Source organism: Chitinophaga sp. G7 BAM 1005 (genome assembly GCF_057126945.1).
Window position 1 is genome coordinate 3574824 of the sequence record NZ_CP181478.1, and the last position, 57671, is coordinate 3632494.

Here is a 57671-nt window from a genome sequence, read left to right on the forward strand (position 1 = left end):
CTTTGGCGTGGATATGCTGGCCCGTAAGGTAGCCATGAGCCAGCCTGTGCTTTATAAGAAACTGAAGGCCGTCACCAATATGTCGGTGAACGACTTTGTAAAATCGCTGCGACTGAAAAAAGCCGCGTCCCTTATACGTACCCGTGAGCATACCATTTACCAGGTGGCGTATATGGTGGGGTACAACGACCGGAAATATTTCAGCCGGGAGTTCAAGAAACAGTTTGGTAAAACACCTTCCGAGTTTGCAGAAACCCCTGATTTGTGAAAATTCACCCCATTTACTCGGAAAAATCACCCCACCTGACAGGCTGGGATCATTAGATTTGTTGTAAATCCACTGTTATGAAAATCAGCATGCTGCTTATCCTGGGCTTCCTGTGCATTATGTCCCATGCATGGGGCCAAACGGCATACACCACTATTATGGACCGTATCCGGGCGGAACTGCTCTCACAGTCCGGTAGTACCACCACGCTGGACAACAACGTAACCAGCACGTTGGGCACATTGCAAAGCAATGGCTCCTGGCCGGATGTAAACTATGCCTACAGCGCCACCACTTATACGGCGGATGTACACATCAACCGGGTAAAAACGTTCGCGCTGGCCTATACGAAATCAGCCAGTTCATATTACCACAGTACAACCCTTTTTACCGCTATTGTGAACAGCCTTACTTACTGGAACACCTCCGATCCGCAAAGCTGGAACTGGTACCATAACCATATCTCCAATCCGCAGCGCATCGGTGAAATCCTGATCCTTCTGGACACGGCGCAGCAAAGCCTGGGCAGTCTCCGCGATGCACTGCTCACGCAAATGAGCCGCGGCAACCCTTCCGGTCAAACAGGCGCCAACAAACTGGATGAGGCTACGCACTTTATGTACCGGTCCTGCCTCACCGCCAACGACTCCCTGATGCAATACAGCGTGGACCAGGCATTTTATCCCCTCGTACTCACCGCCAACGAGGGTATCCAGCATGATCTGTCTTATCACCAGCATGGGCCACAGTTGTATTTCTTTGGCTATGGTTCCGTGTTCGTGAGCGGCGAAACCAATGTAGCCTATTATCTCCGTGGCACGCCCTATGCCCTGTCGGGGTCCCGGTTAACTGTTTTCAGCGACTTTGTACGGAACGGTTTCCTCAAAGCCATGCGGACCCGCTATATCGATTATGGCACAAATGGCCGCAGCATCAGCCGGGAAAATCAATTAGCCGTTGGCGTTACCAACCACCTGGAAAAGCTCAAAGTGCTGGACACCGCGCATGTTACTGAATACAACGAAAACATAGCAAGACTGAACGGTAGCCAGTCGCCGGGATACCTCCTGCCCTCCCTGCATACCCACTTCTGGCGCTCCGATTATACCGTACATCACCGCACCGGCTACCTCTTTGGGGTGCATATGACTTCTACCCGCACGGCCAAACAGGAAAACGGTAACGGGGAGAACCTCAAGGGATATTACCTCTCGGACGGTTCCACGCATATCGCCGCCAGCGGCAATGAGTATTATAACATTCCTGCCGTGTGGGACTGGAGCAGGATCCCCGGCACTACAGTACCTTACATTACTACTATTCCGCTGCGTACCGCCTGGGGCGTAAACTTTGGCACTACCGCTTTTGCCGGTGGCGTGTCGGATTCCCTGTACGGCGTTTCCGCATTGCAATTTTCTGATTACAATACGCAGGCCCGGAAAGCCTGGTTCTTTTTTGATAATGAAGTAGTTTGTTTGGGCGCCGGCATCAGCTCCACCGCCACGCAGCCTGTTAATACCACTGTGAACCAATGCCTGCTGAACGGCGCCGTATCTGCCAATGTAAGCGGCACGGTGAGCACCATTGCCAATGGCACTTACAGCTACAACAACACGCTGAAATGGATCACGCATAATGGTATCAGCTATTACTTTCCGGCCGGAGGCCAGGTGCAGCTGAGCATGCAATCGCAGTCCGGTACCTGGAGAAGTATTAACAACGGCGGCAGTACCACCGTACAAAACATGAATGTGTTCCAGCTGTGGTTCAACCACGGCACTGCGCCCACCAATGGCACGTATGCATATTATGTATTGCCAGGGCAAAATATGAGCACCTATGATACCACGGCAGTACGCATTGAGCAGAATAATGCGAACATGCAGGTAGTATATCACCGTGGATTAAATATCTGGCAGATGGTCTTCTACCAGGCGGGCGCCTTTCATAAAGATTCGCTGACCGTAACCGTCGACCGGCTATGTACGCTGATGCTACGCAACGCAGGTACTTCCGATGTAACGGTATCCGTTGCGGATCCGGCGCAATCTTCCTCACCTGTTAACATTCAGCTGAACCTGCCGGGCATTCCGCAAACACGGCAACTGATTGCTACCCTGCCTTCCGGTCCTTATGCAGGCTCCACTGCCACGTATCATGTAAACAGCCAAACGCCTGTTTATACCGCCTCTGTTATTACCGCTGTAGCGGATGCGTATGTAAGAGGGGGTTCTACTTACGGCGGGGTAAATTATGGCACGGAGTCGCTTGTGCTGAAGCAGGATGCAACGGTGAGCTATACACGGGAAATATTTCTGCGGTTCAATGTGGGCGCACTACCCGCAGGTACCAGCCAGGTAAAGCTGCGGATGTACGTGAACTATGCAAACACCAGCATCGCCACCGTACCCTGGATTGCGCACTATGTGAGCAACGACAGCTGGACCGAAACCGGCATCACCTATAACAACATGCCGGCCGCCACCAGCGCGGTGGATACGATCACGGGCCGTACCGCAGGCAATTATGCCGAATGGGATGTAACGGATATCGCACTCGCGCAGCAGTCTGCCGATGGCATGCTTACTTTAAAGCTCGTATCCGGACTGGCAGGCGCTACTACCGACGCCATCTTTACCTCCCGCGAGAACAGCGACAGCACCCGGCGGCCGGTACTCGTTTGCAGCACGGGAAGCATGCTCCGTAAGATGCTGCCCGCAATGGAGGAGAAAACAGATGGTGTCAGCATCTATCCCAACCCGGCAGGCGCATTCATTTATGTAAACACAACAGAACGTTGGCTGAGAGCAGAATTACGTGACACCGCCGGTAAAGTGGTGAAAATGGAAAAACTGGATGGGCGCCAGCAGTTTGATTTCCCCATGAGTGATGTGCAGCCGGGAATGTATTTACTGGTATTAAAAGGAGCAGGCAAACAGTTGGTAAAAAAGATTGTGAAGATGTGAGCCGGACTTTTATTTTACAACTGCGCAATTGCACTTTGTATGTCCTGGCGCAGTTCATCATACGTTTTTGCGGTGTTTACTTTATCCAGGAACTGTTGTACAATGCCACCGGTTCTGGTATCGCCGTGTTGTTCCACAAAGGAAAGATATTCGGCCCTGTTCTCCGGGATCAGTGAACGAAGGTTTTGGTTGTTTTCAAAGGAAGGCGTATTGTCTTGCCCAAACAGGTAATCCTCACAATAGCGGTTATACAGATCCCTGGCCGCTTCCAAAAACTTGCTATCGGGATAAGTTTCCACGAACTTTTCCCAGTTGAGCGCCCGCTTTCCTATGAGGCTGAATGGGATTACCAATCCCGCATCAGCGCTATATAGTACCGTATCTTCATCTGCCCGCAATTGCAGGTATGCGCTGTAATCGGCGGGCAGGGAAGCTTTGAACAAATTTGTATAGAATGTGGGAACGGTACGAAGATCCGTATACCCCTCGCCTATTTCCCAGGGTTCAATACCCGCGGTAGCCAGTAAATTAATGCGTTGTTGTACGTGCGCGGGCGGTACAATGGCGCCCTTTGTTTCAGAATAGTAGCTTACATACTCATTCAGCCATGCCTGTTCATTGGTAGTAATTGCTATCAGGGCGGTGTCCATATAAAGCGCCAGGGAATCATGAAGCAGGGCGGCCGTTTGGGCCTTTATGCCCGGCAATTGTTTTTTGATGGCTTGCTTCCTGCTGATGATAGCGGAAATATATGTTTCTGTAGATATAGATAAGGTGGGTGTATCAACCTGCCTGGGCGCCGGCGCCGTGGTATCAGTACTAACCGCGCTATCAACGGGCTGTTTGCTTTGGGATTTTTCACCATCGCCGTTACAGGCGGACAGCATTATCAGGTGCGTACAAAAAACAGGCATCCAGATGCAGCCATTCCTAAACTTGTGCTTCATAGTGTAGTCGGAAATTAATTACGAAGATGCAAGATAATTATTGCTGTTCCATCAACAAATTTTAATTGCATTTATAGTGTAATCTCAATTTTAAAAATATCCTATCTTCAAATTGCAAATGCAGGCTTATCATACACCTGAATAAAAACGGCGCTATGAACAAAATTGAAATTGCACGGGTAAAAGAATAATTGAGGAAGCCTATCTTATCGCAAAAAATCGTTTTGACAAAAAGCAATCTGCCAGGAAGGCTGGTTAAGCAGGTTGCGGGAAATTACATTTAATGACTGGTTTTTGTTATCTTCATATTACCAGGAAAAAGTAACCTCATGATCACACATGCTGAAGACCCTCACAGCGGAAAACGCCAGCCTGCTACTGCAGGTCATGTAACGCCGGCGGCCATACATGTTGCGGACAATGGCTCCCAGGCGGTACAATTACGCCCCTATCAGCAACTGGCAAACAACAACGACAAAATAACGCAGCAGAAAGCCCTTCAAGTACTGGCAGACCATCGCCCGCGGCCTATGCAGCTGAAAGCCGGCAGCCAGCACTTCCCGGTACAGAGAAAAGAAAACAAAACCGGTATGCCGGACCATCTTAAAAACGGTATAGAAAATATATCCGGTCACAGTATGGATGATGTACGCGTGCATTACAACTCCGCTGAACCCGCACAACTGCAGGCCCTCGCCTATGCAAAGGGAACAGACATCCATCTCGGCCCCGGCCAGGAAAAACACCTGGCACATGAAGCATGGCATGTAGTGCAGCAAAAACAGGGACGGGTACAGGCCACCACACAACTAAAACAGGGCATCCCTGTTAACGACGACAAAGGACTTGAACTGGAGGCCGATGTAATGGGCCAGAAAGCACTGCAACTATACAGCACTGCCCGTGCGTTACCGCTGACTGTCGCCACCCAGCTGAAACAAGAGGTGGTACAGCGTATCAGCATCGATGCCTCCAAGCTGAATGTAGTGGGTGAAGAACACAGAGAGTCACAGAAACGGCGGCAAACAGAAGTCGCCTACAGCAATCACCTGTTTGGCCAGAACGGCCTGTACTGGCAGGAGGCGGCGTTCAAACCCATTGAAGACCATCAAACACGCGGCGATGAAGCCGGCCTGCGATTAAAATTCTTCTATCATCTTTTTGCAGGTGGCATGGTGAAGGTAATACAAACCACCACCAACGGAGATACGCCTTTCCTCATGGCAGTACGCGGCATCTGGAAAACACTGAATACCGTAAAAAGCCTGTACGAAGAGGAAGTGGAAACGCTGAGCGAAGACGAAGGACTCGCTCTGCATCAAATGATGACCAACCAGGTATGGACCGGCTTCCAGGCTAAAATGGACGGACTGATCACTCCCCAAAATGCCGACAGCCTGCAATACCGGAAAGAGTTGGTGACGGATATGATTAACTTGAAAAAGTATTGGGAAAGCAAGCCGGATATTTATGAACCCAGCAGACAAATCGTGACGAACGACCGCAATGATCACATGCATAACAGTGCTACCACAGCCGCCTTCCAGGGACGTAAAGGTATCTGGAAAGTTGGAGAAAACCACGTTATCGGTATCGCACAAATGTTCCCTGCCGGCAGGCGATATAACCTGGTACACCGGGCAGATTTCAATAACGATCTCCATGCATATATCCAAAGTACCACAAATGTATCTAAGGAGAAAAAATGACCTGTATATTTATGGAAAGACAATGGACCGAAAGAGGCGAAGGTAAATTCGTGTTGTTAATTAATGGCGAAGAAACTGGAACCTATCAAAGAGGAGCCTTCTGCTTACCCGGCCCTGGTCCATTGGGAGCCCGGTCAGAAAGATACTGTTCCCCGGTAAATGCATCCGTGGCAGTTGTTAATAAATTGCAAGGATGTCTATTTCTTTTTTATTGAACAGGAAACGATCTCCCTTCCAGGCGACTTTGCAGAAAAATAGAAGTTCTAAACTATTAACCATATGAAAAACACTAAACGAAAGTTGTCTTCCGAACAATCCCGGGAACTACTCAGCGTATTGAAAACCCGCTTTGAAAAAAACAAGAACCGTCACAAAGGGCTCGACTGGGCTAAGATACAGGCAAAGCTGGAAGCGAATCCGGGAAAACTATGGTCGCTCGATGAAATGGAATTAACCGGTGGTGAACCAGATGTAGTAGGTTATGATAAAAGTAAGGACGAATACATTTTCTATGATTGTTCAGCAGAAAGTCCTAAAGGCCGCAGAAGTATCTGTTACGACCATGAAGCCCTGGAGTCGAGGAAAGAACACAAACCGGAGAACAGCGCCGTTGAAATGGCTGCAGATATCGGTATTGAGCTTTTAACGGAAGCACAATACCGCGACTTGCAGCAACTTGGCAACTTCGATACAAAAACATCCAGCTGGATAGTAACGCCTCCGGCAATAAGGAAACTTGGTGGCGCGCTCTTCTGTGATCGTCGTTATGATCATATTTTCGTGTATCATAATGGCGCAGAATCTTACTATGGCGCCAGGGGATTTCGTGGATCATTAAGGGTGTAGACCTTCATCGGGCTAATACCCGGATCCTCTTCCATACACTCATTCACGAGGTTTTACAATACTGAGCCACATTATACCAGGTTTCACCATTGACTACATTTGTAAATCCATTCTTTTCAAGGATGGATTTCGCCTGCCCGCTTCGGCCACCACTCTGACAAAACACAATGATACTTTTTTTGTTTTTGAATTTTGAAAGTTGTGTAGCTACCTGATCCAGGGGGATATTTACCGACCCCTTTACATGGTTCCCTGAAAACTCTGCGGGAGTACGTACGTCTACTAAAAACGCACCTTCTTTAATAAGACCTTCCAGGTCCACTTTCGGCGAACCGCCGAACAATTGCTTAAATATATTCATAACACTTTTTTACTTATTCCGGATCGCCCTGTTCAGCTTTTTATAACCGGGCAGATACCATCATTTATGATTGCTTTTCTGTAGCTGATGCGCTCAGGTTTCCTTTAGTTTGTTTAACAGGAACTGAGCAACTCCTTGAAAAAATACACATTCTGTTAAATAACCCCAGGCCGGTATAGATCAATCCGGCAATACCACTCCCAAGATCCCTTCTGTATATGGCTTCAACTGTAATTCCAATTCCAATAGTTACCCAAAGTACGCGTGGAAAGCTCCAGTTATAACGTATTATATCTTTTAATTTTTTCATTTTTTTTCTTTTGATCAGCAATTATTAATCTTTAACGCCAAACGCTTTTAAGATCATTTCCAATGGACAGAATTTGGTGAACGAAGATTGCAGCAGGTTTGCTCCTACAAATACGCCCAGCCATAACCAGTTGATATTTACAGTATAAGCCAGGGTTATACTGGTTAAAACAAGTGTGCCGGCAACAGCACGTACAATTCTCTCTTTCATATTTTTAGTTCTTATTTGCTTTATACTAAAGACCTCCTTGTTTAATATCTTTTTTACGCATCATCTTGAAGTACAACAACGGCACTACAATCAATGTCAGGAATGTGGAGGTAATAGTGCCACCCATTAATGAAATAGCCAATCCCTGAAAAATAGGGTCAAACAGGATAATCACGGCGCCCAATGCCACGGCTCCTGCTGTTAATAAAATAGGAGTTGTACGTACCGCCCCCGCTTCAATGATAGCCTGTTTCAGCGGAACTCCTGCTTTTAGCCGAATATTAATAAAGTCTATCAATAGTATAGAGTTTCGAACCATAACCCCTGCGAGCGCAATAAAACCGATCATGGAAGTAGCTGTGAAATAGGCGTGAAACAGCCAATGGCCTACTACAATGCCAATCAATGATAACGGGATGGCAGCAAGCATTACCAGCGGCACAGTAAAGTTCTGAAACCAACCGACAATTAAAATGTAGATCATAATGATTACCACTGCGAAAGCGATACCCAGATCTCTGAAAACTTCGAAAGTAATCTGCCATTCCCCATCCCATTTCAGGCTATAATTATCTTCGAGTTCGGGCTGATGGGTATACTCTTCTTTCAATGAATATCCCTTGGGTACCTGCACCTTCTTTAAATTATCTGAAACATCCGAAATAGCATAAGAGGGACTTTCCAGTTTGCCAGCCATATCCGCTAACACATATACCACTTCTTTCTGGTTCTTACGGTAAATGCTCTTGGGTTTAACCTGTTTTGTTACGGTTACCAGATCCCTTATGGGAATCGCATTACCCTGTATACTTATAATTTTCAAGTTAAGCAGATCATCTATATTGGTTTTATCAGCATCGCTTAACTGCAGCTTTATAGCAACCTGATTGTAAGCCGCCGGCTGGGAGATATTCCCTGCAGACATACCTGATAAACCAGCATTAACGGTGGCAGCTATTTGTGCTGTAGCAATACCATAACGCATCGCCTTTTCCTTGTTAACTTCAATTTGATATTCCGGTTGATCGTCTTCGGCCATCCAATCCACATCCACCACATCTGTTGTTTTGTTTAAAAGGGCCTCCACCTGTTTAGCAATCTTTATCTGTTCGTTATAATTGGGGCCATAGATCTCTGCCACCAGTGTTGATAGTACGGGTGGGCCAGGTGGTACTTCCACAATTTTCACATTCGCGTTGTATTTTTTAGCAATGCGCTGTATGGGGCCGCGCATTTCCTTAGCAATACTATGGCTTTGTATGTTCCTGTCTTTCTTATCAACCAGGTTCACCTGTATATCCGCAACATTATCACCTCTTCTCAGGTCATAGTGACGTACCAGGCCATTAAAGCTGATGGGCGCAGAAGTTCCTATATAAGACTGGTAGTTTTTAACCAGGGTTTGTTCTGAAATATAGGCGCCAATATCTTTTGCTACCGCCTGCGTTTTTTCCAGGGTAGTGCCTTCGGGCATATCTATTACTACCTGGAATTCGTTCTTATTATCAAAGGGAAGCATTTTGACTGCAACCGCTTTCGTATAAAACATAAACAGTGATGCAATCAGGATCACAGCAGTACTCAAAATAAACGTCCAGCGCTTCCAGCGTGTTTCCAGTAACGGTTGGATGAATGAGCGATATATTTTGTAAATACGTGTCTCCGCAAGAGGTTGATGCGCTGCTGTTTCATCTGAAGCGCCGTGCTTTTCTTTTTCCCGGAGGAATATATAGCCCAGGTATGGGGTGAGCGTTAGTGCAACTATTAATGATAATAACATCGCAATAGACGCTCCTATAGGCATCGGGCTCATATATGGTCCCATCATGCCGGATACAAAGGCCATTGGCAAAACCGCAGCAATTACTGTAAATGTAGCCAGTATAGTGGGATTACCTACTTCATTAATAGCATATATAGCCGCCTTTAAAGGCGGTAATTTTTTCATTTTAAAGTGACGGTGCATATTCTCCGCTATGATGATGGAGTCATCAACCACAATACCTGTTATAAATACCAGCGCAAACAGGGTAATGCGGTTAAGCGTATAATGCATAAAGTAGTAAGAAAAGAGCGTTAAGGCAAAGGTAACCGGCACTGATAGAAATACCACCAGGCCTCCCCGCCATCCCATAGCGAGCATTACAAATACTGTAACAACCACAATAGCAATAAACAAGTGGAACAACAATTCAGATACTTTATCGGATGCTGTTTCTCCATAGTTCCTGGTAACCGTTAAATGTACATCATCCGGTAATAATCCTGCCTTCAGGTGTTCTGTTTTGCTGATGATCTTTTCAGACAGTTTCATGGCATCAGCGCCCTTCTTTTTAGCAACAGATAAGGTTATTGCAGGATAGTTGGATTTAAATGTATGCGCGTTTGCGGCATCAGCTTTTCCATATCCAAACAATACATATTGGGTAGGCGTTTCAGCGCCTTCTTCTACTTTTGCTATTTGTTTAAGATAAACAGGTTGTTGCTGGTTAACGCCGACCACCAGATTGGCCACATCATCAGCGGTAGTTAAAAAGTTGCCTGTTTCCACGGAAAAAGCAGTGTCCCTCTGCAACAATTCCCCGCTTTGGAGCTGCATATTACTGCCCTGAATCTGTTTGCTGACAGATAAGAAATCAACATGATTTTCTGCCATTTTATTTTTATCCAGCTGCACTTTTACTTCGCGGTTGCGCCCGCCCAGGATATTGACATCTGAAACATCCTCTGTTTTCTTTATTTCATTGGCCAGTTCCTGCCCTATCAGCTTCAGCTGATAGTCGTCGTATTTTTCGCTCCAGATGGTTAACCCTAATACCGGAACATCGTCAATGGCCCGGGTTTTGATCAATGGAAGAGTAACGCCCTGCGGCATTTTATCCATGTTCTTCATCAGTTCACTATACAATTTTACCAGTGAACGCTCCACATCTTCACCTACATAGAACTGAACGATCACCATTACCTGTCCCTGCATGGAAGTTGAATAAACGTATTCCACTCCTTTAATATTGGAGATCATTTTCTCCAATGGAGCTGCCACTTTGGTTTCCACATCTTTTGGGGATGCGCCGGGGTAACCAATAAAAATATCGGCCATCGGTACCTGTATCTGGGGTTCCTCCTCACGTGGAATTAGAAAAGTACTATACCCACCGACCAATAAAAAGGCGATCATCAACAAAATCGTTAGTTTCGATTGTATGAATGCCTTTGCTATATTTCCTGATAATCCGTTTTTCATTATAATATAATGATTTGTTATTAATGATAGCGAGGCCGTTATGGGCTATTGCTCTTTTATTTTCACTGCAGCACCATTAAATAGCCGGCCATCGGCACTTGCAATAAATTGCTCGTGTGCGCCCAGCCCGCTTAATACTTCAACCTGGTTTCCCACAGTTTTACCCAGCCTTACCCAGCGCAACTGCGCGGTATTATTGTTGCCTATAGTATATAAACCTGCCAGCTGGTCTTTATATTCGATACAGGATAGCGGCACCATTACCTGGTCATTGCCCGCGGAATCCCGGGGCGCTTCTTTTACCGGGATAAAAATATCAGCATACATGCCGGCAAACAGACCTTGTTTCTCATTGTCCGGTATATGCACTTTGATAAGGTACTGGCCGCCTGTAAACCGGGAGGATTGATTGATCTGGGTGACAGTTCCTTTAATTACTTTATTGACGGCGTTGATAGTTACGGTCACTTCAGCTCCCTGGCTTACCTGGCTGATTGAATTTTCAGGGACTGCGGCACTTATCTGATAACTGCCACTTTGCTCAATAGTTAGTATCGGCATGCCGGGACTAGCCATGCTACCCGCGTCCATTAATTTTTGTGTGATGGTTCCGGCAAAAGGGGCGGTTAAATTAGTATAGCTCAGCGTCGCGTTTATTTCATTGCGCATTTGTTTAGCAGCATCCAGTCTTGATTTGGCAGAGCTATATTGCAGCGTAACGTTATCCAGTTCTTTTGCTGATGCACTTTGCTGCTTATACAGATTGCTAAACCGCTCATAATCTCTTTGCGCGCTTTTATATCCGGCCTCTGCTTCGGTGATCATCGCGTCGGTCTGTGCTCTTTTTGCGAGGATATCATCATTGCTTATCGTTGCCAGCAGTTGTCCTTTGTTGACGTGATCTCCCACGTTTACATTCAGCCTGGTGATGTATCCCATTATCCTGGTGCTGATGTTGGCGGTTTGGCCGGCTTCGATCTGGCCGCTCACATTCAATCCTTGCTGCGCGTCGGCAGAGGGTTGAATGACCGTTACCAGGATTGCAGTATCGGCGCTGGTTTGAGTTTCCTTTTTCCCATTCGGAGAACAGGCACTGATCACCAATAAACTAACTCCCGTAAGTAGTTGTAATGTCCTGGTCAGGTTTATAGCTAATCTCATATTGATTGTTTATTTATTAGTAGTTGAGGTTAGGAATTGTATATAGGCCCTGGTTATATTTGAAGTAAACCGGGCTTTCGCAAGCGAAAATTTAAGCTGCGAAAGCTGTGTTGCTGCGGTCAGTACATCTGTGGTGTTTACCAGGCCCTGGTCATAGCGGTTTTGTAAAATGCGCGACGCTTCTGATGCCTGTTCAATGGCTTGTTCTCCATGTACAATTTCAAACCGCGCATCCGAAAGGTCCCTGTAAGCTTTATTCAGAGCTGACTGACTTTGATCCTTTTGTTGCGCCAGCTGGGTAGCCAGCTTGTCCCGCTCTGATTTCTGCACGGCGATACCATTCTTTGTTCTATTTCCGCTAAAAATGGTCCATGATAACTGAACCCCGAAGAAGTAAGAATTTGCGCCAAAACCAGTTAAACGGCTGTCGTTATATTGATAATTACCAAATGCATTAAGCCTGGGCAGATAACTCATCTGGCTTGATTTGATCATCAGGTCGGATGCTTCTATTGCTTTTTGCATGACCATGAAATCAGAGCGGTTTGAAAATACTTCCCGAATGGTATCTGTGGCAGATGGCGCTGCCGGGAGTTCACCCTGAGGCTTGTATATGGTTCCTGCAGGCTGCCCCATCAAAAGACCAAGATAATCGGAGGCGTTCTCTATGCCGCTTTGTGCCTGGGCCTGGCCGCTTTCAACAGATGTAACATGCACTTGTGCATTCAGCAGATCTGACTTCTGAATTAATCCTTGTTTGAAATGGTTATCTGTAAAGGTGTAAACCGATTTTGCAGTTTGTAACGCTTCCTCTAAAACTTTTAACGCGTCGTATGCCAGTTGTAACTGCAGATAGGCCCTCTGCACCTCAAACGTCAGATATTCTTTGGTGCGCTGTGTCTTGTATTGATAAACTTCTATTTGTTTCTGGGCCCCTTTACGTTGATAAAGCATATCTATATTGAGCAATGGCTGCTGCACTTCCAATTTGGTCATATAATTGGAGGTTCCGCTCGGATTATTTAGAAGGGCAGGATTGAAATCATTTTGCGTAATCGTTCTCTGTTCCAGTTTAAAGCCAAATGAATTCAGCGGATCATTTGTGTGAATACCCGTATAGGAAAGGTTTACCTGGGGCAGGAAAATGGCCGCCGTCTTTCTAAAATTGGCAGCTGCTATATTTTCATCGATACTGGCAAGATGAATATCTTTATTATTACTTAAAGCTCCCGCAATGGCCTCGTTGAGGCTAATATCCTTAGTGTTCTCCTGCGCTGCAACGCTACCCGCAAATGCTAAAAAAAGAATGAATATAGTAGCGAACCAGGCAGCAATGTATTTTGTTCGACTCATTAACTTTTTATTTTAAACAAAATTAGCGATGGCCAAAATGGCAGACGGTGACATTAGTTACATTTAAAGATGATTTAGAATATATAGTCAAAATCACCTTCCTGCGAATGTACTTTCAGGCTTAAATAACTGTATGATCACCTATAATTTCACTCAATGCCAATCCCCATTGAGGTATTTTTCCACCGAGGGTGTAGTACATTTGCTTGAAACCCATTTTTAGTGCATAAGGCGTAATACCCATTTCCAGGTGGCTTTCTTTTCCGCCCCACCACTCGTTGGTACGCATATAAAACCCTTTAATGCCTCCCATGTCGCCCATACATAGCAACTCAAACTTCATAGGCTGTATGTCTCCCTTAATAGAGCCTAATTCTTTCGCTAATGTGTTAGCCAATACCTCGGCTTCCATGTGGCCTAATGAACCAATTTTAGGAACGGTGACAGATGCAGCGTCACCAACCGCAAAAATATTCTGGTAATCAGGATTACGCATATACAGATCAGTTATTACAAATCCTTGGTCATCTGTAAAGGGCAATTCCTTTAAAAACGAATGCGCCTGCCAATCTGGAAAAAGAATGGATATTTCGGCTTCCTGGGAAGTACCGTCATTAAATTCGATCCCCCCTTCGTAAATTTTTTTAATTCCATTTGTATTCGCCTGGTAATTATATCCCATTCGGGTCATCATAGGCAATAGCTGATTCAAAATGGTTTCTCCGGCATCTTCAGCAATTACTTTTGCAGGCGTAGATAAATAAATATCAGCGGAACTACCTTTTTGTTTTTTCTCCATCCAATGTGCCAATGAAAACGCCAATTCAACCGGCGGGCCTTCACAAGCGGTCAGGGCAATAGGCAAATTTTCAGGCAGCTTATCGCTCTTCCCCTGGTGGAAAACATCCGAGGTAATGGCAATGGGCCCTCCTTTGTATTCATTGTGCAGGTAATTCCTTAACCGGTTACCCAGGAATGTGTCCGTAACGCTATGGCCGTATTCACTAAAGCCATCAATAGTATCATAGGCCAAACGGTTTCCCAACGCGATAACCAGGTAATCATACTTAATTTTTCTTACGGGATGACCCGGCCTTTCATTAGGTTGATAAACAACCGTGTTGGTATCCGCGTCGATGGTCGTAATTTCCGCCTGGATAAATTCGCTCCCATCATGTTCCAGGTACGACATAAATTTATATTGCAGGTCAATTGCCGGGTTGATATTTGCCAGCACCTGTAGCGGAATATTGGGGACAAAAGTGAGCAATGATTTGCGATCGATGATGGTAATATGAGCTTTGTCTTTTACCAAAGCATGAATATACCTGGCCGTTGTAAGGCCGGCGAAGTTACAGCCGAGGATAACTATATGAGGTTTGGACATAAAATCGGGTATTAAGTAATGTATGTTCTATTTTTCCTTTTTTAAAGCTACCCAGATCTTAGAGGAAGAATGATGATCTTCAGCAGCCCATCGAATGATTAAAATCACTTTGGACATCTAATAGTTCCATTTCAGGCGTAAAAATGCCCGATGGCTAACAGCCTCAAATCCTTGTCCTTGTTCAGCGTAAAAGGACTGCCATACCAAATTTACATCGAGATTTGTGGCGATATTGTATTGAAAGGAAGGGTAAAAAATAACCAGATTTGTTCCAGGCGAGTATAAACCACTAATATTTATAGATAATAAAGGAGTGATTTCTTTGACGTTCGTAACAATTATATTCCATTTGGTGGGCATTAGGGTTACCGGCGAAACTTCCAGGTTCAAATTGTTCCAGTTACCGACAGGTGTATTTAACCCGTGATTGTAGAACAACAATCCCAGGCTCAGATACCAACCCTTTTTGAACATATAATCCCCTTCAAGAGCAAGGTTCAGGTGATCTGATGAATCTCTTCCTGCAAAAAAATATTGGACTTCTCCTTTAAAACCGGCATCTTTGATACTGCCGGCCCAACCGCCGCCCACAGTTGGCCGGTCGTGATACCAGCCGGTAATAAACTGCATGTCATAGCTCCATTTATTAAGAGCATATTTTAACGCCGCGGCACTTCCATTTCTTTCACCTGAGTGGGTACAGGCAAATTCTATATTAAAGGAATTCGGAAATAGATACCTGATCTTTCCGGCGTCAACACCTGAGCGTTCTTCATAATCAAAATCGAGAAAGCTATAAGAGTTAAAAATATCATTCGGATTCCAGGTTGTGTTTACTCCCCAATTTATACGTTGTCTGCCAATGCGAACGTTCAACTTATCATTCCCATAATCAAAATACAATCTTTCTACGTTGGTAAGCAGAACAATTGATTTGCTTTCTATCCATATCTTTTGCATATCTATTGCTTCATTTTCGTTTCTCAAAAGAGAAGTGAAGCCGGGGGTAAGTTTTACTTCCTCCCCCCAAAATAAACGGTTACGAAATTCGGCGGTGCCCGTAATTTTATCTGATGCCTTCCACTTTATGTTAACGCGGTTATGGATGAGGTTACCGGCAATCAGATTGCCAAAGTCTTTATCAAAATTGAGGGTTTGCAGATCCTTAAGATATCCATTAACCGTTAATGTATGAGACACGGCTGTACTATCCTGTGCATTTGCAATAAGCACAGACAAAAATGCGAAACATAATGACACCAGCTTTCTCATTTTTACACATCAGCCTTTTCGTGTTTAGTGGAGACAAGGGCAGTATCACTTACTATTCTGCCATCAACCAATGTTATAACTCTCCTTGCCCGTTCGATCACTCTTTGATCGTGTGTGGAAAAAAGGAAGGTAATAAGCTCTTCCTTGTTAAGTTTTGCCATAATATCTAATAAATTGGAGGCTGATCTTGAATCGAGGTTGGCTGTTGGCTCATCCGCTAATACAAACTTTGGTTTGCTTGCCAAAGCCCTTGCTACTGCTACACGCTGCTGTTGCCCCCCTGAAAGTTGCGCCGGCCGGACATCCGTTTTATCATCCATCTCTATCTGCCTGAACAATTGCTTCACCCGTGCATCTCTTATGCTTTTCTTTACACCCTGTAACAGCATAATAAATTCTACATTTTCCTTTGCTGTCAGAACAGGGATCAGGTTGAATGACTGAAATACAAATCCGATGTTCCTGAGCCGGAACTCGATCAATTCATTGGCCGATAACTTTGTGATGTCAAAATCATTAATAAATACATTGCCGTTATCAGGTCTATCCAGCCCGCCAATTAAATTCAACAGGGTGGTTTTTCCTGATCCGGATGGCCCTACCAGGGCGGTGAACTCACCTCTTTCTATATGCAAATGCACATTGTTTACTGCATACACGGGAATAGTTTCTTTATTATATACCTTACTTACATCATGGGCATCGATAACTGTATTCATAATCATTCATTTTAAAGCATAATTTCTGTTTCTAATTTATCCCCTTTAAAGCATCTACTGGTTGCAGACGCAATGCTTTGACGGCAGGAAACAAACATGAAATCAATGCGGTTCCGATTACTATCAGCAATACCCCACTTAACTTATCCGCGGGAAACTCTGGATAAACTATCGTCCCTAAACCAAAGCTGCTCATCATTTCACGTCCCATCCCCGACAGATCAAGTCCGTGTTTATTAAAATATGCGGTTGCTACCCAACCGATAAAAATCCCTACGGGTGTTCCACCCAGGGTTAAAAAAATGGTTTCCAGGAAAATCAATAAGAATATCTTCACGCGGTTCATTCCCAAAGCCACCATCATGCCTATTTCACGTGTACGCTCCAGTATGGCCATCAGCATAGTATTTACAATACCAAACGCCAAAGCAAACATGATAATGAACATAATGATATAGGAATATTGGTCAACTGTTTTTACCAACAGATCCGTTTCCGGTGAAATTTCCCACCATGATTCAATTTGGTAAGCAGGGAATTTTTGTTGGAATTTCAGCTGTATTTTCTTTACATCTGCATCATTTTTCAATAAAATCACGATCTCATGAAATGATTTTTGAATGCCAATCAAAGCATTCAACTCATCGATGTTTACGTATACAATTTTCTCATCGAGGGGCGCATTGTCACTTTGGTAAATAGCAGCTACACGGAATGCATTTGATACCATATTGCCTGACGTATCCGTAAAAGTTAGTACCAATTTTGATTGTGGTTTCAGCTTCATCTTTTTAGCCAGTTTTCGGCCAACCATTATTTCATTTTTCTTTGCCGGATCAAATAGCCTCCCATTGATGATTTTTTTTTGCAATTGCGACAACTGATACTCCAGCCCCGGAGTAACACCATTTATTTGCACTCCGGCACTGCCGGTTGGTGTTGCCAGCATCCCCGTAGTAATACTTCTGGATGCGGCAAGTTTGACCTCAGGATTCTTTCTGACGACCTCTAATGCTTCGACGCCGTTTACCAATATAAACCGGGGATCATATTCCTTTTTAAAATTAATGTTGTGCATTTGTAAATGACCTACCTCCGAATCGATCACATTACGGATCCGGCTTTTCATCATGCCTTTATATAACGCCAGTACAGAAATACCAGCAAACATTCCGATAGATATTGATAAAATGATAATGATACTCCGCATTTTATTGCGCCAGATATTCCGCCATGCCATTATGAAAATCATATCAAATATATTATCGCTTCATAGCTGTTACAGGATCCAATCTGATTACTATATACATTGGGTACAGCGATAGCAGCAAGCCAATGATCAGTACCGTTACACCCTGGTAAATAAATATGGATGCCTCCATAGAAGTCGGAAATACAGCCTCAAAACCAAATTTTTCGTAGGCTTTGGCTGTCTCACCGCCAATTCTTATCGGATACCGGTTCAAATAGTATACAAGTGGGATACTGGCAATAATACCCAGCAGGCAACCCGCGAGTACTGTAAACACGGACTCATAAAGTAATAAGATAATGAGTTTGCTTTTTCTCATACCTATTGAAACCAGCATTCCCATTTCAAATTTCCGTTCTACCATCATCATCAGCAAGGCCCCAAAGATGCCAAAACAGATAAGCAGGTATAAAATACCCTGCACATATTTCATATTACTGGAATCGGTTTGAATATGCTGTTTTACCTCAGGCATCATTTCCTCCCACGTCATCACTTCGTAGGCGGCGCCCAACTTTGCCCCTAGTAGCGAACAAGTGGTTGCCAAATCCTTTGTATTTCCTAATGAAAGAACGTAGGAAGTTATTCTGCGATCAGCGCTATAAAAATCCTGTGCCACCGCCAAAGGCATGAATAATGATCTGTCATTCAAATCCGGAGATCCAAATTTTACAATCCCTTTAACTGGATATTTTCCGGCTGCAGTGGCGCCATGATAACCCTGTCCAATTAATACAACTGTGTCATTGATTTTTAACTTTAACCTTTCAGCAAGCCCCTGCGACAACAGCACGGCATAGTCTGTATTTTTCAGATAGCTACCCTGAATGATTTTTTTCTCCAGCGACGTGATTTTATTTTCCTTTTCAGGATCAATGCCTGCAACAAGGCTCCCCCTGGTAATATCAGCTGAAGATACCAGGGCAAAGGACTCGAGTCTTGAAGTAACAGCGGTCACATTCTTCGCGCCCAGGATCTGCTGTTCTGTCTTTAAGGATAATTCAAAACTATTATCCAGGATCTGCTCATCCCAAAACCCTTTTTTATGTACCTGTGCATAGCCTGTATAAAAACTAACCACGTTTTTTACCAGATTATTGAAAATCCCGTCCTTCAGGCTGCTGGCTATAACAGATAAAATAACAGCAAAGAAGATTGCCGCCATCGTAATAATGGTCCGGCTGCGATTGCGCCATATATTCTTCCATGCCATTTTTATCAACCACATGTTAGTTCAGAATTTTCATTTTTTCGACGGAGAAAAATCCGTCATCAATTGGTTTGTTATAGAGAATATTCTTATAAACCATTTCGGTTCTCTGTCCTTTTTTATCAGCCGGGATCATTTCAAAACGGGTAGGAATGATGCGGTCATGCATCAATCTTATATCGTAGCTATTCATCGTATTAATAAGTTGGCCGTTTTCGTCATAGAAACCGCTATATAATTCGAGGAAGTCCCTCTTATCGATGCCCACTATCACTTTACTCCACACAACCGCTGCGGTAGTTTTTGGTATCATGAGGATGATATAACAGCTTCTGTTTTGGATAACGGTGTCACCAATGATGGTATGGTCATAGTCTTCTACTATGGAAGATTCCCTGACCAGGTCGTCATTTGTAAAATCAGTTCCCATCCAGCTTTGGCTCATCATGGATGGGGGGAGTTTGATATTGCGTTCGAGTATTGGCATCCAGTTCCATACCTCTTTTTTCCTTTTAAGAAATACAATACCTTTGTCTTTAGCAGGTGATAAAATCAGGATCATTGCAAGGTTATTCCCCTTCATCCACGTTTTGCATTGCATTTCCCGTGTCCATGTGGGCCGGATGATTTTAATGATCATTTCTGCCTGCATGGTACTTCCGCGCATCTTTTCATCAGCCTTCTTTACAATTTCCCTGGCATTTTGCGAGAAAGAGCTTAAAAAAAACAATGTAAAAAAAATGGTGGTCACTAATTTCATGGCTATCAATTACTTTTCAATTTAAAATTACGTGAATCAAAGATCGCTGATGCTGATGTGCATCACGACAGGTAATGACGTACGTCAGTTATTGCCCCTGTGGTGAAAATTATACATATTAAAAATTTGTCTACCTCTTTTGGTTTAGATAATTGGATGCAGGATGGACTGAATTAATATGAGTTAAATCAGTACAAGCGCTGATGAAGATCATTTTTATACAACCATATTAATTGGAACTTATGCACAAAAAATGAATATGAGCCTTACACATTTACATTTACTGGTCACACATTTGCCAATATTTGGGTCTATCATTGGCATGTTAATACTCCTATATGGCATGTATACAAACAGCTATCATACCAGGATGGCTGCATACGCTTTATTATTGGCAGCAGCAGTGGGAGGCATCATAGCTTTTTCAACTGGTGAGGCCGCTGAAGAAACAGTTGAGAATATCCAGGGGATTACGAAAAGCACGATAGAAGAGCATGAGGAATTTGCCCAAATTACCCTGATAGCTGTTATAACATTGGGACTGTTCTCTATTGCCGGAGGGTACCTAAGCTGGAAAAAGTCGAAGTTTACTAAAGCAATCTCAGTTATCGTCCTGATTATATCGCTCATCTGCTTCGGTATGGCTTCATGGACAGGATACCTGGGCGGCCAGATCCGGCATACGGAAGTAGGTAATACAGCAATACATGTTCAGAAAACGAATACTTAGAGGGAAGGCACCTTGCTTTTGGCTAATGCTTCCTACTGCAAAGTGCATTCGGGACTTGCGCCCTTGAGGGTTACCACATACCTGGTGCATAAAATAGCCTTCAAATCCTGCGACTTGAAGGCTTCTTTATTCTTCGTCCTTATGATACAAAAACCGGAACCTTTTTGTAGAATAAAATATTAAGCTGCGAGGACTTGATTCCAATAAATCCAGGTTTCACTTTTCAATATATGCGGCCTATATGCTCTCTGCTGGTCCACTAACATTCCGTTTATCAGAATAGTTCTATGTTTTCCGAATGATGCTAAAACGATAATACGAAACTTATTAATTAGAATTAGGTGAGCCGCTCTTTCTTGTACCTCCTTTATTACCAGGCATGTTTTTATTCATGTTATTTGTTCTCACTTTTTCTATCTGTTTATTCGTCATCATGACCCTTTTGTTAAACTTGTTCTGATTCAGGTAACGGTTGCCATTCATGTCCATACATTCACCGTCACGCAATTGGTACCTTTGTTGACTTTGCAACTGGTAAGAACCATCAGGATTTACTACAACTCCATTGTTCAGTTTTAATTGTGTTTTTAACTCTGTTTGAATTCCCTGCTTAACGAGGTAACAGCTACCATCCCGCAGCGTCAGGTGATCTTCCTGATGAATACGGTCTTGTTTACGGGTTTGATCTTGCGCTACAACTACTGTGCTACTCACTATAAACAGCGTGACCAATACAAAAAACATCTGTTTCATGATCTAAATTATTTTGTTTTAAAAAAAATGAAATATCACAAGCAAATTAGCAATCAGAAATACGAAATCAAGCAACCATAATCATATGGGATTATGATTCTAAACATCTTTAATTGTGATGGCAGTCATTGAACTTTCTGTAGCAGATCGATATCTTGCCATAGAATGTAGTGAATTATGAATTTCAATTATAAAATTGTTATTATGAAAAACTGCTTAGTTTTGATATTGATGTTGGCAAGTACAATTCAGGTAGACGCTCAGGAAGAAAACTCGAAAAATATAACAGGCCGAAATAAAAATTATAGTCAGTTATATTGTGGTCTTGAAACAAGTACTACTTCCTCTATAAATACAGATACAAAAGACAGTAATAGCGTTGGGGTATATCTCTCACCCTATATTGACTATTATCACAAAAGCGGCTTGGGGATAAAGCTAAAAACTTACGCACTTATAGGAGGCAGCGACCCAGGATTCTATTTAACATCTATATCTCCATATTTCGCAATGTATAGCGGTAAGGTACTTCCTTATATCTCCTATTCGCGATATATACAGCATGATAATCCTGCGGTTCCTTATTCACCCATACAAAATGAATTATATGCTCACCTTCGAATCAAAACAAAATACATTGAACCCAGAGCTGGCCTTGATATAGGATTCGGAAACGACGATCAAAACAATAACGAATCAGTTTACGATGTTAATGCTTTTGCGGGCATAGCATATGCTTTTATAAAGGAAAATATCGGCGTCAACAAAAACAATGCCTTTGCCATGAGGCCCAGTCTGCAATTAAATGCAGGCACTGACCGATATTATAAATTTTTGCGTACCAGTGGCTATATTTCACAAAATACGAAAGCAAGCCGTATCGGTTATGGCAGAGGTAGGGGAAATAATAACCAGGGCGGTGGTTCAACAACTGCTACTAACACTTACACCATCAGCGAGGAAAACAATTTTACCATTAGTAATTTGGAAGCTAATCTACATGTGATGTACTTCCTTGGTCAGTTTTCAATTGAGCCGTCGGGCAGTTTATATTTTCCTTTAAGGGGAGAGGATAGAACACTATACGGGTACTGGCAAATTAATTTGAATTACTGGATTAAGTGAGTATTTTCATGGAGTGGTTGAGCGGGTCCATGTCAAAAAACCATTCCATATCATCCCGCTTTCGATAATAGAATCATAGCCATTTTTGAAATAAACTGCTCTGATGGCATCGCCTGTCCAGGTCAGGAAATCCCTTTGTCTTTAGCAGGTGATAAAATCAGGATCATTGCAAGGTTATTCCCCTTCATTCACGTTTTGCATTGCTTATGCACAAAAAATGAATAACAGCTATCATAGAAAAGCATGAAGAATTTGCCCAAATTACCGTAAATTTTGTGATAGCATTGGGACTGTTCTCTATTGCCGGAGGGAGATTAATTGCCAATTGCCCCTATCCCTGGCTATTCACTCATCTCAAAACACAAGCATTGCTATGAAAAAACCGAATCGCGGCACGAAGGTGATGTATAGGGTAAATTGCATGCCTCCGGAAGTTCAGAGTTATTTTGATACATTGATCAGCGACATAAAAGTACATCTCCCCTTTCTCTCAGATGCTTTAACAAACACTGTTATCGACAGTTGCGAAGTATTCTCATTTGAAAGAAATGATATCATACTGGACTATGGGGAAACGTGCAGATACTGTTACTTCTGCATCAAAGGACTGGTTACGGGAAGATATATAAAAGACGGTATTGAAAAGGCGAAGTGGTTTTTTACAGAACATGATATGATTATTTCAGTAAGAAGTTTCTTTAACCAGGCTGCCAGTTCAGATAAGCTCATTGCCAAAGAACCTACCATATGCCTGGCTATACCGTGGGAAAAACTGGAAGCTATATATGAAGCATACCCGGAATTTAATAAGGTAGGCAGGAAACTGACGGAGCACTACTATGAGCTGGCAGAGGAAAGGGCCATATGGATCAACTATGCTGCGAAGGAACGTTACCATCTCCTTTTTAAAGCATATCCCCGGTTGGAGAACCGGATATCGGACACAGATCTGTCTTCCTATCTCGGTATTACCCGGCAATATTTAAGTACTATCAAGAAGTACCGCATCAATAAGTATCCCCAGGTTCCCGGGCAGCGGCTATAAGCCCGGAAAATTGTCATATATCTTAACAATCTTCTTAAACCCGCCTCCTAATTTTGGGGAAGAAAAGTCGCCCGACTGCATTCAGTATATCCTTATGAGTATTCAGTGTTTCTTAACCTCAAAATAAATTGGTCATGATTACTCAAACCAAACAAACACCACACTGATTATTACCATTAGCGGCAGCCTGCTGTTAAAAAAGCCCCCCGCATGCCTGCGGGGGACGCTTAAAACTGTTCTGAATTGTTGCAACTTTCCTCAGAACAGGTAGCAGAGGGTGTTCCTGCTACTCATTTTTAACAGCGGCCTGGCTTACACCTGTCATGATGCTGCCTGCTACTGCTAATACCTGGGCTACTTCCCCTACTATTGACGGGAGTTGTAGTGGTAACCCTATCACTGCTGCTGCCAGCGCAGTGAGAATGAGCCCTATGTTGCGCACCTTCACAAAGAAAGGTGGTGTGGGGGCAATTAATCGTTGTACTAATTCCATACAGGATCTGTTTTAAAGGGTGAAAAATTACGCATCCTTAAACGTTGGCGGATACCGCCATTACCTTCATGGAATTGTATGTACCATTGGACAGCTTGTAAGGCTTCCCGTTCACTACCTGTACAAACTCAATGCTGAGTGCCAGGAACATCGGGAACGTGCTGTTTGGAGAAACGGTGGCGGTGAGCTTCAGCGGAGCGGTATTATTGCTATCCAGTACCAATACTTCGCTGGCAGCTATTGCACTTTCAAACTTACCGCCTGCAAAGTCGATAGCACTAACGCCACAGGTGATAATGAAGTGCGTTGCCCCTTGGGGAGATTGAATGCCTTCCGCCGGGTTGAAGGGCGGCAGCTCTATTGTTCCGGTACCGGCCACGCGATCAATGTTAGCCGTTAAGGGAGCAAAGAGTGACGTATCCATCAGACTATTCATATTAAACTCAAAGTTTTCAATGAACCCAACTTCTCCGTCGATTACATTCCGTAAGCCGCGATCGCTGGTAGCATCGGCCTTTACCACTTTTACGAATTCTTTCGTGAGGCGGGGGGTAGCCCCTTTGTCCGCCGTGTTCTTTATCATATCACGAAAAGCTGTACGTAGCAGTTTACTGGCTTTGCCTGCCCGGCCAAACTCCAGGCCGTTTTCGCGGGTGCGTTTGAAGGCCGGGTCGTTGGAGATCCGGGCTCCTGATACGCCAGATCTTTTCCTGACTGCGTATCCACGCTTTGTTTTATAAAACGATAGGTTTTCGATTGCGCCGTCAAATTGTAGCAATCCGTCTTGTTTACTCATAATTAAAATGTTTTTTCTGAAAGAATAGGCAGTTTCTATAGCTATGCCTGTTAAGCTTTTCCATCTGATCAGATAGTGTTGTACTTCGAAATACAAGACGAAATTATTCACTGGCAGAAGTGTGGAAAAACAAACCCGCCGCTTTTGCCGCTTTTTGCCGGATTATGCCGAAAAACGTTCACAATAGGATGGTGATCTACACCAAAGACATTCAAAACATCATGGGCAAGAGCGACCGCTCTGCCAGGGAGCTCATGCAAAAGCTCCGGCGGATGTTTGGAAAGCAGGACTGGCAGTACATTTCAGTAGCTGAATTTTGCGAATATACCGGGTTGGACGAGGAGGAAGTGAGGGAGTTCATGGATGGGTAGTTTGGTATCCTAAGTGTATGGGGAGTGTATTGGAAGTGTATTGTGAGTGTATGGTGAGTGTATGGGAAGTGTATGGGGAGTGTATGGGGACTGTATAGGGAGTACGACGCATAGACGAGTCCTAAGTATCTGAGAAGTATCCAAGAAGTATGCGACATGTATCAGAGGGGTTACGCAATAAACTGAATCAAAGGGGTATTTTAAAAATTATTAAAATCTCAAAAATCAGCCTGTTGGTTTAAACAATTCCACCTCCGGCTGGTTATTGTTCAGGTATTCTTTCATTCATTTAAACACCTGCATGTTATGGGAAAATTTATCATCAAAACAGCCAAAGACGGCCAGAACTACTTTGTTTTGAAAGCCGGCAATGGCGAACCAATTTTATCCAGTGAAATGTACACCACCAAAGCAGCCTGCAACAACGGCATTGAGTCTGTTAAAGCTAACGCACCTAATGATAGTCGTTACGAAAAACTAACCGCTAAAAACGGGCAGTTTTATTTCACACTCAAAGCCGGAAATAGCCAGGTTATCGGTACCAGTGAAATGTATACTACTTCCTCCAGCAGGGATGGCGGCATTGAATCCGTTAAAAGTAATGCCCCCGGAGCAAGCGTTACAGAGGAATAAAAAAAGTAAAGGGCTGCCACGGATACACTGGGTAGCCCTTGTATATTCACTTTTCACCGTCCCTGAAAACAGCGCTGAGTAAACTATTGACAAGCTCCTCTCCTATGCCGCGGATCATCTTCTTTTCCGCTTTACTTAACGCCGGTATTAACTTGCCTTCAACAAGCCTATCGCTGCCCCGCAACTTCCTGTAAAAAGTTGGCGTGCCATAGTTACATTCCTCGCAAACGCGCTCCCTGAAAAGAACAGGTAACTTAGAGAACTCCGTATGCAACTCCAGTAATAAGTTTTTCTTTTGGGTTTCAATACTCATAAAGTACAGTTGAAAAGTGATGGTCTATTTTAGCGATACTAATCCGTTCTTCTATCTCCAGAGAATGCAGCGTCAGGAAAAAGGTCCGGAAGTAATTGCCGGTAATAGCGGCGATGGTTCCGTCTATCCCCTTATCCCCGTCAACCAGTATTTCTATGTACTGATCAAGCGCAGCTACCAACTCATCTAATTCAATACCCGCCTGGAAACTCGATAACTCATACAGATCACTTTCTAACTCCGTTACCAGCTCCCTGGTCAGGTCTTCTGCATTGGCTCTTTCCAGTGCGTCTTTGATGTTAAAAGCGGCAGTAGCGGTGGTTCTGAAGATGGTATAAAACGCCATGAACTCAGCCCGCTGATTTGGGGACCAGTTATTAGCGGAGGTACTGCCGATAACGTTGCATAGCTCGTTTTCGACTAGCTCGATGAAGCCTGCGGAGGTGCCACAGGCGGTGATGCGGGTTAAGATGGTTAACAGATTTTCCATAACAGAATATTTAAAGTGAATAAATACAGTTCTGAAAATGCAATACGATTCCCCTATCAGCCGTGAAGGCTGAATAACCAGTGGTTGTTAATATGAGTTTATGAAATTGGAAGGTGGGTATTAGGCGCAAAAAAGCGCGGTGCCCACTCTTCGCTTTTGAGGCCCTGAGAAGCCTTCAGGAACAAGTAAGTGACCCCACATAGGGCATGGAATATTCACTTGTCGTTCTCATTTCCCTTATAATTTCTCAGATTCCCAAGGTGAGAATTAAGCGAAAGCTTTAATATTTTAGAAATTTACCCAAATAGGCATTTACACAAATCCAGTTTCACTTTGTAAAGATAAGATCTTTTTTATAATTTGTGTTATAAACCAAATTATTTATTACTTTTTTCTACGAGCTTGAAAGAATTAATAAAAAAAATGGCTACAGATAGATATTCAGACGAACTTATAAAATTAGGCAGACGCTTGCGACAGCTAAGGAAAGAAAAAAAGTTAACCCAGTTAGATCTTGAAGTTAGATCAGGTATCGATCATAGTGATATCAGCAGAATCGAAAATGGACAGAAGAATATTGAATTTCATTCTATCGTAAAGCTTGCAGAGGCACTGGAGGCAGAATTGTATCTGCTATTTCCCAAACTATAGTATACCTCAACCTTGATATTATCTTAAACCACGCACTTTTTGTTGAGTGAGGAGAAAATTCCCCCATTTTCCAATTATCATATCAATAAAGCTTAAACTCTAATATTGACTTTCATGTTGTTGTCCATTGATAACGGACCTGAAAAGATAAAATACCAGTAACGTCGCAATCACATAAATTTATTAATTTCTTCTAAGGTCAAAGGCAAGACTTTTGAAAGACTTCCGCCTTCTATCTCAGAGTAATCTATCGCCTGACCACTCAGCATATCAACTGCTATGCAATATTTGGGCATCAGGCGATAATTTTGTGAGTAATTCTGCTTAAGAAATCTATATAACATGTCACAAAACATACCGATTTCCTCAATACGATAGCCATTCACTTTTGCGGTAAACCAAATTGCTCCAACTTTCTCTTCCTCTTTCTTTCCAAATGTATAGATGTGGCTTGGTTTAGCCTCAATTTCCAATCCTTTAATAGTTAACAACGAATTACCAGTGGATTTTTTGAGAAACGATAGCTTTCCACCGGGATGTAGCTTTTCTAAATCCATCCTCTTATACTTCTGAAGAATTGTAATATTTCGTTGATACATATTTTTTGTAATATTATGCCTTGCATTTGTTAGCTTTCCCTGTAACTCTTCGATCTTCTCATCGATTAGGTCTGGATCGCCTTGTTTAAATGAGTTACAAACAGCACTTAAACTAGCTATCCAATAGTCGCCTCCTCCTTCTGTAGGAAGTTCAATTTTATTGGATTTGATATTTTCAACGAACGTCTTTTTTCCTTTATCAGATTTCCGCCTAAATTCAACTAGATCTTTAACAGATATTTTTTTCATATCAATAGTTAGGTTAATAAATCCCGGTAACCGATTTCTAATATGGAATGAAAAGATAGAGGCACGCAAGGCGAGGCTACATCTAATCACATGAGAAATGCTACATAAATTGGCTTCTCTCCCCAACGCCCACTGTTAATTAACCATAATCTCAAAGTCTTGAGGGGATATGAAAAAATCATTTATCAAAATTCTCTCCTTCAATTGCTGACCATGAATTCGCAATAACCGACACAGCTCTTAACAGCTTTACTCCCAAGGGCTGGCAAACTGCTCTTATATCTTCAATTGCCTGATCTGTTGAACCCTCTTGCTTCCACAACGTAGTATTGGGCAGATAATAGGTATTGTTTTTTGCAGTCCAGGTCTTCATATATCCCCTTTGAATCATAGCTTGTTTTACCTTAACATGCTCACGATCTACATCATATGTTACTACTAGGAAGTTCATTATAATATTATTTACTTGTTGAAAAAAGATGTACAATGCTCTGTGCTGCCGATATAGGCTTAGTTCGGAAGTAAGTCATATACCTTGAAATCCTACCTGTTACTTCATGTCCTACCATCCAATTGAGTCCCAATCCGCTATCTAGTAAACTGAACACCTTTGCGATTATATAGGGCCAGATAGAGGATATAAATTAAAAATCTTTTGTAGTCCTTGCAGCAGTTGCCGTCCCGTACGATTAGATCTTATTTTCTAGGTTAAGTGATACTTGTTGATGCTTGAAGTGACTATGTCTTATTAATCAAGGTATCATCTGAAACCAAGTCTTTGTTTTTAGTAAAGTTACGTTGAAGATATCATCGTCAAATATGAGATGTTACATGGGCTTTTTCGTCTTAGCAGGTCAGAGTCTTCAACAGCACAGGTCAACGAACTGAAAACTATTTTATAACAACCTAATTATTGTAAATTAATTACTGCTTTTGAATTCTGAGTTTAAAATCTCGTAAACGAGCTATTTTAACTCGTAAACGCAGTATAATTATCCGTGTAATATACTTACTCACTCCAGAAATTCTGTGATCTTTTGTATGGCCTGAATTCTTCAGGTATTTTTCTATCTTTAAATTACGAGGAAAGAGACTACTGCTAACTTGTTTGCATTGCGTTTACTAGAAAAGATTTACTATAGTACCTTTAATAGGTCAGCTGTGTATAGTAGATAATCAAATGCTTCTTATGTAACAATAATCGATATGGCGAGGTCTTAAATTTCAGCTATTGGGATAAACACCAACAAATTAGCAATGAACTATACTTTTTATATTGAAGAAATTACATCAATTTCGTGAGAAGAAAAAGTACGTAAAGCAAGGGCTATCAGGTATCTCGAAATAAAAAGGTGTAAATAGTAAACGGAAGATCATGTAAGTGCCTTAGGGCTGAACTTGACAATACCTCTAGCTGACATCAGACATATCCCGTCGATTTATGATTGGATTACTTCCGATGAATTCTTCGAGTACGCCGTTAATCGTATAAAATTTAATTAAAGCATCTCTTTAAAATATGATCAGAAGATCGGAAGTAAAGTTGCATATGACTAATAGGGATTAAGCCACTCGTATCAAAACCCCAGTTGGTTAAATAATCAATACCATTTTGTCTATCAATATGATTACTGCCTGTCCATCCTCTCTTTAATCCTTCCAGAATTAATTCTCTGATATATTTAGGCTCATGAATGTTCACTCTTACTTTGCTTTTTGTTAAGCGATTAAATAAATCAATTCCATTATTTAACGGATGACCTTTGATTGGATCAATGAAAGTCAAAAAATGTAGAACTAACGGCGTAGTTTTCTTGCCATTTAAAAATATCTTGACAACCATACCGCCGCCTCGATATTCACATTCATTAAAAGAGACATAATACCTATAGTTATTATTGTCTACCACAATTTTTCTCAACTTACTTTTCATCTACTAATATTTCGTTTCTATATCATCTCAGACTGTATTCTATCAAATATAGTTCTAAATTCCTCGTATTTGTTATTTATCCGCTCTTCTTCATTATTCAACTCGTTTACTAATTCATCTTCACTATTACATTGCTGAAATTTGCTTGATTTAGGATGCACGTAATTGAAAATGCTTTGAAAATAGGATTTAAAGTGGTTCGTATTTCCAGTAAGAATTGTATATTCTGTAACAAGTTGAAAATATTCGGCAATGTTATCATCAAGTCTTAATTCAGCCAGTCGCTGCTCCTGGCCTTTTTCATAATGCTTTTTAAAACTATCTTCCTTCTCGGCTGTCTCATTAGCCAAAATGCTTGCCCTTAAATAATATTGTTTATGTACTTTATACATAGAAATATCCTTCAAAATCTGGGAGATCAGATATGTCTTTGCCCATCCTTTTGATATGAGATTCTGCTTCTCCTTTTTTCTTTCTCTTCTTGATTTCCACCACTCTATTGAGAACTGTGTCAACAGAGCTAACCCAGCACCAATCAAAAGCGGGATAATAGTATCCCAAATAGAAGGCCTATCAGCAGTATTCTCGATCAACTTTTTAACCAGCTGATCAAATGATCTGTTTACAATTTCAACCTTAGTAGAGTCCATTGGATACATTCATATGTAATAAATATACATAGAATATTAAATATTTAGACCCCTCAAAATAAATATTCTTGCAACCGCAGAAAGGCGCTAAATATAGTGGCGAGAATACATTCTTAAGTAGTATAAAGACGATTAATTCATTGTATACAGTTATTTGGCAAGCTATCCAAGGATCTCACTATCTTCTTTGCAAATGGTTCAGCAGATCCAACCTGCTACAAATGAGTAAATTATTATATAATTCCCTAAAACGTGAGACACTGTCTCACAAATTAACATGGAGTCATTATTTTGAAATCCTCAAGCAAGAAATTACAAGACCGATTGTGACACAATCGAACACCTCGCGGGTTCCGGTGAAGCAGGAACTGAGTATCCTACAACAAGTTTCCTGGATGATATTACATTTATAAAAATTTCTTTATTATTCTCATATTCCATATATTCGTTTGAATTATATGTGAATTTCTTAAATTCTAGCCCCGTCTTATTGAAATCCAAATTGTACTTTCCGCCATATTCTAAATAAAATTTTGACCTACAAGAAGAAGTTTCAACCTAGTAACTGACACTTCTTCCCATGCACCTTATATACTGCAAATGGAAAAAAAAGAATTAAAAAAAGTAAATATTAAAACTGAAACAAAGGATCCAAAATGTAGCTTAAGATTTGAGTCTATGAAAATAGATTCAGTTTACGATATCCTAGACGGAATATCGTGGCTTGACGAACCAAACATCAAAGAGATTGCGCAATTTTCAGGCATTGATCCCAGAACCGCAGGCAAAGCAATAAAAAATTGTACCCAAATTGGAATCGTGAAGGAAATTGCAACTAACTTTTACTCTCTTACAGTTGGATATCCGTACAAAGGTTCAAAAGCACAGAAAGAAGCTGTTTTAAAGGAATCAATATTCAAAATGCCTTTAATAGTTAGCATGAGACAGTTTCTAAAATTAGGAGATAAACTAGACGATGCGTTAAGAAAAGCCGCAACAGTACAGAAAGTTCAAAACTTCAATAAATTATCAATCGATCCTCTCATAAAATGGGCTATACAATTACAGGCACTTTCACTGGAAATGACGGCTGAAGATTTCATTGAAGAAGGTGTAAAACATAAAGAGACACGGCACAAGGATTCGAAAGATGAAAAAGTCGTCTTTCTTTCTCATAGTTCAAAGGATAAGCCATTCATTAGGCAACTTGCTGCTGATCTGGCGAAAGAAAATATACTTGTATGGCTGGATGAGCAACAAATAAATGTTGGTGACTCAATTAATGATAAGGTTAGCCAAGGTCTTGCTGAATCTGATTATTTTGTCATTGCGATGAGTGACCATTCCGCTAAGTCGGAGTGGGTACGGAAAGAATTGAATTCTATCTTAATTGAGGAAATTGAATCAAAGAAAGTAAAGATACTACCTATTAAATTATCTGAATGTGAATTTCCCCAATTAATCCGCGATAAAAAATATGCGGATTTTACCCAATCATACAATTTGGGGTTACGTGAACTAATTAAATCGATTAAATGAAAAAAACAAATTCGGAGAATCTCGAGGGAAAAAGGGGGAAAAAAGGTGGTACATCATTTCCAAGATATAGCCTTCTTCATTTACGTCCCCTTCTCAAAAATTTAACTAGTAAGACCCATACAAACCCTATTACTACAGAACAGTTAAATGCCGGTGTTTTCGGCATCAGTTCCAAATCAACAGCAGGAAAAGTAAAAAGCTCTGCCCTCAGACAATTTGGCCTTTTAACCGGTGATTCTAAGAAGCTAAAAGCTACAGAACTAGCATCCAAGATCACAATGAGTGAAGGGGAAGAACTGAAGCGATACCTTAAAGAATCCTTTGCCAAAGTATCTGTTTTCGTTAACACACTTAATACTTTTCAAAATTCGAAAACAGATAAATCTAAAATCGGACAGTACGCAGTGAGCACATTAAAAGTACATCCCGATAGGAAAGATGATTTTGTAAATATTTTAGTTGAATCAGCTGTAATCTCGGATTTGGCATCAGTTGAGGGAAATTCTATAACCTTTTCATCCCTATTACAAAACTTACCCACTGAAACCACCGACTCAATTACTGATGAAATAGAAGCAAGTGCAGATGAGGATGCAAATGAAAAAGGAAAAGATAACATATCTCCATCACATAATAACTCAAACCCCAAGTATGCTCAGAAACATGGACAGATCTCTAACATAAATGTGAATATTGATGTCGATCCATCGATGGATCCAGAAAAATTAGAAAAACTCCTCAAGCTCCTCAAAAGTTATGGGGCAATATAACAACTTAATTTTTCTAAGGGGTCAAGTATAATGCCTTTGTAAAACACCAGAATCATAACATATCACAGTGATATTTCGCAATAGCAAAAAAAACTAGGAAAATGCTTCATTTCAAGAGGCGCGCTGTCGCCTATATAGCAGGACGTTTAATCTCCGGAAAGATATCAAGCGCGATTTTCGACTACTCATATTCAGAATATTTCAGTTACTCAGGAACAACTTCTGATAAGATTAATGTTTATGATTATTCTCGCTCGTGTTATTTATCAGGATCCCAGGACTCAATTTATGATTATGGAACATCTACTTATGTTTCATTAGAACTTAAAGGAAATAAGTTCTCAGGTTATGACTATGAAACTAGCAGCTATTTCAGTGGGGAAGTCGACAAAGAAGTGGTTAGCTTTTATGATTATAGAGACAGTTCTTATTACAACTTTTCAATATGAAATTTTCTCTAAGATTGGTAAATCCTATCCTAGGATTCGAAATATAATTGTTCTAGTACGTTCTCTTAATAATTTATTAAAATAGTTCATCAATTGATCCCCCTAGACGTAGTGTTACAGAATTAAGCATAATGAACTACGTTTTCGAGAGTTCTATTGAACAATTGATATGTCACAATAAAATAGATATCTTTGTTGCGACAGTTGTATTCTTTGTAAAGCCTCGTAAACTCTACCGCCCTACACAATTATTATAGAGTAAATTATAGAGCAAAAAAGAAGACACGCGCACCGCGCAGGTCTTCAAATCTTGGGAGCAACGTAAATAATCTCATAAATTAAAAAAGTATTCCTCTCCCAACTATCGTGTTATAAAAGAATATTTTTCTTTGCCCATTCTACAATACCGATGGTTGGTATCTGCTGTTGGTAATTAAATGTCTGCTCCATCGGCCATTTGACTCCTGGATGAGTAAATACCATTCGATACTTATTGAAAACATTATCCGGATCTTGCTTTAACGCCGAGGATAAGTGTTCTTTGCTCCAAAGAACACGTTCAAAAGTGGTGTCGAACACATCTTCTACCTGCTCAGCAATTTGCGTAAACGTGGCTGTCTCGCCGGAAACAAACACGACTTCATTGACAATTTCAGGTTGGTGGAATAAAACCTCGATGGTCAGTTTTCCGATATCCTCGCAGCAGGTAAGCGTCAACAAATGATCCCAGGCGCCCAAAGCATGGACGGTTTTGTTCTCCAAACTGATCACACCGAAATCTTCACGGAATAAAAAACTTGTAATCATCCCGGTAGATACGATTAACCATTGCGTCTTATCCTGACCGCGCAAGAGATCCCTTACATCAAGCTGTTCGTCGAAAACAGGTTGTGCGCTCCCTCTCCCAATCCGATCATAATCAACTCCAAATTGCCAGGGCACATAACGTCTGACACCACCCTGCAATACGGCCTCGGTAATTTTTACCTGCATACCTTGCCCAATCGAAAAACCGCTACAGCAAATCACAGTGTCATAGTGCCCGAATACCTTTGCCAATTCCGCCACCGAACTCGTAACAAGGTCTACGGTCTCAAGTTTTACATTCCGGAATTGCGCATTTCGTTCGAAACCCTGAATGACTTCCCTATTAGGCGGTACCAGTGCAGTAATATCCAGGTTTGACTGATGCACTTCCTGATAATCATACAAGCCCTGCAACATAGACAGGCCGACTTCTCCTGTTCCAATTACTAAAAATGAGTTATTCACCTTTGATCTGTTTTATGTACTGAAATTGTTTCCGGTACAAAGGTATACTGGCTGGAAGGTCATCAGGGTACAAGAAAACCGTAAATAGATGCAAAAATCCTATGTTGTTCTATAAGCAAGTGGAGTCGTATTGGTAAGTTTCTTATAAAAATTCAAGAAATGGGGTGTTTCCTGAAAATTCAGACACCAGGCAATTTCTTTCACCGAATAATTCGAGTGTCTTAATAGTACATTAGCTTCTTCCACGATACGTTCGTGAATGATTTGCTGGGTTGTTTTGCCCGTTGCCTTCTTGAGCGAGCTATTCAGATAATCGACCGTGGTATGTAGCAAATCAGCGAAATAGGCCGGGGTTTTACCAGCCAAGGTTTTTTCCGGACTGATATCGAAAAAAGCATTTCCGAGCACATTAAAGAAGCGCTCATAAAGAGTATCTCCCGTATGCATAGAAGGAACATCATTGCTGTTTATTGATTTTTGTATGTAATGTATGATATCAAACACGCGACTACGCACCAGATGTTCTTTAAAAGGATAATCTGAATCCTTCTCTTGTTCTATTTCCATCATAAGTCGGGACAAATAATGGTACTCCTCCCCGCTTAAGGATCGGGCATAAACCTCCCGTTCTTTGAATACCGGCCAATTTCGTAAGTTTAGCTTTGCAGATCCCTTGAGAAAGCTTTCACTACATACACAATAGGTGCCACTGAAGTTTTTATCATCTGTTATAAAACCGGATCTTGTCATCGGTTCTGTAAATACAATTGTATAACCTGAGATGGGGAGTTGCTCGTTATTGGAATAATAGGTGGCGCTTCCATTTAGCAGGGCAATCTTGTAAAAAGGTTTGCGTTGCAAACGCGCGCACGCAGATAAATCATTTTTTAGATTTTCCCAATGAAAAACATCAAAATGACCTAAAAAAGATGGATCATTAGGATTAGTTCCATCAATGTATTGATCATAAAATACTTCTATTTCTTTGTACATACGCTAAACCGATAATTAAGACGAATTCAATCTGGGATGATACAACATCAATAAAGGTACGTAAATCTCAATCGAACATCTCGTATTTAAATAAAAGATAGTTAACCTGTGTAAGGTACAAAATTTAAAAAAGGCATTATAAAATAAGCTCCAGCAATATTTTCTGAGAACCCAGTTCAGACTGTTTATCCCCATTGACCTTTCTAACCATATTTTCTGTTTACCGGGTTACACATTAAAGGATACAGCTGAGTATCCGTCATCATACGCGGCTTCAATGATGGCAGTAGCTATTACCCTTTCGCCAGAATACGGATTCCTGCCATGTGAGGTAAGCATATTGTCGAGAAAAATGATATCCCCCTGCTGATAAGAAAATACTACTTTATTTTTTTCATACGCTTCCCATATACTCCTATACTGGTTATAGCTGATATCTGAACCATCCCCGAAAAAAGTATCAGAGCTGAGATAATCCTCCGGCAGATAGCTATTACGATCAAGCCCTACTTCCTCATAACGGGCATATTTATTGAAGAAAAGCACATGATTGAACCACATCTCCTCTCCGGAAACAGGATGACGGTAAACGGCAGGTTTCACCCATTCTATAACAGCATCATTCCTGCCCTTAAAAACGCAGGTAATGTCATTTCTTTTACATATACCTAAAACCATCTCCTTGTCGTTTGTTTGAAACACTTCCTGCCAGGGCATTCCAAGTCCCTCCGACAAATTCCGGCGATACTTTACCCCTGTTTCCCGGAACCTGGTCAGCAGCTCCGGTGGAATATCGGACAGTACAAGCCGAGAATCTGCCAAAGGCGTTTCCCCGCCCTTTTCAGCAGGCACAAGACAACAGAAAACGATCTTCCTTCCCCATACGCGACTGTATGAAGTTTCATTATGCATGTTAATGGGTCTCTCCTGCGGATATGTTGTAGACAGGTAAATATTCCTGATATCAGATGAAAGTTCTTTTCTTGGAGAAGACCTGAACAGATAAGGAAGCGGATCAGTGTTAAAACAATTCATGAATTCTTTAAAGTCCGCAGGGGTGCTGATATTAAAACCTCTGAACAGTATGCCTCCATGTTTTACCAGATCTGTTTCAAAAACTGCCTTATTGGCGTTCATCCAACTTACAAGATCTGCGTCAGGCTGCAAAGAACTGATTACGAGAGGCATGAGCCTGGCTTCATCATTCAGGTATGATCTGTTCACACCGGAAGTGGCTGTGTCTATGGTCGTTGCCGGACCTGAAGGTATGTTGCCAAAAAAATTGCTTTCCATTATTTTACTTTAAGGATGATCAAAAGCCTGGTATATTATTTACCGGGTCTTATCAACGAAATTCGGTTGCCCCTTTAACATAGCCATTTTTCCATTCAGTTCCCAATAGCAATACCTTCCGGGCTGCTTACTACCCGGGAATTGTAAGGTATTATTCCACGATACCCGGATTGAATCATTATCAATTGTCTTTTAAAATTATTTACGCCATGTCTATCTTCACTTCGTAATTGAAATTCTTAAAAACACGTCCCTGCCCAAACATCCCATTATTCACGGCAATTATCTTACTTTCCATATTATTAATCATAATTGTACGATTACGATAATCCATCTCAAAATAGCTTATCATATTCAGTACATACTCGTCTGCCACATGGTACAACAACACACTTCCGGCATTATTATCAGGTAATCGTATATTGCGGCTATCAAATATAGTTGCATCATATGCAATATCACGGGCTTCATCCAGCAACTTCAGATCGCGGCCCTCTTTTTTCCAATATCCTTCTGTCCAATAAATTTCTTCCAGATCAAACAGATACTCAAATTGCCCTCCTTTTCTCTTGTTATTTATCACGGTACCATATTTGAATTTGTAATCCTCAAATAATATCAGCACTTTTGTAGTAAACGCATTAACAGGATTGACTTCACTTACATAAGCAGCTTTAATCCTGGAAAGAAGTTTTCGCTTGTCATACTTTTCTTCATGACCAATGGCATCAAGGTAAAATTTCTCCCTGATCTTCCATTCCTCTATGCCTGCAAATCGGAGACGGTTTCTGAAGTCTACATCTTCCCATCCGTAAACAGACATCCTTTCATCGAAACCACCTACATACAGGAAGTCGACCTTGTTCACACATACAACGCCCGCTACACCGGGATGTAATCCTAAAGGCCTCATAAACACCTTTTTATTCGTCCTGAAAACCTCATCTATATAATATACAAACCTGTTTCCTATAAAATTGTCCGCATTTATGTTACAAACAATATCACCAGAGGCAAGTTTGAACGCCATGTTTTTGGCATGGCTATGATTGAACTCCAAAGGATCAAAAGTTTTATAGTAAACTAATGCCTCCTTTTCTATGTGGTCCGATAAATTGTTTTTTACCCATTGCTCCATATCGTCGCCCGAGTTATAATCAAGCAGCAATACTTCCAGCCCCGGATACCCGGTATTATTAGTAAGATTCTTTAACAATGTTTACTTTAAATGGTATAATCTGTTCATACAGATAATGCAGAATGATATTTTCCACGGACCATATTCAGAGAGTGCTCTTTGTTTAACAAGCTCGTTCTCCAGCATATTTTAGATTTTAAGGTTGATCAACAGTAGATCGTCAACGTTCAAATAGTATCCCATCGTCCTCCAGGTCATTCTCATTCCGGGCCGAAACGCTGCTGTTTACTGCAAGTAAATGATTAGCCGGACCGTTGTTCACCGGCTGCAGCTCTTTTCCAACAATATAATTGCCGATCACCAGGTGATCTAACTTACAGGAATGAAAGAAGTCAAGGGCCTCTGCCGGTGTTTCCACAATAGGCATTCCCCGTTTGTTCAGCGACGTATTCAGCAGCAATGAAATACCGGTTAATGCTTTAAATTCAATCAGGAGCTGATGAAACTCCGGTGACCAATCTGCTGTTACGGTTTGTATTCTGGAGGTATTATTGCGATGCACAATACTTTGTATTTGCTGATGCCATTCCGGTTTTACATCATCGACCAGGATCATATAAGGACTCTCCCTGTCGGTAATAAAATATGTTCCTACATCTTCACGTAATACAGCAGGGGCAAAAGGACGGAAGTCTTCCCTGAACTTGATCTCTGTATTAATATAATCCCGTACACCACTATTCCGGGGATCGGCTAATATGCTGCGTCTGCCCAGTGCGCGCGGCCCAAATTCAGCCCCCCCCTGAAACCAGCCAATCACCTTCCCTGCTGCCAGCAGTTGCGCTGCCTGTTTGATATAATTATCACTGTAAATAACCTGCTCTATAATACTTCGGTGGAGCGTTCCGCTAAAAAGCTCTTTGTTGCCAAATACTTTTCCCAGGTCCACCACTTTACCCAAGAGGCCAATAGACGGAGGATGAGATACCTGTACATTGCCTGCGTCCAGTAAAATACCGGAATATAAAGGATCCATAATCACAGCACCCAACTGATGCGCATCAATGTTTACAATGCAATCTGCACGGCCTTCACTATCCACTTCTATATAAACCCCGCTGTCACTGACCCTCAGCTGGTATCTGCAGTAATCACTGATGTTGAATTCAATCAGGCTTACCGCTCCCTTCGCCTTCCCGGTGGCAGCATGTTGTTCTATCAAACGGAAAAAGTTGTCGATGCGCGTCCTGATATTATCCCGGTGATGCGTATTGGAATAGGAGTAAATGGCCTTCTTTACTTCTTCCTGCGAATAGGTTTGGCCAAAGCAGGTAGACCTGGACGCCTTTATTTTCCGCTCCCTTTTCATTACTTCCAGCCAGCCATAATACGCACACCCGATAGCAATACCGTTGTCACCGGCGGCAGGCTGAATATACAAATCACTGACTCTGGTGTTTTTCAAAATAAGATTATTGGCTACCGCGTTCAACGCTACTCCGCCGGCATAACATAATTTGTCTCCCACTCCCCTGTTTAGGCGGTCCTCCACCAGGTATAAAATTGCCCTTTCTATCTCCTCTTGCATTTTATACGCAATATTGGCATAGTAGGTAAAGTTTCTTTTAAATTCACTATGCGTGCCGGCCGGTCTGTTCAGTGACTTCATCAAATCATAGTTAATAAAAACCCGTCCGCCCTGCAGGTGAAATATGTCCTCCTTTATCACACCTGGATTCCCATATGGAGCAAGCCCCATCAGTTTTCCGACGTCACTCATATTCCTGAAGCAATAGTGACTGATAGCCTGATAGGCGCTTCCCAGAGAATGCATGGTATAAGGTTCTACCGGCGCATTTTTATAGAAAACTCCATAAGGGGAAAAATCTTTTATAACAGGTGTAAGACACCCGTTCTGATAGGTATAAAAGCTGTCTTTCTCAAAATACAAGTGGGATACATCTGCATGAATTTTTTCACTGTCAGGAATGAATGCTCCTTCCAGGTCAATGCATTCGCAGAAAGGACTTCCCGATCCATCTATCACCAGCACATTAAAATCTCCCTCAAACGGGCTGGTGCCAATGGTACTATAGGCATGCGCCAGGTGATGAGAAATGGTGACAACAGGAACTTTTACATCCTCCGTAAAAATCCTTGGACCTTTGAAACTTCCGTTACCATAATCAAAGCTTCCACCATAAAGCGCATTCTGAACAACCAGGTCCACCTCATTTATGGTGATGCCTGCCGCATTCAAACAGTATTGAATGGCAGCGGTGTCATTCATTCCGTCATGCTTCTTCCTTGTTATCCTCTCCTTTTCAATAGCAACACAAATCTCCCCATCCTTTAACAGGCAGGCTGACCCATCGTGCGAAAGGTTTGTACCAAGTACATAAATTGGTTTACTCATACGATTTGATAAGTTGTTCACTCTTCTATTTTGAAATAAAAGAGGATGATTTAATACAATCCGTGATTATTTCCGCCACTTTCTCAGGATGCTGATCGATAAAGAAGTGCCCACCGGGCAAAATACTATCCTTAAACCCCGCGCTGGTAAAGGATTTCCAGTTGGCTATATTCCCGGCATTCTCCTCTTCGCTTCCCATTATAGCCCAGATAGGTGTATTAACAGGTGGAATCCTGCTTAGCTGGCAATTCTCAGATAAATGGAAGTCTGCTCTCAAAATGGGTAATATAAAATGCAGGAAATCCCTGTTATCGAGCAACTCAGCCGGTATACCTCCCATCTTCCTGATCGCTTCTATGAAGTCCTTATCCGCCAGCAGGCTTTTAGCTTGCTGAGCTTTTATTCCCGGGCCGGCATTGCCGCTTACTATAAGATGCCCGGGCGACTCCCCTACCTCTTCCAGCATACTGCATACTTTAAATGCAAGAGAGGCGCCCATACTATGCCCATATAGCAGGAAACCGGGATACTCCACGCTGTCCAGTACCTTATTAAAAAGATCAAGGGCGGCGGCTTCAAAATCAATCAGAAGGGGTTCAGCCATCCGCTTGCCTCTACCTGGCAATTCAACGGGAATAATATCTATATCCTTCAGCAAAGAGAGGATGGGCTTGAACGAATAAGAGTTGCCTCCCGCAAAGTGTATAACAAATAACTGCGTTCCTGACATATAACTGAAATACGATGAAATAATTAATGATCTTTTAGTTTAACATTATCCACCAACCTGGAATAACACTGTTCCATAAACTGATCAATGTATTGAAGAGAAAAGAGTTCCTGCGGACTGACAGCAGTCCGTAACTGAACATGAACAGCATCAACCAACCCCGGCCAGAACAACCCGGAGTCTAGCCCCAGGGCCCTCGCCTCCTCCGCATAAACATGGTAACCATTCACATTGTCAATCAGCCCGTCAACATCCCATACCGCTTTGTTATCTACTATCCATACACAATCCACGGCTTCTCCCCATTGGTGCCACGACAAACCCGGTATTGCGTTAGTTAACTTTCTTCCGGCTTGTGGTCGCACCATAGCGATGCAGCTGGCGAGAAAGTATGCTCCCTCCTTTTCCAATTCTTTCAACTTGCTGCTGACTTCCTCATCAGATCTTGACTGCCTCCAGTATTTTGCCTGAACAATGGGATTACGGATACCTTCGAAAGGGCGCATTACCACATTCCTGTCGAGGCATTTCCCGATCAATGCTTCAACCTTCACTTTGAATTCCGGAATAAGATGCTCCAGGTATTTATTTGACATATTTTTTTATTAGATTTCGGAGATTATTACGTGTTAAAAAAATAGACCCATAGGTTTCAATCAACACACCATGAAACAATACCCTCTATCCCCAAGGCAACTGGAAGACTGGAAATATAATTATAACCTGAAGGCCGGTGTGCCACCCACCATCATGAGAATTGAAACTGATCTGGCCGGCATCGATATTGGCACGCTGAAATCCGCATTCTCTTCGTTAATACAAAAACATGAAAGTCTGCGCACCATCTTCCGGGTAATTGAAAACCAGGTTATACAACAGGTGGAAGAACTTTCCGGCAAATTTGAACTGATGTATGTAGATGAATATACGCCTTCCTCTCTGCACATGCTTTCTGAAATGGTTATCAGGGAAATGAAGGACCTGGAAAACGGACCTCTGATCCGGGGAATAGCCTGTAAAAAAGAAGCCGGGCTTTACAGGCTACACATTATCGTCCATCACATCATTTCGGACCAGTGGTCTGTCAACATCATCAAAAATGACCTGCAGCAATTGTACCTCAAACATGCCAACAACCAGGTAACACATAGTGAAATGCCATCTGAACAGCTCGGAGCCTATATACTTTCCAAAACGGCGTTCTATAATGAACATCACGACAACGTAATCAGGTACTGGGAATCAAAACTGGAAACAAAAAGCTGGCATTCAGACTATGATATCATTCACCGGAACCTGCTGTCACCTCCGCCAGCCGAACGGGCTTTTGCATGGAAGGGACTGACAGGCACAGACCTTATCGCGAACCCCACGGGAGAAGCATATACTACTGCTATCAGCGAACGTCTCTATGAACAGCTACAGCAACTTCGCTATAATGAAAAATCCGGCATGCTGAATATCCTGCTTACTGCCATTAACCTGCTGGGTACAAAGCTGACCAATAACCGGCAAATACTGATACAATGTCATCATGCCTGCCGGCAGGAAGCCATTACCGCGAATATCATAGGCAACTTACTGGGCAAGCTGCTTATTTTTACCGACATCCATCCTGATGAAAGCGTTTCAGCATTGATGAACAAAACAAGCCTCCGTTACCAGGAAGCGACCTCTCATATTATATTCAGCTCAGAAAAACTAAATCCTCTTGAGCTCACTACAGGCAACTTCCTGTTCTTTAACTTTCTGCCAAAGGAAATGCAGAATAATTCCCTGTATAATTATAAAGAACCCGCCTTTAGCAGCAATGTTTGGGCAGAATCACCTTTGGTTTGCCAGGCGTTTGAATACAAGAATACCGTGGTGCTGAAATGGTCTTATCATCTTCAATTTTTCAACCGAACACTTATTGAGCTCCTGGCAGCGCAATTTGAAGAAATACTGGAGATGATGACCAGCGATAGTCAAACCGATATCAAAAGCTTCTTAAATAACCTGGATTAGGTCAGGGGAATACCTGCCCTGCGTTGTTCCAGTTCAAAGTTGAGGTCTCTCGCGGTACACAACATAAACACCTCCGCTTCCGGGATATTGTGCTTCCGGAGGAAATATAACTTGTTGTGATGCTCCTGACGCAGTTTTTCCGTTGTGTCGCTGAAATGCGGGCAATGCAGTGAAGCCGCTTTCCTGTTCAGTACAAAGCGAACATTATTCTTATAGATACGGTAGCCAAGATCGATGTCCTCCACGCCCCATCGTTGATCATAAGCTGTATCAAACACACCGGTCCGTAGCAGTTCAGCCGATCTCACGGACAAATTTCCAGTCCAGAACATAGCCCAGGGCGCCTGCAGAGCCATAATATCATCGCCACAGGCAGCGTAAACGGGTTCCCTGATATCCAGGTATTTATCTCCGGCAATAAACCTGTTGATCGTATCCCCGGGGTTCAGCAGATCAATCTCTTTCAAAAGGGTTTCACCGGGATCATATACTTCTTCAATACCCAACACATAACCGATCACGACCAGGTTCTGGTCTGCGTGCGACGCCAGATGTGCGCTGACACAGCCGGGATCCAGTACAATGCCGGAATCAATAAACAACAGGATGTCTCCTTCTGCATTGGCAATTCCCAGGTTTCTGGCCGTTGCCACCCTGTAGCCGTCATCCTCCTGGAACAGGTACTTCAATGGAAAATTGCCTTCGTATTTACCGACAGTCTCCCTGGTGTTATCCGACGACCCGTCATCCACTACGATCACTTCAAACAGGGATTTATCCAGTGTCTGGGCATTGAGACTCATTAATGTGTAATCTAACAGATATGCCCTGTTGTACGTTGGAATAATAATACTGATGCTGGGCGCCTTTTTGTTCATGATGTTATATTTAACTTGTTTTCAAAGCGAAAGACCGGTGATTGTTCATTTTTTTCCCACCAAGATCCGTCAGGCGTTTCGACCAACGTTGCACATCCGAATGCCGGACTTTCAGGTAAAGTTTACGATTCCTCGCTTCCTGATCCTGTACAGACATCTCCAATGCCTGATCTATCGCATTGTCCATGCTGTTATAGGAATAAGGATTTGTAAGTACTGCTTCATGAAGCTCAACAGCAGCGCCAACAAACTCAGACAAGACGAGTACGCCTTTCCCCCCTTTTTTTACCGCCAGGAACTCTTTGCACACGAGGTTAGTGCCATCCCGCAACGAGGATACCCACATAATATCTGTAGCGGAAAACCAACTCACCATTTCCTCAAAAGAAAGGGCTGCTTCCGAATAAATAACCGGGGTCCAATCCGCGTCGCCATGGGCGTTGATAATCCGGGCCACCTGTTGCCTGATTTTTATCTGAAACTGATCATAAGCGGTTATGCCGGCCGCCGGTTGTACCGCTACGAGGGAGAGCACCACTTTACCTTTTAATTCCGGCCGCCTGTCCAGCAAACGGCTGTAACACTCCAACAGTTTGTCCATTCCTTTTACATAATCCATTCTTGAAGCCGCGAAAATCAGTATCCTGTCTTTGAACTGGCTCCTGATAGCTGATACGCCACTCTTTATGCGCCGGTCTTTAAGTAGCTGGTTAATACGGACGCAGCTGGTACCCACCGGGATAGCATCCAGTTGAACAGTTCTGTTATCAAACAACACTTTCGATGTTACTACAGGCTCGCTCAGGGCATTACCGGATCGCGAAAAATAAGGTGTTACCTTCTTACGTTGCTTAATCGAGATATTGGTCACTGATTTGGCAACCGCTATAAAATTCTCGATGTACCTGGGGATAGAGAAAACAATATGATTACAACATAATAGGCTTTCTATAATCTTTTCCCTCCACGATATAACATTGAAGATATCCGGTCCGGGGAATGGCGTATGGAGAAAAAAAGCAATTTTCACATCCGGCGCCTTCTTTCTTATAAAGTATGGAGCAAGCCACAAATTATAATCATGAATCCAGATAGTAGTATTGCTATCAGCTTCTTCCAATGCAGCATCAGCAAACCTTTTATTGATCATTACAAAATTTTCCCAGTCGATCTTCTGGCAGTCAAAGTTTTCGTGGAATGAATGCAATATGGGCCAAAATCCTTCCTTCGATGTTTTATGATAGAAGCAATTAAGCTCTTCTTTTATAATAAGCACCCGTTTAAGCGTACAAGCTGCCCCTGCTTCCGGCATATCAATCCTTTCATAAACCGGAACGGACGGGTTATCCACGAATTCACTTCCGGCAATCCACATGCCGTCAGGCACTACGGAAAAAAATCCCTTCAACAGGGGAATAATACCATTTGGTTTACCAGCATCCCGCCTGTAAATGGTGCTGCCATTAACCATCACCTCTTCATATGGCTGACGATGATACAGCACTATTATTTTTCTCTTCATAAATGGTAAAAAATTTGAGTATTACATGCCATCAGATCCTGCTGAATGAGGAAGCTGGTATTTCCACAGAAATGGAGTGGTTGAGCACCGGAATTTTCACCCCAAATCTTGTTTTTCCTTTCTTCTGAAAAATAACGCCTTCTATTCCAATGAAAGGTCCTTCTGTGATCAGCACCTTACTGCCACTTTGCAGTTCCGGCTCAACTGTAACCTCCGGTTCAACCATTAGTTTTTTAATGGTGTTCATCTCCTCTTCTGATACAACAACAGGCTTTCCCTCAAAGGCCACGTAACGTGACACCCCCGTAATATCCAACAACCTGAACCTTGCCTGTTCTTCCACATATACAAAAACGTAATTCGGAAAAAGTGGTTCATCGACAATCTTTCTCCTGTCGCTCCATTGTTTGACAACTTTTTTTGTAGGCAGAAAACAGTGAATACCTATCTTTTTGGATTGATTGAGAATTCGCTTCTCATAGTGCGGGTATGTATAAATAACATACCAACTGCATACAGTTTGCTGAAGTGCTAATTCGCGCATAGGGTGTATTTTAAGCTGAGTAAAGAATATGCTGACAAAGAATAATGCTACTGGCAAATTGAGGCAATCCCCATTTTTGATGGTGGAATATAGGTGGGCTAATCAAATATAACAGATGGATTAACTAACGGTACTTTTTACTTGTACTAAATCGCGTTTATTCAATAAGGGTCTTTTACGTGGCAACATTTTTTAGTACATACATAATTTTAACTGTACTTCTTCCTCAACAGCTTGCTCTCAAGCGATTGCATAATCAGAAAACAGGTCAATACAAATACGGAAATAAACAGCATACCGGGCGAAGCAACGGAGGCCAATGGAATCGTATCCATACCTATCCATCCTATCATGCTGACAGCCAGCAATATGCCAATAACGGAGAGGGATACTACAATAACAAGTTCTTCCCGATCAGTCTTCACTTCCTTACCGGAAGCTGCTAATGCAGCTGTAACATTCCGGGCAAAATCCGGTGGAGGATCAGCTTCAGGCAGTTTTTTCAGTTCATCAAATAATAACTGGTACAGTTTTACATCTGCACTGAACCGGGGGTCATTGTAAGGCGCCTGTTCACCGGCCCTCTCCCCCTTTTCTTCCAGCATTCTCTGGATACTTTCATCGTTTGTATTGCTCATACTATATCCTTTTTTAAACTACCCGTTAATTTATCTTTCAATAGCTTCCTCGCTCTGAAAAGATAACTCTTTATCGTTCCCAATGGCATTCCTGTTATCTGCGTAATTTCTTCATAAGAAAATTCGTTCAGATGATATAATACGATCACTGTCCGATACTGTTCCGGCATTTGATCTATTAGCTGATTCAGATAAGCTGCTACATCTTTTCTATCTAAAAGTTCTTCCGGGGTTTCGCTGGCTTGCTCAATGGTTTCTATTTCTGTGATTTTCTGTCTGTGTTCCCGTCGTTGTTTTCTATTATGGTTAACAGCGGTCACCCAGGCAATGCGGGCTATCCAGGTTGACAGTTTCGACTGGAATTTAAAGCTACCCAGATGGCGGTACACCTTGATGAATACTTCCTGACAAACATCTTCTACTTCTTCCCTGTTTATTACTATTTTACCTGCAATAAAAAACACAAGCCGCTGATACTCCTTCACCAGTATCTCAAATGCGTGTAAATCGCCCTTTAAGATAACAGGAATCAGTTCTTTTTCATCAACCATAAGTTCTCTGGAATTCGGCGTTGGTGGTTATGGGTATCATCATATGGATATTATTGATTAAAGTCTTCATTGGATACATCATCATTCTTAATTCCACGCTTATTCTTCCTGATCGTTTCTCTAAGTTTTCCGAAATTATAATTTAAGTTAAAGCTAATTGCTCTGAAATACAACCGTCTGGTAATATTTTGTTCAAAATCATTCCCAAAAGTGCTTCTGATATCGTTCCGGAATTTGCTGAAAGGGTTGATGAGCGCGGCTGACAGCGACAGTTTATCATTCAGCAGGGATCTTGTCAAGCCAAATGAAGATGTAACAACGGAATTAGAAGTCCCCTGAAAGGTTACTTTCGGACTGATCACATTTACACTACCGCTTACACGCCATCCCTTATCAAACTTATAGCCTGCCGAGCCGGCAATGGTGTACATGAAACCCTGATTATCAATATTGGCTCCTTTGGAAACACTTTTTGTCCATATATAAACGAAATTATTATTCAGGGTTAAGCTCAATCGCTTCGTTGCAGGATAGCTGATATTCAGGCTTCCGCTTAATCCCTTGCCGCTGCCGGCGTTTTCAAATCTTGTTCGCACTACATTTGTTTCCGGAATAAAAAAAGATACCGGTATCGCCAGTTTATTAAAATAGGCATAGTCCACACCTGTTACAATGACCACTTTACCGGAATGGGTGTATCCCAGCTGAACGCCGTTAAGCAACGCCGGGCTGAGCTCCGGATTACCGGTATGTTCCACATTAGGATTAGAACGGTCTATAAAAGGATTGAGCTGGTTAACACCCGGGCGCTTTATCCGCTGTCTGAATCCCAGCGTCATCATACTTTTCTTACTTAACTTTTTGCCAATGGAAATTGCAGGCATCACATTAAAGTAATTCTGCTTAACATTTGAGGCATTGGAAATAAAGTCTGCATCAATGGTGGTTTGTTCAATCCGCACCCCTCCTTTAAAAGACCAGCCATTAATTCCATACTCGTATGTGTTGTAGGCGGCCAGTATATTCTGCCGGTTGCGGAGTACGTTACCGAGGCTGGTGTCCTGGTTAAAATCACCTGTTAAATGGTCAAATATACTTGTTTGGAAATCCCCCTCATTTTTTCTGAAAATAGCTTTTACTCCCGACTCAACAGCCACTTTACCTATAGTGAACACGTAATCCACCTGTGCTGTTTGCTCTGAGGCGCTTTGCCTGTTCAATTGTTTATAATCTGACAGCGGGTAGTTAATGGTATCTAATACTGATACATCTGTATGCTTCCTCGAGTCATATGTAAAATAACGATAAGAGAATGTCAGCAGGTCTTTTTTATTCCTTTTGAATCCAAGCTGATAATTCAGGGAAATATCTTTTCCATTACCATGTGTTTCTCCCTCTCCGGCTATATCGTAACCTTGCAGATAGCCATCACTTGCCGTCAGCACGGATTGTTGCTTATTATTATCCTTATCCCTGCTGCCATTGATATTCAGCTGCACCGATACCAGGTTAAGACTGTCTGCTTCATAACTGATTTCCGCACCAATATAACCATTGCTACTATTGGATTTCTGTGTTCCGTTTTGAAGCAGATGGTCTTTTTTGGCGCCGGTCGCCGATCTGTCTATCGTAGTTCCCGTTTCCGGGGAGTTATAAATACTGGCGGCGCCGGAAGCAGATATGCCCCATTTCCCACTTTTCAGGGAAAGGGAGCCGCCAATTCCGGGGCCGCCCACCGGGGTACGCCCGTTGAGGTTGATGGTGCCTTTGTATCCATCTGCCAGGCGTTTGTTGGTGATGATATTAATGATCCCCGCAAAGCCTTCACCTTCATATTTTGAGGAAGGCGTTGTAATTACTTCAATCCTTTGAATAGTGGAAGCTGGCATGGATCGCAGAATGGCTTTCGGATTTCTTTCTGCCATACTGGAAGGTTTACCGTTGATCAGTATTTTGTACCCTGCGTCTCCATTCAGCAAAATATTGTCATCGGCATCCAGCGAAATATGCGGTACTTTCCGCATCATCTCCAGCACATTACTGCCCTTACTATCCGGATCGGCCTGAAAGTCGTAAGAAATGCCGTCGATTTGCTGGGTAATAATAGGTTTCTCCCCTGTCACCTTTACTTCTTTCAGGGTACTTGATTCTCTTACAATACTTATTTTGCCGAGCCCGGCATGTCCGTTTGCCGCAGCCAGGTTTACCTGGAGCGTTTGCTTACGGAACCCCATAGCCATTACCGTTAATGAATAACTGAGCGGTTTCAAATCAGAAAATATAAAAGAACCGTCTTCCTTCGTCACTGCAGCCTTAATAATACCGGTATCGTTTTTTAATCCGATGGTGATATAAGCAAGAGGTGATCCTGTAGCAGAATCAACCACAACACCAGTAATAGTTGAATCATTCAGGGGAGCCCGGCCCAATACTGGTAGCACAAACAAGCAACATACAGTAAAGAACACACAGGTTTTCCAGGTTAATTTATTCATTGCCTTGAGTTTAAAACTGATGATGAACAAATTACCTGTCCTTTTGTACGATGAGATAATAAAGCCCGAAACCCAATGCAATGAAAATAGCCTCGATACCGTATGGCACCGGGGATTCGGCGTCAGCAAAAGAAAGGAATCCGATCACCACCAGGCCCAGCCCCCCAAAAAAGAGTACAAGCGCCCATTTAAGTGCCTCGCGGCGGGAAGTAGACAGCTGCCCGAGGAACGCTACTGCGGCGGCATCTGTTATACCTGAATCTATAATATGTTTTTTCAACTTATAGTTGAAATAGGCCACTATCACCACTGCAATTGTTATGAAAAGCGCTACCGGTAAAAGAAATACCAAAGTTTTAGGATGCATGTCAGTTCGTTTATAAGATGATCTTCCCCCAGTAGACACCAATAAAATCTAAAAAGTTGCAGCGTTCAGAAATTTCTTTTTATGGCTTAAAAGACTGGGGAATGCTCCTGTCAGATTTCCTGTTTACCCGCTCCTGTAAACGGATTTTCAGCCAATGCCTCCCTGATAAGGGCCCGGGCAAAAGATGCCGTGGAATCGACTATAATCATCTCATCTACCGTACTTTCTGTAAATACCAGGGACAAGTCCGTGCACCCCAGGATAATGGCATCCACCTGTTGCTGTTTGAAATAACTGAGTGCCTGCCCGCTCCATTGCTTTACCTGGTGTGTTATACTACCGGGACAAGCTTTGATACCATCGCGGGGATCATATATCATTCTATGAATAATATCATTCTGAAAGCGGGCATCCGGTATCACCACTTCAAACCCCATTGTTTCCAGGACGGTTTTATAAATACCGGACCTGTAAGTACCGTTGGTGGTCATCAACCCTATACGCCGCACACCCAACAGGTTATCCTTAATATGCCGGCAGGTTTCAAAAGGCATATTAAGCAAAGCAATACGACTGTCGGGGTGTTGTATCCTGCCGGCAATAACATCAAATATGGCAGGCGAATACACAGTATTGCAAGCCAGGCCCACAACCTCCGCGCCGGCCACCTCCAGTTTCCGGATCATCTTAATAATGCTGTACGCAGGGTTTACCGAAATATATCCGTCCAGGTATTGGGTCCTGTCGCCGATAGCATCGGGAAATGACATCAATATAACCGGCAAATGTTCCTGGTCAAGCGTTGCGGGCGTCATCAACAGAATGCTCTTAAAAAGGGCAAGCCCTGCCTCAGGCCCCATTCCGCCTATAATACCAATTACCTTGTTTCGTCCGGGCTTCATATCTGTTAAAATGAGTATTATGAATGTAATTTCCCGATCACTTCCGCAACCGGTGCTTCCCGCCGGAAACCGGCTCTGCTGGCACTTACCTGCTTGATCAGGGCTTCCTTTACCTCTTCCACTTCAATTAGCTTCATACAATCATTACCAATCGGGCATGACCGGCCCCACAAATAGTGAAAACAAGGAGAACAAGCCACGCCTTTATAAATATTAATATTGTTTTCATGTCCCCAGTGTAAGGGACTTGTATCTCCGAACAATACCACGCCGGGCAGGTTGAAAGCATTGGTTGCATGCGCAAAGCTTGATTCCACCCCCACAAATGAAGTTGCATATTTAAGCTGGCAAAGTGTTTCGCGAAGCGATAATTTATCCCTCCAGTCAATGGCTCCTTCCACGGTTGGTTCATTTGGCATCCCAATCTGGATAAACGTTAACTCCGGTAACTCTTTTACCAGGCGGTTCCATTTTTTAATGTCCCATAAATGATTGACGGAGCATTTGGAATAGGTATGAATAAAAACAACGTTTTTAAAAAACCTGATCCGCTCCCGGGCCTGCTGTTCCTCTGCTGCTGTGAAAAACAGCTGTATCTTACGATCCCCATTCAGCTTCACATCGAAAACATCAGCCGCTACTTCTTTATAATTCTTTTCGTATATCCATGTAGCCGGAACATAGTTCAGATACATGTGATAATACTTTCTGTCTTTGATCCACTTTTTCTTTTTAAAAAGATATACATACAAGTGACGGGGATACCTCCACATGGAGGTAACATGCAATTCCCTCAATGAATCAATATGAGGATTGTTCAGTAACACCTGCTTATGTCCCGGATGAAAGTGCTGGTAGTACACAATAATCCTTGAGTGGGGATTTTCCTCTTTGAGGGCTTTCAAAGCGGGGGTACAGAGCATCAGATCACCGATACCACCCCAGGTAACTACAATAATTTCTTCACGCATTTAAAATCCAGTTCAATTGTTCTAAAGCTGCTGTACATACCTTTTTATTCTGGTCCAGTACCCTTGACCGGAACTGGCATCTGTCGAGGAACGGCCGGGAGAGTTCCTTCTCTATCTCGTGGTTAATGACTGCCAAACGGGTTTTCACTTCATCAGCCCTCGCCGTGATTTCTTCATACGTCCTCGTCTTCATAGAAAATAAAATTGCCGGTGTATTAATCATTTGAAACAGCTCCACTGCTGCTGCCGGAATAAACGGCCTGCTTCTGAAGCTCCTTCTCACATTTTCTCAAATTAAAATCCAATGTAAATTCTTCCGAATGGAGGGCTTTTGCTCTGCTAAAATCCCGGTAGGCCGCATTAAAATCTTTCTGTTTCATATCCAGTGTGCCCAGCAGGTAGAAAGCCCTGGATGCATCCGGGTACAGGGTAGTATTTTCCGTCAGTAATTTCCGGGCTACGGCAGTATCTATTCCGATAAAAATATGTCCCAGCTCATTCAACGTATTTACACCCAGCTTTTGTTCGCTCTTTAATCTTCCTGCATCTGCTATCATCGCATCTCCGCCTGCCTGTTTGTACTTTTTTAGCAATGTAATGGCATTACTGGGATACTGTTCATAATATTGTTTGGCAAACTCAGATTTGATATCCAGCCGGACAGACATATCCACGAGTCGCTGCGAAATAAGCTTACCCCGGTCCGAGTTGGTCATAAATATTATGCCCCGTTTATGAACAACAGAATAGAAAACCTGGCATTTATAACCGGGATTGCTGCCTCCATGTGCGATAATGGTATCTTTTGGCGTATAAATAACTTCATACCCTCCTCCGAAGTAATGGTTGGGAGGAAAATAATCATCCAGGCTTGTCGTTTTATGCAGGATATCGTTTATGCGATCCCGTGATAAATATTTGCCATTGAACATGCCTATCAGCAAATGAGCATAGTCCAGGGCAGTAGTGTTAACACCCCCAGCCGGAAAAACCGACTTATTTTTCCATTTTGGAATTTTTCTCTCCAGCACATCATGTCCATTTGAATAATTACCCGGAACACTATCTTTAAAACTGGTAAAGGTTCTTTCCAGCTCCAACCGCGATAAAACCATCCTTTTTTCAATATCCTGGTAAGGCTCTTTGAGTATGGTTTCAATTACCCGGGCCAGGTAATGAAACCCTTCCCCTGAATAAACAAATTTCTCACCCGGGTTAGAAACAATATCGAGGGTATCGGGATTAAAATCGGATTTCCAGTTCTCAATGCCAGAGCAATGACCCAGAATCATCCGGGGAGTTATCAGTCGATACCGCGCATCATGTTTAAGCCGCCCATACTCCAGGTACTGGTACATGGGCTTATCCAGGTCAAGCTTGTGCTGATCCACCAACTGGTATACCATGAACAACATGAAATTTTTCGAGAGTGAACAGGCCTCAAAAAGAGTTTCATCATTTACGGCTTCCGGCTGCCCCGACTGCCTGTAACCATAGGCATGGTAAAAAGCAACCTTATTATTCTCTATAACGGCCAGGGATACACCGGGAATCCCCACCTCTTCCATCATGTGGTTTACTTCGGCATTAAATGCCTTGATATCCACCTTTCTGCCGTCGGTTTTAAAGTATTTCGGTGATTGACCCGGACTATACTGAAAGCACGCGGTGAGCAATAACACTGATACCACCGTTGTATTCAAAAACTTCCGGGCATATGCCACTGAAAAATCAAATATTCTCATAAAAAAATAATAAGATGAATGATTGCCTGGGCCATTTAGAATTTCTCTATTTTCATTGTGAGAGATGTAAAGGAACGTTCGTCATTATAAATTTCCAGCTTGCCATGTTCCATTTTCAAGATCTTATCTGCCACATCGAAATAATGGTCATCATGAGTAACGGCTATAACGATCTTTCCCGCTTCCCTCATTTGTGGCAGTAGTGTTCTGTAGAAAAAATTACGGTATGCAGGGTCCTGATCTGCTGCCCACTCATCAAAGAGGTAGATGGGGGCATCTTCCAGGTAGCATTGCAACAGCGCCAATCGCTTTCGCTGCCCGCCAGACAGGTTAATAGTGGTATATTTGTTATCCAGGATACCGACGATATTTTCGAGGTTCAGCACACGCAGATATTTTTCTATCTCATTTCTTTTATTGACAGTGTCAATATTGTACAGTTTTCCAAAGATGTACAGCGGGGAAAATACCGCGGAATAGTATTCGCTCAGGTCGCAGCTTTTAAGCTCTTTTTCATTAATAGTGATCGTTCCTTCAGAGGGCTCGTATAAACCCGTGAGCAGTTTAGCCAACGTGGATTTACCACTGCCGTTTCCTCCAATGATAAAGAGTATTTCTCCGCTCCTCACTTCAAGATCAATGGCCCCTACCTGGAAACCCTCCTGGCTGTTATAGGCAAACTTCAAACCTTGCGCCTTTATGCTCATCACTTCGGACTCCAAAGGAGGACTAAGTTCATGTAAGTCGAGATTGGACGGTATTTCGGATAAAAATTGCTGGATCCTGTTCCAGGCAATCCTCAACTGTAATATAGAAGGTGCTGCCGTCAGTAACCTGTTTACCGGTCCGATAAGATATAAAAGTACGATCACAAAATTCATGATGGTACCTGACTTAGTGTCTGTAAACAACCGCGGGATAATAAATGCCACCGTACCCAGCAAAAGTATCAGCATAGACTCTCCCAGCAAAGATGCATAGAGAAAACGCATGGCTGCGAATGATATTTTCCGGCGATAGCTATCCGCTGCATCTGTAATATCCTTATAATACTCCAGTTTCTTTTTCCGCTGCAGAGAGATCTCTTTAAACCCGTCGATCATGCCATTGGTCAGTCGCATAAAAATATTCCTGGTATCACGGGCTTCTTCATAATATTTATTGGTGCTTTTGCTGACAAAATAATATAGCGTCGCCAACGCAACAATGAGTATTAATGTCATGAGCGTTGCCCAGAAAACCATAGTAGCCAGGTACAGGAAGGCGACCACAGCAGTGAATACACTGGTCACCAGCGTAATGGCCATATTGGAAGAATTACCGATGGTGTCCACATCATCGTTTACAGAGGTGTATACCCTTCCCCTGTCCATGTTCTCAAATTTTTGGTAAGAGGTAGAAAATATTTTCTCAAAGACCTTGATCCGCAGTTCAAATCCGATACCCTTGGAGAGCTCAATTAAACTGGATTGCACAAACTTCCTCCCGAACATATGCACGGCAACTGTTAACAGGAAATAAAACACCAGGTACTGTAATTCTACCTTACTGTTAATGGCAGATACAATCAAAAGTATCAATACCATGTTAGACATTCCAGACACGATGCTTACCAGCAATATTTTTGGAATCACCCGTTTGTACTTGTTCTGCTGGGGGAACAGCAACGTAATAAAGTATGCCAGGTAGGTTGTCACCAGCGATAATAACGCAAGGCCTACCATTGCCACAAAACTAACCGGGCTCCAGACAATAACGGGCTGCCAGCTCATCCCTAACAGGGCGTGCGGTAACATATAAAATCCATATAAAAATGGCAATACCAGCACAATTGAAAGTCCTATCCGTCCCACTGTGCAGATGTTCGCTCCTTCCAGGCGCCTCGTGCCCGTGAATATCTGGTATATCACCATTCCCGTGAAGCCGAGCAGTACCAGCAGGTAGATGCACAGTGCCGCACATACAATACTATAAGCTTTATCATTGCCATCAGGAACCGTAAATTCCCTGTCTCTTATTTCTTTTGACACCAGGTCCAGCAGTGAGGCGCCGATAATACGCGTAGCGCCACTGTTTGAATTAGCCATCACTATTACACCGGTTTTCTCCCCGGGATCAAATGCTGCGTAAGAAGTATAGTTAGGGTTCAGTCCCCCGTGATAAACAGCCCCATCTCCCATCAATGAAATCTGCCAGCCCATTCCATAGGAAGACATATCATGTATGGGCACAGTCACGTCCCCTTCATGTGTTTTTGCTATGAGCGGATAAAGATTTGAAGGCTGCAGACCCATTTGCAGCTTCAGCCATTTCGCCATATCCCGTATATCAGATATGATGTATCCCGCCGCATTATTTCCCCTGTACACAGGCGCATCATATCTCCGGGGTTTAAAGAAGCCAATCTTATAACCGGCAGACATGAAGTTGCTGTCTTTCGGCGCGCCAATAGTAGTTTGTGTAAGGCCGAGGGAATCCAGTAAATTTTTCTGCAGATAGTCTTCAAAGGAACCTCCGCTGCGTAGCGCAATAATATAAGCCAGTATATCATAGTTCACCGTGGCGTACTCGAAGTACAGGCCCGGCTTATTCGCCAGTTTGACGCCGGAAATATTCCGTATGGTCTTTTCCAGGGCATTGCTGCTGTCACTTTCCGGAATAAGTGAAATTGTTTTCCAGGGCAACCCACTCGTATGATGCAATAAATGCCTGATTTTTATTTGCGCCGGCCGGCCGTTGTAACTCACCTGAAACCACGGCAGGTAGTCCCTAACATTAGCATCCAGGTCAAGCAATCCTGCCTGTTGCAGCTTAAGTGCAGCCAATGCAGTGAAAGCCTTGCTGCATGAACCTATCTGGAATAATGTGGCGGGGGTGACCGGTATTTTTTTATCCAAATCAGCAAACCCGTAGTTCCTGAAAACGGTTGTATTCCCCGAGATAATAGCAACACTAAGTCCCGGAATGCTACCGTCTTTCATCAGCTTACTCACAATGGAGTCTACCGCATGTAGTGGAATAGTGTCAGCCCTGGGGCCGGCAAAGCAAAGGTGGCCGGAGTATACCAGTAAAAAAACAAAAACCGGTATAAATTTTAAGGCAGTCACGATAAAAGATGCGATGAATTTGCTCATTCTGCTACTTTGTGCGGTGAGGTTTGGCTAACTTTTTCGGCAATCTGTTTCAGGGTACAATTAAAATATATACTGAAGGGGAGATCCACATTAAATTGTTTCTTCATTCTTTCGTTATTGATCACCAGTAACAACGAGTGTCCGCCCAAACCAAAAAATGTATCATTTAGTGTCACCTGTTCCAGTCCCATCAATTCCTTCCATATCAGTGCAATCTGTTTTTCCACAGCTGTTTGTGGCTGAGCAGCTTCGTCTATCACAATGGCCGATCTTTCCAGCAATGCAGGAATGGCATCCCGGTCCACTGTTCCAGCCGCTGTCAATGGCAGGTGTCCAAATTTTATGACATCGGTAGGCATCATATGCCTGGGCAACTGGCTTCTCAAATACTTTTTTATCTTTCCAACAGTCGCCGACTTCTCAGGCAGCTCCACCAATGCCAGCAGCCTCTTGCCAGGTTGCTGATTCCCTGGAATAATGACTACAGTATTGGTTACCTCTCCATGCCGCA

The 57671-nt window shown here is 42.6% G+C and carries 55 protein-coding genes (2 of these 55 cut by a window edge); 13 read left to right on the forward strand and 42 right to left on the reverse strand.

Translation table 11 applies throughout. The features are described 5' to 3' along the window. Both ACMXI2_RS14185 and ACMXI2_RS14190 read left to right on the forward strand, forming a co-directional pair. Positions 1–268 carry the 3' portion of a two-component regulator propeller domain-containing protein gene (locus ACMXI2_RS14185; RefSeq protein ID WP_483782217.1) on the forward strand. 3704 nt of this gene lie to the left of the window's left edge, so only the last 268 of its 3972 coding nucleotides appear in the window; the start codon falls outside the window, past its left edge; the stop codon is at positions 266–268. A gap of 77 nt (positions 269–345) precedes the next feature. Then, on the forward strand, positions 346–3234 hold the full coding sequence (locus tag ACMXI2_RS14190; protein WP_483782218.1) for a polysaccharide lyase family 8 super-sandwich domain-containing protein: 2889 nt from the start codon (positions 346–348) through the stop codon (positions 3232–3234). Positions 3235–3248: 14 nt separating this feature from the next. Here the strand turns inward: ACMXI2_RS14190 and ACMXI2_RS14195 are convergent, their stop codons facing one another. Further along, positions 3249–4181, reverse strand: a complete 933-nt coding sequence (locus tag ACMXI2_RS14195; protein WP_483782219.1) for a hypothetical protein — start codon at positions 4179–4181, stop codon at positions 3249–3251. A gap of 329 nt (positions 4182–4510) precedes the next feature. Between ACMXI2_RS14195 and ACMXI2_RS14200 the strand changes: the two genes are divergently transcribed. Together ACMXI2_RS14200 and ACMXI2_RS14205 are read left to right on the forward strand one after the other, a co-directional pair. Further along, positions 4511–5890 carry an eCIS core domain-containing protein gene (locus ACMXI2_RS14200; RefSeq protein WP_483782220.1) on the forward strand — a complete coding sequence of 460 codons (1380 nt, stop codon included), beginning with the start codon at positions 4511–4513 and terminating at the stop codon, positions 5888–5890. Positions 5891–6169: 279 nt separating this feature from the next. Beyond that, positions 6170–6736 carry a DUF4256 domain-containing protein gene (locus tag ACMXI2_RS14205; RefSeq protein ID WP_483782221.1) on the forward strand — a complete coding sequence of 189 codons (567 nt, stop codon included), beginning with the start codon at positions 6170–6172 and terminating at the stop codon, positions 6734–6736. Between the two features lie 43 nt (positions 6737–6779). Here the strand turns inward: ACMXI2_RS14205 and ACMXI2_RS14210 are convergent, their stop codons facing one another. The 12 genes from ACMXI2_RS14210 to ACMXI2_RS14265 all read right to left on the reverse strand — a co-directional run bounded on the left by ACMXI2_RS14210 (position 6780) and on the right by ACMXI2_RS14265 (position 19975). Beyond that, positions 6780–7097: a rhodanese-like domain-containing protein gene (locus tag ACMXI2_RS14210; protein WP_483782222.1), complete on the reverse strand. Its 318-nt coding sequence runs from the start codon at positions 7095–7097 to the stop codon at positions 6780–6782. A 64-nt stretch (positions 7098–7161) separates the two neighbouring features. Next, entirely contained in the window at positions 7162–7407 is a 246-nt protein-coding gene (locus ACMXI2_RS14215) for a hypothetical protein (RefSeq protein ID WP_483782223.1), read from the reverse strand. A gap of 24 nt (positions 7408–7431) precedes the next feature. Further along, a complete protein-coding gene (locus ACMXI2_RS14220) occupies positions 7432–7617 on the reverse strand; it encodes a YgaP family membrane protein (RefSeq protein WP_483782224.1) in 186 nt (61 codons plus the stop codon). A 25-nt stretch (positions 7618–7642) separates the two neighbouring features. Continuing rightward, entirely contained in the window at positions 7643–10861 is a 3219-nt protein-coding gene (locus ACMXI2_RS14225; protein WP_483782225.1) for an efflux RND transporter permease subunit, read from the reverse strand. 45 nt (positions 10862–10906) lie between these two features. Further along, a complete protein-coding gene (locus ACMXI2_RS14230) occupies positions 10907–12022 on the reverse strand; it encodes an efflux RND transporter periplasmic adaptor subunit (protein WP_483782226.1) in 1116 nt (371 codons plus the stop codon). Positions 12023–12031: 9 nt separating this feature from the next. Further along, entirely contained in the window at positions 12032–13375 is a 1344-nt protein-coding gene (locus tag ACMXI2_RS14235; protein ID WP_483782227.1) for a TolC family protein, read from the reverse strand. A 121-nt stretch (positions 13376–13496) separates the two neighbouring features. Further along, entirely contained in the window at positions 13497–14762 is a 1266-nt protein-coding gene (locus ACMXI2_RS14240) for an NAD(P)/FAD-dependent oxidoreductase (RefSeq protein ID WP_483782228.1), read from the reverse strand. A 117-nt stretch (positions 14763–14879) separates the two neighbouring features. Then, positions 14880–16034, reverse strand: coding sequence for a hypothetical protein (locus ACMXI2_RS14245; RefSeq protein ID WP_483782229.1), 1155 nt, complete (start codon positions 16032–16034; stop codon positions 14880–14882). A 2-nt stretch (positions 16035–16036) separates the two neighbouring features. Further along, entirely contained in the window at positions 16037–16753 is a 717-nt protein-coding gene (locus tag ACMXI2_RS14250; RefSeq protein WP_483782230.1) for an ABC transporter ATP-binding protein, read from the reverse strand. 31 nt (positions 16754–16784) lie between these two features. After that, positions 16785–18005 carry an ABC transporter permease gene (locus ACMXI2_RS14255; RefSeq protein ID WP_483782231.1) on the reverse strand — a complete coding sequence of 407 codons (1221 nt, stop codon included), beginning with the start codon at positions 18003–18005 and terminating at the stop codon, positions 16785–16787. Positions 18006–18015: 10 nt separating this feature from the next. After that, a complete protein-coding gene (locus tag ACMXI2_RS14260; protein ID WP_483782232.1) occupies positions 18016–19233 on the reverse strand; it encodes an ABC transporter permease in 1218 nt (405 codons plus the stop codon). A gap of 1 nt (position 19234) precedes the next feature. Next, the gene (locus ACMXI2_RS14265) at positions 19235–19975 is read right to left on the reverse strand and encodes an outer membrane lipoprotein-sorting protein (protein WP_483782233.1); all 741 of its coding nucleotides are present in this window, start codon (positions 19973–19975) and stop codon (positions 19235–19237) included. A gap of 259 nt (positions 19976–20234) precedes the next feature. On the opposite strand from ACMXI2_RS14265, the gene ACMXI2_RS14270 reads away from it, so the two are divergent. Next, positions 20235–20705 carry a DUF2231 domain-containing protein gene (locus ACMXI2_RS14270; RefSeq protein WP_483782234.1) on the forward strand — a complete coding sequence of 157 codons (471 nt, stop codon included), beginning with the start codon at positions 20235–20237 and terminating at the stop codon, positions 20703–20705. A 327-nt stretch (positions 20706–21032) separates the two neighbouring features. Here the strand turns inward: ACMXI2_RS14270 and ACMXI2_RS14275 are convergent, their stop codons facing one another. Next, positions 21033–21458, reverse strand: coding sequence for a DUF6799 domain-containing protein (locus ACMXI2_RS14275; RefSeq protein WP_483782235.1), 426 nt, complete (start codon positions 21456–21458; stop codon positions 21033–21035). 204 nt (positions 21459–21662) lie between these two features. On the opposite strand from ACMXI2_RS14275, the gene ACMXI2_RS14280 reads away from it, so the two are divergent. Both ACMXI2_RS14280 and ACMXI2_RS14285 read left to right on the forward strand, forming a co-directional pair. Then, complete coding sequence (locus tag ACMXI2_RS14280) at positions 21663–22583, forward strand: hypothetical protein (protein ID WP_483782236.1); 921 nt, start codon at positions 21663–21665, stop codon at positions 22581–22583. A 373-nt stretch (positions 22584–22956) separates the two neighbouring features. Beyond that, positions 22957–23628, forward strand: a complete 672-nt coding sequence (locus ACMXI2_RS14285) for a Crp/Fnr family transcriptional regulator (protein WP_483782237.1) — start codon at positions 22957–22959, stop codon at positions 23626–23628. A gap of 286 nt (positions 23629–23914) precedes the next feature. On the opposite strand, the gene ACMXI2_RS14290 is transcribed toward ACMXI2_RS14285, so the two are convergent. Further along, positions 23915–24121: a hypothetical protein gene (locus tag ACMXI2_RS14290; protein WP_483782238.1), complete on the reverse strand. Its 207-nt coding sequence runs from the start codon at positions 24119–24121 to the stop codon at positions 23915–23917. Positions 24122–24158: 37 nt separating this feature from the next. Then, positions 24159–24917 (reverse strand): hypothetical protein, encoded by a 759-nt coding sequence (locus ACMXI2_RS14295; RefSeq protein WP_483782239.1) that lies wholly within the window; start codon positions 24915–24917, stop codon positions 24159–24161. 188 nt (positions 24918–25105) lie between these two features. On the opposite strand from ACMXI2_RS14295, the gene ACMXI2_RS14300 reads away from it, so the two are divergent. Next, entirely contained in the window at positions 25106–25288 is a 183-nt protein-coding gene (locus tag ACMXI2_RS14300) for a hypothetical protein (RefSeq protein WP_483782240.1), read from the forward strand. A gap of 306 nt (positions 25289–25594) precedes the next feature. Beyond that, positions 25595–25921, forward strand: a complete 327-nt coding sequence (locus ACMXI2_RS14305; RefSeq protein ID WP_079472297.1) for a YegP family protein — start codon at positions 25595–25597, stop codon at positions 25919–25921. A gap of 46 nt (positions 25922–25967) precedes the next feature. Here ACMXI2_RS14305 and ACMXI2_RS14310 read toward each other — a convergent pair whose 3' ends face one another. Further along, entirely contained in the window at positions 25968–26234 is a 267-nt protein-coding gene (locus ACMXI2_RS14310) for a hypothetical protein (protein WP_483782241.1), read from the reverse strand. After that, positions 26224–26724 carry a hypothetical protein gene (locus ACMXI2_RS14315; protein ID WP_483782242.1) on the reverse strand — a complete coding sequence of 167 codons (501 nt, stop codon included), beginning with the start codon at positions 26722–26724 and terminating at the stop codon, positions 26224–26226. The genes ACMXI2_RS14310 and ACMXI2_RS14315 overlap by 11 nt, the downstream gene beginning before the upstream one ends. Positions 26725–27126: 402 nt before the next feature. Here ACMXI2_RS14315 and ACMXI2_RS14320 point away from each other — a divergent pair, with 402 nt between their 5' ends. Beyond that, positions 27127–27375 (forward strand): helix-turn-helix domain-containing protein, encoded by a 249-nt coding sequence (locus tag ACMXI2_RS14320; protein WP_483782243.1) that lies wholly within the window; start codon positions 27127–27129, stop codon positions 27373–27375. Positions 27376–27545: 170 nt separating this feature from the next. On the opposite strand, the gene ACMXI2_RS14325 is transcribed toward ACMXI2_RS14320, so the two are convergent. The 4 genes from ACMXI2_RS14325 to ACMXI2_RS14340 form a co-directional block, all read right to left on the reverse strand. Continuing rightward, positions 27546–28223, reverse strand: coding sequence for a hypothetical protein (locus tag ACMXI2_RS14325; protein WP_483782244.1), 678 nt, complete (start codon positions 28221–28223; stop codon positions 27546–27548). Between the two features lie 178 nt (positions 28224–28401). Then, on the reverse strand, positions 28402–28674 hold the full coding sequence (locus ACMXI2_RS14330; RefSeq protein WP_483782245.1) for a hypothetical protein: 273 nt from the start codon (positions 28672–28674) through the stop codon (positions 28402–28404). A 1044-nt stretch (positions 28675–29718) separates the two neighbouring features. Then, on the reverse strand, positions 29719–30156 hold the full coding sequence (locus tag ACMXI2_RS14335; protein WP_483782246.1) for a hypothetical protein: 438 nt from the start codon (positions 30154–30156) through the stop codon (positions 29719–29721). Positions 30157–30173: 17 nt separating this feature from the next. Then, positions 30174–30806 (reverse strand): hypothetical protein, encoded by a 633-nt coding sequence (locus ACMXI2_RS14340; RefSeq protein ID WP_483782247.1) that lies wholly within the window; start codon positions 30804–30806, stop codon positions 30174–30176. Positions 30807–31406: 600 nt separating this feature from the next. Here ACMXI2_RS14340 and ACMXI2_RS14345 point away from each other — a divergent pair. Together ACMXI2_RS14345 and ACMXI2_RS14350 are read left to right on the forward strand one after the other, a co-directional pair. Continuing rightward, a complete protein-coding gene (locus ACMXI2_RS14345; RefSeq protein WP_483782248.1) occupies positions 31407–32345 on the forward strand; it encodes a toll/interleukin-1 receptor domain-containing protein in 939 nt (312 codons plus the stop codon). Beyond that, positions 32342–33115, forward strand: coding sequence for a hypothetical protein (locus ACMXI2_RS14350; protein WP_483782249.1), 774 nt, complete (start codon positions 32342–32344; stop codon positions 33113–33115). The genes ACMXI2_RS14345 and ACMXI2_RS14350 overlap by 4 nt, the downstream gene beginning before the upstream one ends. Before the next feature lie 818 nt (positions 33116–33933). On the opposite strand, the gene ACMXI2_RS14355 is transcribed toward ACMXI2_RS14350, so the two are convergent. From ACMXI2_RS14355 to ACMXI2_RS14385, 7 genes are all read right to left on the reverse strand, one after another. Continuing rightward, positions 33934–34836, reverse strand: a complete 903-nt coding sequence (locus tag ACMXI2_RS14355) for an aromatic alcohol reductase (protein WP_483782250.1) — start codon at positions 34834–34836, stop codon at positions 33934–33936. Positions 34837–34935: 99 nt separating this feature from the next. Continuing rightward, positions 34936–35829, reverse strand: coding sequence for a helix-turn-helix domain-containing protein (locus ACMXI2_RS14360; protein WP_483782251.1), 894 nt, complete (start codon positions 35827–35829; stop codon positions 34936–34938). A 228-nt stretch (positions 35830–36057) separates the two neighbouring features. After that, a complete protein-coding gene (locus tag ACMXI2_RS14365) occupies positions 36058–37122 on the reverse strand; it encodes a TauD/TfdA family dioxygenase (RefSeq protein ID WP_483782252.1) in 1065 nt (354 codons plus the stop codon). Positions 37123–37324: 202 nt separating this feature from the next. Further along, positions 37325–38338 carry a galactosyltransferase-related protein gene (locus tag ACMXI2_RS14370; protein WP_483782253.1) on the reverse strand — a complete coding sequence of 338 codons (1014 nt, stop codon included), beginning with the start codon at positions 38336–38338 and terminating at the stop codon, positions 37325–37327. A 142-nt stretch (positions 38339–38480) separates the two neighbouring features. Further along, on the reverse strand, positions 38481–40676 hold the full coding sequence (locus tag ACMXI2_RS14375) for a carbamoyltransferase family protein (RefSeq protein WP_483782254.1): 2196 nt from the start codon (positions 40674–40676) through the stop codon (positions 38481–38483). A gap of 25 nt (positions 40677–40701) precedes the next feature. Further along, positions 40702–41406 (reverse strand): thioesterase II family protein, encoded by a 705-nt coding sequence (locus ACMXI2_RS14380; protein ID WP_483782255.1) that lies wholly within the window; start codon positions 41404–41406, stop codon positions 40702–40704. Between the two features lie 23 nt (positions 41407–41429). Further along, a complete protein-coding gene (locus ACMXI2_RS14385; RefSeq protein WP_483782256.1) occupies positions 41430–42002 on the reverse strand; it encodes a M15 family metallopeptidase in 573 nt (190 codons plus the stop codon). A gap of 70 nt (positions 42003–42072) precedes the next feature. Between ACMXI2_RS14385 and ACMXI2_RS14390 the strand changes: the two genes are divergently transcribed. Then, positions 42073–43413 (forward strand): condensation domain-containing protein, encoded by a 1341-nt coding sequence (locus ACMXI2_RS14390; protein ID WP_483782257.1) that lies wholly within the window; start codon positions 42073–42075, stop codon positions 43411–43413. Here ACMXI2_RS14390 and ACMXI2_RS14395 read toward each other — a convergent pair. The 13 genes from ACMXI2_RS14395 to ACMXI2_RS14455 form a co-directional block, all read right to left on the reverse strand. Next, complete coding sequence (locus ACMXI2_RS14395) at positions 43410–44291, reverse strand: glycosyltransferase (RefSeq protein WP_483782258.1); 882 nt, start codon at positions 44289–44291, stop codon at positions 43410–43412. The genes ACMXI2_RS14390 and ACMXI2_RS14395 overlap by 4 nt on opposite strands. Positions 44292–44301: 10 nt before the next feature. Next, complete coding sequence (gene ggpS, locus ACMXI2_RS14400) at positions 44302–45813, reverse strand: glucosylglycerol-phosphate synthase (protein WP_483782259.1); 1512 nt, start codon at positions 45811–45813, stop codon at positions 44302–44304. Positions 45814–45844: 31 nt separating this feature from the next. Next, positions 45845–46357 carry a UpxY family transcription antiterminator gene (locus ACMXI2_RS14405; RefSeq protein ID WP_483782260.1) on the reverse strand — a complete coding sequence of 171 codons (513 nt, stop codon included), beginning with the start codon at positions 46355–46357 and terminating at the stop codon, positions 45845–45847. Positions 46358–46566: 209 nt separating this feature from the next. After that, complete coding sequence (locus ACMXI2_RS14410) at positions 46567–46995, reverse strand: hypothetical protein (RefSeq protein WP_483782261.1); 429 nt, start codon at positions 46993–46995, stop codon at positions 46567–46569. Further along, entirely contained in the window at positions 46992–47546 is a 555-nt protein-coding gene (locus ACMXI2_RS14415; protein WP_483782262.1) for an RNA polymerase sigma factor, read from the reverse strand. Before ACMXI2_RS14415 ends, ACMXI2_RS14410 begins: the two co-directional genes overlap by 4 nt. Positions 47547–47596: 50 nt before the next feature. Continuing rightward, a complete protein-coding gene (locus ACMXI2_RS14420; RefSeq protein ID WP_483782263.1) occupies positions 47597–50041 on the reverse strand; it encodes an outer membrane beta-barrel protein in 2445 nt (814 codons plus the stop codon). 31 nt (positions 50042–50072) lie between these two features. Beyond that, positions 50073–50408, reverse strand: a complete 336-nt coding sequence (locus tag ACMXI2_RS14425) for a hypothetical protein (protein ID WP_483782264.1) — start codon at positions 50406–50408, stop codon at positions 50073–50075. Between the two features lie 110 nt (positions 50409–50518). Then, on the reverse strand, positions 50519–51310 hold the full coding sequence (locus ACMXI2_RS14430; protein WP_483782265.1) for an aspartate/glutamate racemase family protein: 792 nt from the start codon (positions 51308–51310) through the stop codon (positions 50519–50521). A 17-nt stretch (positions 51311–51327) separates the two neighbouring features. Then, complete coding sequence (locus ACMXI2_RS14435) at positions 51328–52281, reverse strand: glycosyltransferase family 9 protein (RefSeq protein ID WP_483782266.1); 954 nt, start codon at positions 52279–52281, stop codon at positions 51328–51330. Next, positions 52274–52474 (reverse strand): hypothetical protein, encoded by a 201-nt coding sequence (locus ACMXI2_RS14440; protein ID WP_483782267.1) that lies wholly within the window; start codon positions 52472–52474, stop codon positions 52274–52276. Before ACMXI2_RS14440 ends, ACMXI2_RS14435 begins: the two co-directional genes overlap by 8 nt. A gap of 22 nt (positions 52475–52496) precedes the next feature. Beyond that, on the reverse strand, positions 52497–54026 hold the full coding sequence (locus tag ACMXI2_RS14445) for a serine hydrolase domain-containing protein (protein WP_483782268.1): 1530 nt from the start codon (positions 54024–54026) through the stop codon (positions 52497–52499). Between the two features lie 35 nt (positions 54027–54061). Then, positions 54062–57160 carry a cyclic peptide export ABC transporter gene (locus ACMXI2_RS14450; protein WP_483782269.1) on the reverse strand — a complete coding sequence of 1033 codons (3099 nt, stop codon included), beginning with the start codon at positions 57158–57160 and terminating at the stop codon, positions 54062–54064. Then, a protein-coding gene (locus ACMXI2_RS14455; protein WP_483782270.1) for an amino acid adenylation domain-containing protein crosses the window boundary here: on the reverse strand, positions 57157–57671 show its 3' portion. The gene runs 6517 nt beyond the window's last position; only the last 515 of its 7032 coding nucleotides appear in the window; the start codon falls outside the window, past its right edge — the gene reads right to left on this strand; it ends in the stop codon at positions 57157–57159. The genes ACMXI2_RS14450 and ACMXI2_RS14455 overlap by 4 nt, the downstream gene beginning before the upstream one ends.

Coding starts and splice junctions, on each gene's coding strand:
- ACMXI2_RS14190 (WP_483782218.1), top strand. CDS start 346: ATGAAAATCAGCATGCTGCTTATCCTGGGCTTCCTGTGCATTATGTCC.
- ACMXI2_RS14195 (WP_483782219.1), bottom strand. CDS start 4,181: ATGAAGCACAAGTTTAGGAATGGCTGCATCTGGATGCCTGTTTTTTGT.
- ACMXI2_RS14200 (WP_483782220.1), top strand. CDS start 4,511: ATGATCACACATGCTGAAGACCCTCACAGCGGAAAACGCCAGCCTGCT.
- ACMXI2_RS14205 (WP_483782221.1), top strand. CDS start 6,170: ATGAAAAACACTAAACGAAAGTTGTCTTCCGAACAATCCCGGGAACTA.
- ACMXI2_RS14210 (WP_483782222.1), bottom strand. CDS start 7,097: ATGAATATATTTAAGCAATTGTTCGGCGGTTCGCCGAAAGTGGACCTG.
- ACMXI2_RS14215 (WP_483782223.1), bottom strand. CDS start 7,407: ATGAAAAAATTAAAAGATATAATACGTTATAACTGGAGCTTTCCACGC.
- ACMXI2_RS14220 (WP_483782224.1), bottom strand. CDS start 7,617: ATGAAAGAGAGAATTGTACGTGCTGTTGCCGGCACACTTGTTTTAACC.
- ACMXI2_RS14225 (WP_483782225.1), bottom strand. CDS start 10,861: ATGAAAAACGGATTATCAGGAAATATAGCAAAGGCATTCATACAATCG.
- ACMXI2_RS14230 (WP_483782226.1), bottom strand. CDS start 12,022: ATGAGATTAGCTATAAACCTGACCAGGACATTACAACTACTTACGGGA.
- ACMXI2_RS14235 (WP_483782227.1), bottom strand. CDS start 13,375: ATGAGTCGAACAAAATACATTGCTGCCTGGTTCGCTACTATATTCATT.
- ACMXI2_RS14240 (WP_483782228.1), bottom strand. CDS start 14,762: ATGTCCAAACCTCATATAGTTATCCTCGGCTGTAACTTCGCCGGCCTT.
- ACMXI2_RS14245 (WP_483782229.1), bottom strand. CDS start 16,034: ATGAGAAAGCTGGTGTCATTATGTTTCGCATTTTTGTCTGTGCTTATT.
- ACMXI2_RS14250 (WP_483782230.1), bottom strand. CDS start 16,753: ATGAATACAGTTATCGATGCCCATGATGTAAGTAAGGTATATAATAAA.
- ACMXI2_RS14255 (WP_483782231.1), bottom strand. CDS start 18,005: ATGATTTTCATAATGGCATGGCGGAATATCTGGCGCAATAAAATGCGG.
- ACMXI2_RS14260 (WP_483782232.1), bottom strand. CDS start 19,233: ATGTGGTTGATAAAAATGGCATGGAAGAATATATGGCGCAATCGCAGC.
- ACMXI2_RS14265 (WP_483782233.1), bottom strand. CDS start 19,975: ATGAAATTAGTGACCACCATTTTTTTTACATTGTTTTTTTTAAGCTCT.
- ACMXI2_RS14270 (WP_483782234.1), top strand. CDS start 20,235: ATGAGCCTTACACATTTACATTTACTGGTCACACATTTGCCAATATTT.
- ACMXI2_RS14275 (WP_483782235.1), bottom strand. CDS start 21,458: ATGAAACAGATGTTTTTTGTATTGGTCACGCTGTTTATAGTGAGTAGC.
- ACMXI2_RS14280 (WP_483782236.1), top strand. CDS start 21,663: ATGAAAAACTGCTTAGTTTTGATATTGATGTTGGCAAGTACAATTCAG.
- ACMXI2_RS14285 (WP_483782237.1), top strand. CDS start 22,957: ATGAAAAAACCGAATCGCGGCACGAAGGTGATGTATAGGGTAAATTGC.
- ACMXI2_RS14290 (WP_483782238.1), bottom strand. CDS start 24,121: ATGGAATTAGTACAACGATTAATTGCCCCCACACCACCTTTCTTTGTG.
- ACMXI2_RS14295 (WP_483782239.1), bottom strand. CDS start 24,917: ATGAGTAAACAAGACGGATTGCTACAATTTGACGGCGCAATCGAAAAC.
- ACMXI2_RS14300 (WP_483782240.1), top strand. CDS start 25,106: ATGGTGATCTACACCAAAGACATTCAAAACATCATGGGCAAGAGCGAC.
- ACMXI2_RS14305 (WP_079472297.1), top strand. CDS start 25,595: ATGGGAAAATTTATCATCAAAACAGCCAAAGACGGCCAGAACTACTTT.
- ACMXI2_RS14310 (WP_483782241.1), bottom strand. CDS start 26,234: ATGAGTATTGAAACCCAAAAGAAAAACTTATTACTGGAGTTGCATACG.
- ACMXI2_RS14315 (WP_483782242.1), bottom strand. CDS start 26,724: ATGGAAAATCTGTTAACCATCTTAACCCGCATCACCGCCTGTGGCACC.
- ACMXI2_RS14325 (WP_483782244.1), bottom strand. CDS start 28,223: ATGAAAAAAATATCTGTTAAAGATCTAGTTGAATTTAGGCGGAAATCT.
- ACMXI2_RS14330 (WP_483782245.1), bottom strand. CDS start 28,674: ATGAACTTCCTAGTAGTAACATATGATGTAGATCGTGAGCATGTTAAG.
- ACMXI2_RS14335 (WP_483782246.1), bottom strand. CDS start 30,156: ATGAAAAGTAAGTTGAGAAAAATTGTGGTAGACAATAATAACTATAGG.
- ACMXI2_RS14340 (WP_483782247.1), bottom strand. CDS start 30,806: ATGGACTCTACTAAGGTTGAAATTGTAAACAGATCATTTGATCAGCTG.
- ACMXI2_RS14345 (WP_483782248.1), top strand. CDS start 31,407: ATGGAAAAAAAAGAATTAAAAAAAGTAAATATTAAAACTGAAACAAAG.
- ACMXI2_RS14350 (WP_483782249.1), top strand. CDS start 32,342: ATGAAAAAAACAAATTCGGAGAATCTCGAGGGAAAAAGGGGGAAAAAA.
- ACMXI2_RS14360 (WP_483782251.1), bottom strand. CDS start 35,829: ATGTACAAAGAAATAGAAGTATTTTATGATCAATACATTGATGGAACT.
- ACMXI2_RS14365 (WP_483782252.1), bottom strand. CDS start 37,122: ATGGAAAGCAATTTTTTTGGCAACATACCTTCAGGTCCGGCAACGACC.
- ACMXI2_RS14375 (WP_483782254.1), bottom strand. CDS start 40,676: ATGAGTAAACCAATTTATGTACTTGGTACAAACCTTTCGCACGATGGG.
- ACMXI2_RS14380 (WP_483782255.1), bottom strand. CDS start 41,406: ATGTCAGGAACGCAGTTATTTGTTATACACTTTGCGGGAGGCAACTCT.
- ACMXI2_RS14385 (WP_483782256.1), bottom strand. CDS start 42,002: ATGTCAAATAAATACCTGGAGCATCTTATTCCGGAATTCAAAGTGAAG.
- ACMXI2_RS14390 (WP_483782257.1), top strand. CDS start 42,073: ATGAAACAATACCCTCTATCCCCAAGGCAACTGGAAGACTGGAAATAT.
- ACMXI2_RS14395 (WP_483782258.1), bottom strand. CDS start 44,291: ATGAACAAAAAGGCGCCCAGCATCAGTATTATTATTCCAACGTACAAC.
- ggpS (WP_483782259.1), bottom strand. CDS start 45,813: ATGAAGAGAAAAATAATAGTGCTGTATCATCGTCAGCCATATGAAGAG.
- ACMXI2_RS14405 (WP_483782260.1), bottom strand. CDS start 46,357: ATGCGCGAATTAGCACTTCAGCAAACTGTATGCAGTTGGTATGTTATT.
- ACMXI2_RS14410 (WP_483782261.1), bottom strand. CDS start 46,995: ATGAGCAATACAAACGATGAAAGTATCCAGAGAATGCTGGAAGAAAAG.
- ACMXI2_RS14415 (WP_483782262.1), bottom strand. CDS start 47,546: ATGGTTGATGAAAAAGAACTGATTCCTGTTATCTTAAAGGGCGATTTA.
- ACMXI2_RS14420 (WP_483782263.1), bottom strand. CDS start 50,041: ATGAATAAATTAACCTGGAAAACCTGTGTGTTCTTTACTGTATGTTGC.
- ACMXI2_RS14425 (WP_483782264.1), bottom strand. CDS start 50,408: ATGCATCCTAAAACTTTGGTATTTCTTTTACCGGTAGCGCTTTTCATA.
- ACMXI2_RS14430 (WP_483782265.1), bottom strand. CDS start 51,310: ATGAAGCCCGGACGAAACAAGGTAATTGGTATTATAGGCGGAATGGGG.
- ACMXI2_RS14435 (WP_483782266.1), bottom strand. CDS start 52,281: ATGCGTGAAGAAATTATTGTAGTTACCTGGGGTGGTATCGGTGATCTG.
- ACMXI2_RS14440 (WP_483782267.1), bottom strand. CDS start 52,474: ATGAAGACGAGGACGTATGAAGAAATCACGGCGAGGGCTGATGAAGTG.
- ACMXI2_RS14445 (WP_483782268.1), bottom strand. CDS start 54,026: ATGAGAATATTTGATTTTTCAGTGGCATATGCCCGGAAGTTTTTGAAT.
- ACMXI2_RS14450 (WP_483782269.1), bottom strand. CDS start 57,160: ATGAGCAAATTCATCGCATCTTTTATCGTGACTGCCTTAAAATTTATA.